Raw genomic sequence first — 56,897 nt, forward strand, 5'->3', positions numbered from 1 at the left:
CTGACAGATCGTTTCTGCCCGCACCTGGGCCGGTTTCCACGCCTGTCGATCGCTTGTGACGTTCCGTGAGCGTTCGGGGTGTCGAAGTGGTCATGTGCGAGGTCTCCGCCCGGAGCGCCTCACCCTTCTGGTGCAGATAAACAGGGCAAAGTAATACAACTCGGCACAGGCTGGGTGCGGTGTCCCGTGAGCCGCATCCGGAGGTCGATTTGCCGCGCCAACTCCCATTGAAGGGATGTGTCCGTGACGGGGGGCTCCGCTGGCGCAGCACCGCGGCCGTGTTCACCTCCATGGCGGCACTCGCGGCGACCTCGCTGGTCACGGGGCCCGCCCTCGCCGAACCCGGTGCGGCCTGTGAGCTGAGGCGGACCGGGGCGCACCACTCGGAGGGCGTCGACACCTGGAACGCCGCCTATCCGCGACCGACCCGCCCGCTCGACGCGGTGATGGTGTTCCTGTCGTTCCCCGACTCGGCGCCACTGACCGCGCCGAGTGAGCTGACCGCCGACTACTTCCCGGCCACCAGTCAGTTCTTCGAGCGTGCCTCGTACGGAAGGTTCACCCTGCGCCCGCATGCGCTGCCGGGGTGGATCCGGATGCCGCACGCCTCCACGTCGTACGCCATGCGGCGGGACTGGAACGCCGAGCACCGGGCCGCCTATCTGCGGGACGCGCTCTCCGTGGCCGACGGGCAGGTCGACTTCTCGCGGTACGACGTCGTGTACTTCGTGGCCGACCCGGACGCGCCGGGCGTGGACTCGGACGCGACGAAGGTCGTGAATCTGGACGCGCCGTTGCGGGCCGACGGCAAGGACATTCGGCGGGTGGTCACGGTCTTCGAGAAGCATCCGCCGGACCATCTCGTCCTCGCCCATGAGACGGGTCATGTCTTCGACCTGCCCGACCTCTACCACCGCCCCACCGACGGCAAGGGCGACTGGGACACCTACGTGGGCGACTGGGATTTGATGGGCAGCCAGTTCGGCCTCGCGCCCGACCTGTTCGCCTGGCACAAGTGGAGGCTGGGGTGGCTGGATCCGCACCAGGTGGTGTGTGTGCGGAGCCGCGGGAGCACGCGGCTGACGCTGGAGCCGCTGGGGGTGGGGCCGGCACCGGCTGCCGCGGCGGGGGCGACGCCGACTCCGGAGGTGGCGTCGGCGGCGGCGTCGGCGGCTGGAGTGGAGCCGGTGGTGGGAGCGAAGCCGGTGGCTGGAGTGGAGCCGGTGGTGGGAGCGAAGCCGGTGGCTGGAGTGGAGCCGGTGGCGGGGAGCGCGAGTCCGGGTGCGGGCCTTCTCGGTGCGGGCATCAGTTCGGACGCGGTGTCCCACGGCCCGGAGGTGCCGGCGCCCGCCACCGCCTTCGGGGTGGGGCGCGGGACCAAGCTGGCGGTGGTGCGTACCGGTCCCGACAGCGCGCTCGCCTTCGAGGCGCGCGGTCCGGTGGGCAACGACGGCTCGACCTGTTCGCAGGGCATCCTCGTCTACCGGGTGCGCAGCGAGGCCGAGTCCGGTGCCGGGCCCGTGCAGGTCGTCGACGCCCACCCGCACTCCGAGTCCTGCTGGGGCGACTCGGTCTACCCGCCGCTCGCGGACGCCCCGGTGGGCCTCGGCGAGAGCTTCACGGTGCCGGGGGAGGGCGTGAAGGTGGAGGTGGAGGACCGGACGCCGTCCGGGGCGTGGACGGTGCAGATCGCGACGGGGTGAACCGCACTCCGCAACACGCGTACAACGCGTGGCGAAGGCGCGCGAAAACAACGATGGCGAGGCCGGTTCGCGTATTCCGCGAACGTGCCTCGCCATCGCTAGCGTGCGCCGCCAGGGACTCGAACCCCGGACCCGCTGATTAAGAGTCAGCTGCTCTAACCAACTGAGCTAGCGGCGCCTGCTGACGTCGTAGACCTTAGCATCCTGATCGGCGGGAGGAAAAATCGATATCCGTACGGCGGCGGAGGCGGCGGCGCGGGCCGCGCGGACCGCCGCCCAGACCAGGATCTCGGGGCCGGGAAGCCAGGGGCGGCGGGTGTCGGGGGCCACCAGCCACCGGGATTCGGGGCGGCCGGCGGCACCCTCGCCGAGGTCCGTCCCGAGCGCCGGCACGGTCACCGCGTCGCCCGGCCCGTGGCACAGCAGCGGCGGGATTCCGGCACTCCGGCCGGGCCCGGCGGCGCCGCCTGCGCCCCACTCCTCCCAGTCGAGCAGCGAGGGGAGGCGCTGGGCGGTGCCGGGTGCGGCGAAGAGCAGCATGCGGCACCGGTAGGCGGCGACCGGTCCGGAGCCCGGCCCCTCGTCCCACAGCCGGTCGAGCATGCGGCGGCCGAAGATCGTGGGTGCGCTGACGACGTCGAAGGCGGTACCGCAGGGCAGGACGACCGGGGCGGTGGGCCGCTCCTCCCAGAGGGCGAGCGTGCTGCGCGGATACGTTCCCGCCGAGGCGAGCCAGGCGGCTCCCTCCGCGGTGACTCCGGTGACGTCGAAGCGGTCGGGGAGCGGATCGGCTGCCGGGTGCGGTTCGCTGCTCATACCGGTCAGATCTACCGGCAGTGAGCGGTCCGATCCTGAGAGTTGCGCGAATTGGGGACGGGTGGGGGTCAGGTGGGGTATCTTGCCCACCCGGCATATGCCAAACGGCCATTCGAGTGCCGGGGGCCGGGGGCGGGGGGTCCAGGTGCCGGGTGCCCGGGGCTGGGTGCCGAGGGACGGGGCGGGCGCCTCCGGACGTTCAGAGCATGTCCGCCGGTCCGTTCCCTTCCCGCCCCCGCAGCAGATCCCGGCCGAACTCCACCATCTTCTTCGCGTAGTCCTCGGTCCACTCCGCCCGCTCGGCGATGTCCGCCGGTGTGAGCCGGTCGAACCGCCGCGGATCGGCCAGCTGTGCCGCGGCGACCGCCTGGAACTCGACCGCCCGGTCGGCCGCCGCGCGGAACGCGTGCGTCAGCTCCGTCGCCCGCGCCAGCAGCGCCCGGGGGTCGTCGATCGACTCCAGGTCGAAGAAGTGCTCCGGGTCCCCGGCCGCCTCCGTGGGCTCGAAGAGCAGGGGCGCGGGGCGTAGCCGCGGTTCGTTCCGACGCGGCGTGGGCTCCGCCATGTCTTCTCCTCCTCGTACGATTCAGGGCCCGCCCGGCTGAGAGAGGGCCACCGTCCATTGTCCCTTGGCCGCGCAAGTGGGCCCGGGGAGCGCGACGGGCGCGAACGGGAACCCACGGACCACCCCGGCTCGCGCGTCCCCACCCCTTCACCCGACACGCCCCGCCCCAGCCCCCGGCGGGGCACCGGTCAGGGCCGCCAGGTCACCCGGTGTTCGGAGAGGTGGTCCCAGGTGGACATCATGGCCTCCCATCCATCCGGGGCTGTATTCATCGGCCGCCTCCGGCGGCGTGCCGGACTCCGTCCGGCGGTTGGGCGGTGTGGCGCCTGGCGCTTGCCGGTCCGGCGCGGGCGCGCTTCGTCAGGGCCGCCAGGTCACCCGGTGTTCGGAGAGGTGGTCCCAGGTGGACATCATCGCCTCCCAGCCATCAGGAACTTCACCGTCACTCCCAGCTGTACCGGCTCCGTCGAGGGGTGGTCGTCCAGGAGTTCCGGCAGGCCCGCCCGGCAGACCACGATGCACGCGTGCCGGTGCCGGGAGGCCAGGACGCACAGTCGGCCCGTCTCCAGGTGGAACGCCGTCGCGTCCGGGCGGCCCGACAGCGGGTGCAGGATCACCGTCACGTCGAACTCCCTCCCCTGGAGCCGGTTCGCCGTGTCCACGGTGACGTCCGCGACGCCGAGGTCGGCCAGCGCCGTGCGGACGGCCGCCGCCTGGTCCCGGTGGGCCGTGCCGACGGCGATCCGGTCGGGGGTCAGCGGCACCGGACGCGCCGACCGCTCCGACACCGCCGCCCCGCCCCGGTCCAGCAGCCGTCGTACGACCTGGGCGACCGCCCGTACCGCCTCGGGGTCCGTACGCGGCGTGTGCCGGGCCGGCAGCTCGAGGAGCCCCCAGCCCGACTCCGCCGCCTCGTCGATCACCCGGTCGGGACCCGAGCCGTCCGATGCCACGCCGAAGGCCAGCCGCCGGTCGCCGTGGTCCGTGCCGCTGCGGAACGGTGTGTACGGGTAGAACGCCGCCGAGACCAACGGCGCGGCGGACGCCGGCAGCCGCCAGGAAACCGGCAGCCGGTGCTGCGGCAGCTCCGGGTTGTGGGCGAGCAGCGTCGTCACGGCGGAGGCGGACGGGTCGTACGACAGGCCCGCCCACTGCTCCGAGCCGACGATCGCGAACGGGTCGAGCTGCCCCGGGTCGCCCACGAACAGCGCCCGCTCGAACAGGCCCGCCACGGCCAGCAGCGCGTCCGAGCGCATCTGGTACGCCTCGTCGACGATCGCGTGCCGCCACGGCTCGACGTCCTTGACGTGCGCCCACTTCGCGGCCGTCGAGACGACGACGTCCAGCCCCGCGAGATCGCCCGCCTTGGTCGACTTGCGCACGTTCGCAAGGTCGTCCAGCGCCTTGTCGTACGGGTCCGGGTCGCTGCTGTGCAGCCGTCCGACCGGCAGCTCGGAGTCCTTCTCGGCGAGCCGCAGCACCAGGTCGTCGACCTGGGCGTTGGTCTGCGCGATGACCATCAGCGGGCGCCCCGCGGACGCCAGTTCGAGCGCGGCCCGCACGACGAGCGTCGACTTGCCGGCCCCCGGCGGGGAGTCCACGACGACACCGCGGTGCGTGCCGTGCAGCGTGTCGCGCAGAATCGCGTCGGTGGCACGGGTGGCCGCGGCTCCCGGATCGAAGCCGCCGCCCGGCTCCCGCGCGGCCCCCGAATCGAACGCGGTGGTCACAGAACGTCCTCCTCGGTCACCGGGTCCGGCAGCGGTACGGCCTCGGGGTCACCCGGCGGTCCGCCGTGCGTCCACGGTGTCGCCTCCGGATCGGGCAGCTTCGCGCCACCCCGCTGCTCGTGCTCGAAGAGCGTGAAGCAGAGGCGGTCGCCCTTCTCGGGGACGGACCCGGCCTCCGGCTCCTTGCCGCGCCCCATCTTGTCGACGATCCGCAGCACGACGAGGGTGCCGTCGTCCTCGTATCCGACGAACTCGGCGGCCTGCGGCTTCCCGCCGAGCGGGCGGAAGACCTTCGTACGCTCCCCGAGGTGCGGCCGGTCCTCCGTGCGCACGGTGACCAACGGGCGCGGGCTCGGGCGCTTGCCCTCGCTGTACGCCATGACGACATCCGTGACCTCCCCCGCGAAGGCCTCGCCCGCCAGCCGCCGGCCGGCCATGACCAGCGGGTCGTCGAGGGCTTCCTGGGCGTCCAGCCGGGCCTGTTCGCGCTCGCGCGTGGCCAGTTTGTTCGCCGCGGTGACCGCGTCGTCGCGGCGCGGCTGCGGCGGCTCCCCGGCGGTCACCCGGTCCCGGTGTCCGGTGAACGACCAGCGGTCGCGGGTCCACCGGTCGTCGACGTGCGCGCCCTCGGGCAGCGCCCGCAGCAGGTCGAGGCCGCGCCACACCGCGTCCCAGGTGGGCCGGGTGAGGCCGGCGACGAGGGCGCGGATCTCCCGCTCGGCGGAGGTGAGTTCACCGAGCCGGTCGTCGGCCTCCAGGCCGTCCTCGGCGGCGGCCAGCCGCGTCCGCGCACGGTCGTAGCGCTCGATGGCCGGGGCGAGCAGCTTGTTGTCGAACGCGGGGTCGGTGGCGGGTCCGGCGGGCGGGCACAGGAGCTGGCCGCCGGAGTCCCGCTGGAGTTCGGCCCGCAGCGCGGCCGTCGCGCCCGACTCCCCGGCGGGCGGCTCGATCCAGGCCAGCAGCGCGCCCAGATGCTGGTCCTCCAGGCTGCTCTGCCCGGTCGCCCAGTGCCGTCCCAGCACCTCGGTGAGGGCGAGGAGCAGGGAGGAGCCGGGCACCCGGGCCCGCTCCCCGAAGTGCGTGAGCCAGCGGCCCAGCAGCGGTACGCGTGGCGGCGCGGGGTGCGGGGCCTCCGGCTCCTGCTCGGCGGTGCGGCGGAAGCGCATGGAGCGGCCCAGGAGTCGTACGAACTCGACGCCCGCGCGGCTCGGCACGATCAACTGCGGTGCGTCCGCGCACAGTTCGACCTCGACCTTGACTCGCTTGCCGGTCTCCGGGTCGGTCTCGCTGCGCTCGGCGGCCTCGACGACGTCGGCGTACCCGTCGAGGTACGGCAGGACGATGTCCGCCAGCTCGGCGAGGAACGCGAACCGCAGGTCACGGTCGCGCGGCTGCGGTACGACGAGCAGCCGCGGCGCGTGCCGGTCGGTGCCGACGAGCGCCCCGAGCGGGGCCCCGGCCTCACCGGCGGTGGTCAGTGGCACGAACACCAGGGGGTGTTCGGACAGGTGCCGGTGCCGGACCGTGGCAGCGGGCTGGGCGCGGCCGGTCTGCGCGGCCTCCAGCCGGGCGAGGGCGGAGATCAGCGACACGGGGCGCCCTCCGGCCGCTCGGCGCCGAGGCCCTCGGCTCCCGCGTACCCGGTACCGGGCCCGGTCGCTGTCGGCCCTGCGGCGTCCAGTGCCTCGGCCCGCAGCCGAGCGGCCCTGCGCAGGGCCGCCACCGCCGGGTCGTCCGGGTCCCCGGCCGTGCCGTGGGCCGCGGCCAGTACGTCGTCGACCGTCGCCAGGCCGCCCAGCTCGGCCCGCAGCGACCGCCCCAGGGAGGTCACCGCGCCCTCGGCGCGCGCGTGGTCGCGGCAGTGGAAGGCCAGCTCGCAGGCGGCGAGGCACTCGGGCGCGTATGCCGCCGGGACCGACTCCACGGCGGCCGTCAGCTCTCCGCGCGGCAGGTCGGGCGCGAAGCACGTGCCCTCGGGGAGGGCGTCGGCGATCTCCTCGACGCGCGTGAGCCGGGTCAGCTGGCGGCGGGTGACCGAGCGCTGCTTGCGGATGTCGACGGCGGAGGCGGTCGGCAGGTTGGAGAAGTCCTTCGGGCAGACCAGCAGGACGCGGTGGCGGACCGGGGGCGCGGGATCGAGGCGCGCGGCGACGTCCTCCAGCGCCAGCACGTACACCGCGGACTGCCGGGCGGCCGCCCCCACCTTCGCGGGGTCCGCCGAACCGTCCAGCACGGGGAACGACTTGATCTCCACGACCGTCCAGCTGCCGTCCGGGTGCACGACCACCGCGTCCGGCTCCAGGAAGGCGGGCGAGCCCGCGACATCGAGGGCCAGCATGGGGTGGTCGAGGAGCGTCCAGGCGCCGGCCCCGGTCGCCTCGCGCAGGGCGAGCGCCGTACGGGCCGCGCGGCCCTCGGGGCCGCCGGCCGTGAGATCGGGCACGAGCGAGTCGGTGGGCGGCTCGGCACCGGGGTCCAGCTTCTCGTGCACGAGCCGCAGCAGCTCCGCGCCGCCGTCCGCCTTGACCCGGGCCTCGAACGCGTTGCCCCGCATGAAGGCGAACTGCGACTGGCCGAACGCGGACGGCGAACCGAGCGCGTCCGCCAGCACCGCCTTGTTCACGCCCGCGCCGTCCAGGAGCGCACGTCTGCTGCACCCGGGATTCGCGGCGAGCGCGGCGAGAGCGCGCGCGTCCAGCGCCTTGGGCGGTACGGAGGGTCCGCGCAGCTCAGCGAGCCGCTGCCGGAGCGCCGTCCCCCGCGTCCGCGGGAGTGGCACCGGGCTCGGCTCCCGGACCGTGGCGGGATACGCGCTGTCGGGGAATTCGCTCACCCGGGGAAGTCTGGCACTCCCCACTGACAATTGAGGAACCTGCGCCCTGCGAGGCGGCCGCGACGGGTGCGGAGCGGGCGCTCAGGCGCTCCTTGGCCAGGTCCGCGAGCCGCATCATCGCCGGGGTCAGCAGCAGGCCGGCTCCCATCACGGCGGCGCCCGCCGCGGCGTCCAGGAAGTAGTGGTTCGCGGTGCCCATCACGACGATCGTGGTGAGCAGCGGATACGCGATGCCCGCGACCTTGGCGGCGGGGGTGCGGCCGTACCGCCACAGCATCACCCCGCACCACAGCGCCCAGCCCACGTGCAGGCTCGGCATCGCCGCGTACTGGTTCGTCATGCCGCCCAGGCCGCGCGGCGCGCTGGCCTCGCCGCCCCACCAGCCGTACGAGCTGTACTGGGCCATCGTGTCGACGAAGCCGTGGCCCTGAGACAGCAGCCGGGGCGGGCAGGTCGGCAGCAGGGTGAAGCCGATCAGGCCGATGAACGTGGACGTCAACAGCCAGGTCCGGGCGGCTCTGTAGCGCACCGCGCGGGAGCGGAAGAGCCAGATCAGGAGCGCGGGCGTGACCAGGTAGTGCAGCGAGGCGTACCAGAAGTCGGCCGGCACACCGAGCCATGCCTCGCGCGTGAAGAGACGGTTCAGCGGATGCTCGGCGTTGAGATGCAGGGCCTTCTCGATGCGCAGGATCGCCAGACCGTGGTCGACGGCGGTGGAGACATCGCCCCGGGCGAGGAGCCGGCCCGCCGAGTACGAGGCGTACACGAGGACGATCAGCGGCAGTTCGGTCCACCAGCGCAGCCGGGTCTTCGGCACCGCCCTCTCGATGCCTGGTGTCACGGTCTGCGGCATCCGATCGCCCTCCCCCTTCACATCAGCTGCGGTGCCCGGCGGCACGGTCGCATCACTTTACGGCGTATGTGCGCGCCCCCTGCGGGGCGCCCCCGGCTCTCAAAGACGCCGAGATCGCCCGCCGGGTTGCCCCGCTTCAGCGTGCGCGATGATGGAAGGAACCCACCTCTCATTTCTCCCGGAAAGGCCGCTCATGGCACCGCGCATCCTGCTGGCCCGGCATGGACAGACGGAATGGTCCCTGCTCGGGAAGCACACCGGCAGGACGGACATTCCGCTCCTCGAAGAGGGCCGGCGCGGCGCCAAGCTGCTGGGCGAACGGCTGCACCGGGCGCCCTTCGACGGGCTCTTCGACGCCGAGATCCGTACGAGTCCGCTGGCACGCGCGCGTGAGACATGCGAACTGGCCGGTTTCGGTGACCGCGCCACCTCCTGGGACCCGCTCATGGAGTGGGACTACGGGGCGTACGAGGGCATGACGCCGGCCGAGATCCAGAAGGTGCGGCCGGGCTGGTTCATCTGGCGCGACGGCGTCCCCGAGGGCGAGACCCTCGCGCAGGTCTCCGCGCGCGCGGACGAGGTCGTCGCCTGGGCGCGTGCCGAGGACCGCGACGTCCTGGTGTTCGCCCACGGGCACATCCTGCGCTCGATCGGCGCGCGGTGGCTCGGCCTGCCGATCGATTTCGCCGCGCGTATCAGGCTCAGTCCGACGTCCCTCTCGGTGCTGGGATGGGCCTACGGGGAGCCCGCGATCGAGAGCTGGAACGATCTGGGGCATCTGGTGCACCAGGGCGAGCAGCGGATCGCCTGACCGCGTACGGGATCGCCTGAAAGGGGATGGCCGTCCCGGGCCGGCGCGGAGTCTCACGCCATGCGCGGCAGGCTCGCGTGCCGCTCCAGGAACGCCGACACCTCCGACGCCCTCCGGTGCGGCAGCAGGACCCGGGCGGTGCCCGCCAGCATCGTCTGGACGCGGGAGGACTGGACCTGGCCGAGGAGCTCCAGAACCCGCAGGCCCGCCATCGCGGCCTCGTCGGGACGGCCCCCGCGCGCGAGGTCGTCGGCGAGCTCCGCCGTGTAGAGGGCGATGTTGCGGGTGAAGTGCGGGTCCTGGAGGTGCGCGGCCCGGCGGGCGTGGCGGGCCGCACGGGGCCAGTCGCCGAGCGTCGACCAGCACTGCGCCTCCAGGCCCTCCAGTTCGGCCTCTCCGTAGAAGGTCATCCACTCGGGGTCCGTCTCCGAAGGGCCCCGTTCGAAGAGGGCCTGGGCCCGGGCCAGCGCCTGCTCGCAGCCCGCCCGGTCCGCGAGCCCCGCCCAGCCGCCCGCCTCGCGCAGCGCGAGCAGCGACATGAGGCGGGGCGAGCCCAGCGGGCGGGCCGCGCGCTGGGCCGCCTGCGCCGCCCGCACCGCCTCGCGCGGCCGGCCCGCGTCGCGCGCGAGGAACGCCGTGTTGCAGAACGCGTGCGCCTCAAGCCCCGGGTCCCCGGCCATGCGGGCGGTCGCGAGCGCCTCCGCGTAGTGCGAGCGGGCGTCGTCGAAGCGGCCCGAGTCGTGGGCCAGCCAGCCCACCGAGATGGCCAGTTCCCCCGCGCCCATGTAGAGCCGGTCCGCGGTCGACTGCCGGGTCGTCCCCGCGTCGAGCAGCGCGTACGCGGTCCGCAGCGGGGCCGACGCGCGCCGGTAGAGGCCGTCCGCGCCGTGCCGGTCGTCCAGCAGCCGGATTCTGCGCACGGCCTCTTCGAGGGCGCCCGCCTCGGACGAACCCGCCCGGTGGCCGGGACGTCCGGCGGCCGCCGCCGGGCTGCCGAAGGTGAGCCCGAAGGGGCCCAGCGAGGCGGCTGCCACCGTGGCGGTGCCGCCCGTCATGAATGCGCGACGCTGCACGTCGCTCTCCTCGTGGTTCTGATCGTGGTACTCGTGCGTGTCGTACAGGTCTGACGTGTGGTGTGTGTCGTACGGGTCTGGCGTGGGCTGTGGGTTGAACGGGTCTGGCGCGTGCTGCGGGTTGAGCGGGTCGTACGGGTCGTACGGGTCCTGCGGAGCCTGCGTTTCGTGCGACGGATCTGGCATGTCATACGTCTCGCACGCCCCTTCCATCTCATGCGAGGCGCGCAAAGGGCTCTCGGTGCGTGGGGGAGGCGCATCGTCGGTGGTGCGCGCCGCCCCCCTGCCCCGTACCGCGGAGCGGGGTGCGAAACCCAGGTCGGTGAGGGTGCGGCCGGGGAACATGTGCAGGAACACGCGTTCGTAGGCGTAGTTGGGGCAGCGGATCTCGCCCGCCTCCACCCGCCCGATGTAGCGCGCGTCACAGCTGACCCGCTCGCCGATCTCGCGCGCGGCCCGCCGCACCGCCGAGGCGAACTCGCCCGGTGAGCGCTGTCCGCGCAACTGCCGGAAGGCGAGGTTCGGCCGCGGTGGCGTGGGGGGCTGGGACGAGGTCACCGTTGACGACGCCATGGCGGGGCCCTCTCTGCGAACCGTCGAACCATGCCGGATTCGGGATCAGTTGTACGGGTGGTGCCCGGTTGTTCCCTGTGTCCGGCGGTGCAAGAACGTACCCGGCCCACCGGTGCCGCCATGCGATGTTTGGCTACAAACCGGATATCTCATACAGGATCTGCCATGAACTGCCATCCTTTGCGGCGGTGTTATGCCGTAGCCGTTGACGTTCTGGCGCGTTGAACCCGACGGACCGGGAGCCGCCCGAACTCCCGACCCGCTCACTCGTCGAGGAGGGGCTGCCGTGTTGGAGGCCGGGATGCAGACCAGGCAGAGCACCGAGTTCCGTACGTCGTCGACGGCGCAGCACCGGCCGACCCCGGAGAGCAGCGCGCCACCGCGGCCGGAGTCCGCCTGTGACCTCGTGACCGTTCCGGCACGACAGGGTCTGGAGGCGGTCGACATTCTCCGCCGCGGCGCCGGCGACTCCGTCGGCCCCGTGCTCCACGACAACGACTGCGACACCCTCGGCTTCCTGGTGCCGCCCGGCACCGCGGACGCCTGGGACGTGCCCGGCAGTACGTGCACCCAGACCGGCGGACGGGGGCAGAGCCTTGTGCCCGAGCCCCCGGTCGAGGGCTCGGACTGGCTGCTGCCGCCCGGGGACGCGGAGCTGGCGACGGATCCGGCGGTGCTGCGGGCGGCGCTGGGGGAAGCGGCGCGGCTGATCGAGGCCGCGGACAACTGTCGCTGAGCCGGACACCAACCGTGCAAGCAGGGCCGCGCAGCCGTGCAAGCAGGGCCGCGCAGCCCTTCATCGGCCAGCGGCGTACGACCCCCCTCGCTGAGCCGACCCGCTCCCGCACGCCGATAATGGCGGGATGGCGAGGGCGAAGAAAAAGAGGTCCGACGACGGGCGTGGCGGGCGGCGCGGGCAGACCGCGGCCGAGGCCGTCGTCGAGCCCGTCGACGGCGGGCTCGCCGAGCTGATACCCGACCGGGACCGGGCGCGCGCCTGGACTCTCTTCATCGACGGCGCCCCGCAGTCGCACGTCGATCTCGACGACCCGGCCTTTCTGAGCTTCGAGTACCAGCGGCGCCTCGGCCATGTCATCGACCTGGTCGCCCCGCCCGGCAGGCCCGTGCACGTCGTGCACCTCGGCGGCGGCGCGTTCACCCTCGCCCGCTATGCCGCCGCCACCCGCCCCCGCTCCACCCAGCAGATCGTGGAACGCGACGCGGCCCTCGTCCAACTGGTCCGCCGTGAGCTGCCGTTGGACCCGAACGCCCGCATCCGGGTGCGCTCCCTGGACGCCCGCGAAGGGCTCGCCAAGGTGGCCGACGACTGGGCGGACCTGGTGATCGCGGACGTCTTCAGCGGCGCCCGCACACCGGCGCACCTGACGTCGACGGAGTTCCTCACCGAGGTGCGGAGGGTGGTGAAGCCGGACGGCGTCTACGCCGCCAACCTCGCCGACGGCCCCCCGCTCGCCCACCTCCGCGGCCAGATCGCCACCGCCGCGGTCGTCTTCCCCGAGCTGGCGCTGGTCGCCGATCCGACCGTGCTGCGCGGCAAACGCTTCGGCAACGCGGTCCTCGTCGGCTCCGGCCACCCGCTGCCGATCGCCGAACTCACCCGCCGCGCGGCCTCGGACCCGCACCCCGCGCGCGTGGAGCACGGCAAGGAACTGACCGACTTCACCGGCGGAGCCGTACCGGTCCTGGACGCGGTGGCGGTGGCGTCACCGCCGCCACCGCCCTCGGTGTTCCGGTGAGCGCACAGAGCAGGTCCGGCATGATCCGCCGTACCGGGCCTAGTAGTTCTGGACGTCCACCCGCGGCGCGCTGTCGTGCCACGTGCAGAACACCGTCACCCGGTCCGCGCCCGAGCTGAACTCCACGCGGATCCACGTCTCCGTCTTCCACACCTGCATCGACCAGCCGGATCCGGGCGTCGCCGAGACGAGGGTCGCGGACGTCCTGCCGAGGTCGAAGACCACCCGCCCGCCGTCGGTGTCGTAGCTCTTGACCTGGCCGGAGGTGGTGGGTGAGGGGGAGGAGGACGCCGTCCGGGACGGCGTCGGGGCCGGCTTCCCGCTCGGCGCCCGGCGGTGCGAGGGGCCCTTCGACGGGCTCTTCGACGGCTGCGCCCGCTCCGTCGAGGAGGCCAGCGGTTCCGGCTTCCGTGTCGCCGCGTCACCCGCGGTGATGGGCAGGGCGCGCGGCGGGTCGTACGCGGTCCCCGCCATCACCGTGTGGACACCCCACCACGACAGCGTGACCGCCGCGCCCGTGGCGAGCGACCAGGCCAGAACGTGTACAAGTCCTCTGCGCATCCCGGTCATATCGCGGGTCATACTGCCTCACCCGCCCCACGGGTGTCTCCGGGCATCGCACGGATGTCTGATGGATCACGCACAGCCGGAGTTGTCCGGCGCGTGCCCTGTGGAGTTGTCCACAGGCTCCGGATGCCCCTGACCCGTATGGCGTACGGTGCCGCCCATGGCAAGTGTGCTCGTGGTCGAGGACGACCAGTTCGTACGCTCGGCCCTCATCCGGCATCTGACCGAGGCCGCGCACACCGTGCGCAGCGTCGGCACCGCCCTCGAGGCGCTGCGCGAGGTCGCCCACTTCTCCTTCGACGTCGTGATCCTCGACCTCGGACTGCCCGATCTGGACGGGTCCGAGGCGCTGAAGATGCTGCGCGGAATCACCGACGTACCGGTGATCATCGCCACCGCGCGGGACGACGAGACGGAGGTCGTCCGGCTGCTCAACGCGGGCGCGGACGACTATCTGACCAAGCCGTTCTCGGTCGAACACCTGGCCGCGCGCATGGCGGCGGTCCTGCGGCGGGCACGCTCGGCCGCCGGGGAGGCGCCGCCGTCGACCGTGATCCGGGTCGGCGGGCTCGCCATCGACCCGCTGCGCCGCCAGGCCGAGCTGGACGGCGTACGACTCGATCTCACCCGGCGCGAGTTCGACCTGCTCGCCTTCCTGGCCGGACGGCCCGGTGTGGTCGTGGCGCGGCGCGAGCTGCTCGCCGAGGTCTGGCAGCAGTCGTACGGGGACGACCAGACCATAGACGTCCATCTGTCGTGGCTGCGGCGCAAGTTGGGCGAGACGGCGGCGAAGCCTCGCTATCTGCACACCCTGCGGGGCGTCGGAGTGAAGCTGGAACCGCCGCGGGGCGAGCCGTCGTGGGGTGCGCGATCACAGGGGGAGCCGCTGCCATGAGATGGGCACTGGTCAAGGTGTGCGTGGCGGTCACCACGATGGTCGTGGTCGCCTTCGCGGTCCCGCTGGGCCTGGTGATCAAGGAGATGGCGCGCGACCGGGCCTTCTCGAACGCCGAGCGGGAGGCCGCCGCCGTCGCGCCCGCGCTCTCCATCACCACCGACCGGGACCAGTTGGAGCGCGTCGTCGCCTCCGCGGCCTCGGACGAGGGGATGGCCGTGCACCTGCCGGCGAGCGACGGCAAGGCGGCGTCCGACATCGGGCGGCAGCGCGCCGCCGACAAGGACATCACCACCACCCGGAAGCTGGGCCGCGCCTCCACCGCGGAGGTCGCGGGCGGCTCCACGCTGCTCCAGCCCACCGCGCTCAGCTCCGGCGAGATAGCCGTCGTCGAGGTCTACGTCCCCGAGTCCGAGGTCAGCAACGGCGTCGGCACGGCCTGGGCGGTGCTCGCCGCCGTCGGGGTCGCACTGATCATCGGCTCGGTCGCGGTCGCCGACCGGCTCGGCGTGCGGATGGTGCAGCCGGCTCAGCGCCTGGTCGAGGGCGCACACGAACTGGGGGAGGGAAAGCTGGGCGCACGGGTGCCCGAGGAAGGGCCGACCGAACTGCGGCTGGCGGCGGTCGCGTTCAACTCGATGGCCGATCAGGTCGTTCAACTGATGGCCAATGAGCGGGAGTTGGCGGCCGATCTGTCCCACCGGCTGCGTACGCCGCTGACCGTGCTGCGGCTGAACACGGCCTCGCTCGGCGACGGGCCGGCCGCCGAGCAGACCCGGGCGGCCGTCGCACAACTGGAGCGCGAGGTCGACACCATCATCCGTACGGCCCGGGAGGCCAAGCCGCAGACCGCCGCGCCGGGCTTCGGCGCCGGGTGCGACGCGGCCGAAGTGGTGCGCGAGCGGATGGACTTCTGGTCGGCGCTCGCGGAGGACGAGGGCCGCAAGGTCCGGGTCGCGGGCGCGGACCGGCCGGTCCGCATACCCGTCGCCCGCGCCGACCTCGCCGCCGCCCTCGACGCGCTGCTCGGGAACGTGTTCCGGCACACCCCGGAGGGCACGGCGTTCGCGGTCGACGTGCACAACGGCGAGGACGCGGTGATCGTGCTGGTGTCGGACGCGGGGCCGGGAATCCCCGACCCCGAGGCGGCGATGGCTCGGGGCCGCGGCTCGGGGAGCGACGGCTCGACGGGGCTCGGGCTGGACATCGTGCGCCGCCTCGCGGAGTCGACGGGCGGCGATGTGCGCATCGGCTCGTCGGTGCTCGGCGGGACGGAGGTCCGGATCTGGATCCAGCTGGACGGCCGGGCGCCGGTGCGACGCGGACACCGGGGGTCCGTACGGCGTCGGTGGCGCATGGCGGCGAGGTGACGCTTCCGCGTGAGCGGCAGCGGCGAGGTGATGCTTCCGCGTGAGCGGCACCCAATTGGTCTCTACCTTTAACCGCCCCCGATGCCTTCCTTAAGCGCACCCTAAGATCCGCAACCCCCGCCCGGATCAAGCGGTTTGCCCGATTCCGGATCGCTAGCGTGCTGCCGCACCCACCCCTGGAAATCCCGTGTGGACCCCCGGGGCACCCCGTGAGCAGCGAAGGCAGGCACGCGATGAGCAGTACGCACCGGCGCAAGGTCAGCGGTCGGAACAAGGCGATAGGCGGCATCGTCGCCGCGGCCGTGGTCGGCGGCGGCGCCCTCCTGTTCACCGGCACCGCCCAGGCGGCGAGTGTCGGCGCCGCGTACACCAAGACCAGCGACTGGTCGACGGGGTACACCGCGCAGTACGTCATCACGAACGACACCGCGCAGACGAAGGCCGACTGGACGCTCCAGTTCGACCTGCCCTCCGGTACCAAGCTCAGCTCGCTGTGGAACGGCGAGTCGAGCGTGAGCGGGCAGCACGTCACCGTGAAGCCGCCGACCTGGGACAAGAACGGGCTGGCGGCGGGCAAGTCGGTGACCGTCGGCTTCGTCGTCAACGGCAGCGCGAACCCGACGGGTTGCCTCATCGACGGCGTCAAGTGTTCCGCCGACGACGGCGCCACGCCCGAGCCGAGCGGCCGCCCGACCCAGTCCGCGACACCGACGCCGACGCCGACACCGACGCCCACTGCGACCGCCTCGCAGAGCACGAAGCCGACTCCCACCCCGTCGGCCTCCGAGACCCCCGGCAGCGGCACCACCACCAGCGCCGGCTTCGCCCCCTACGTCGACACCTCCCTCTACCCCGCCTTCGACCTGCTGGCCGCCGCCGGCGCCACCGGCGTGAAGGACTACAACCTCGCGTTCATCACGGACGGCGGCGGCTGCACGCCCAAGTGGGGCGGTGTGACGGACCTGGGCAGTGACGGAGTGGCGGCCCAGATCGGCGACCTGCGCGCGAAGGGCGGTGACGTCCGCGTCTCCTTCGGCGGCGCCTCCGGCTCCGAGCTGGCCACGACGTGCTCATCGGCCGACGCGCTGGCGACGGCGTACGAGAAGGTCGTGAACGCCTTCAAGCTGACGAAGGTCGACTTCGACGTGGAGGGCGGCGCGCTGCCGAACACGGCCGCCAACACGCGCCGGGCGCAGGCCATCGCGAAGCTGGAGAAGGCCCACCCCGGCCTCGACGTCTCGTACACGCTGCCGGTGATGCCGGAGGGCCTGACCCAGGACGGCGTGAACCTGCTGGCCGACGCCAAGTCGAACGGCGTGTCCATCAACACGGTCAACATCATGGCGATGGACTACGGGCCCGCGTACAGCGGTGACATGGGCACCTACGCCGAGCAGGCGGCCACGGCCACGCAGGCGCAGGTGAAGAGCGTCCTCGGCCTGTCGGACAGCGCGGCGTGGAAGGCCGTCGCGGTCACCCCGATGCTCGGCGTCAACGACGTGGCGTCCGAGATCTTCAAGGTCGACGACGCGACCCAGCTGGTGAACTTCGCCAAGTCCAAGGGCCTCGGCTGGCTGTCGATGTGGTCGGCGACGCGCGACAAGCAGTGCGCGGGCGGCGCGAAGCCGTCGGCCGACGCGACGTGCAGCTCGATCGTCCAGGACGCGAACGCCTTCTCGAAGGCGCTCGGCGCGTACAAGTAGGCCCCGCACCGCGCGGACCTTCCTCCACGGGGGAACGCGCGCCCCGGCCGGACCTCCCCCCACCCGGCCGGGGCGCGGCACCCCCCTCAGGTGCCGCGCCCCGTCCCCCGCTTCCCCCCCCGTATCCCCCGGGCAATGGCCTACTCGGCGGCTGTCGCCCCCGGCAGCGTCCCCGTCCGGGCCGCCTGCGCGTACCACCGCGCGCTCGACTTCGGCGTACGGGCCAGCGTCGCGTAGTCCACGTACACCGCGCCGAAACGCTTGCCGTAGCCGTACGCCCACTCGAAGTTGTCCATCAGGGACCAGAGGTAATAGCCGCGGACGTCCGCGCCGTCGGTGATCGCCCGCCGGACCGCCGTCAGATGGCCGTGCAGATACGCGATCCGCTCGGGGTCGTGCACCCGGCCCTCCGGGTCCGGCTTGTCGTCGTACGCCGCGCCGTTCTCGGTGATGTACAGGGGCAGCCCGGGCGCCTCCCGCGTGTAACGCATGATCAGTTCGTGCAGGCCGGTCGGGTCGATCGACCAGCCCATCTCCGTGCGCTCGCCGGGGGTCAGGTGGAACACGACGTCGTCCGCGCCCGGCCAGGGGGAGAAGGAGCTCGCTCCGTGGCCGTCCGCGCGGGGGCCCGCCGGGGCCGACTCCGTCGCCGAGACCAGCGTCGGCGTGTAGTAGTTCAACCCCAGCGCGTCCAGCGGCTGGTTGACCGCCTCCAGGTCGCCGTCCTGGACGAACGACCAGTCCGTCACCGAGGCCGTCGCCGCGAACAGCCCCGCCGGATACGCGCCGTGCAGCATCGGGCCGTGGAAGACCCCGTTGGCCAGGTCGTCGATCCGCCGGCCCGCGGCCACATCCGCGGGACTGTCCGAAACGGTCCTGACCACCGATGAGTTGAGGCTCACCGCGACCGTGTTGCGGGCCGGCATCGCGGCCCTCAGCGCGGAGGTGCCCAGGCCGTGCGCCAGGTTCAGATGGTGCGCCGCGCGCAACGAAGCCGCCGCGTCCGTGCGGCCCGGCGCGTGCACCCCGGAGCCGTAGCCCAGGAAGGCGCTGCACCACGGCTCGTTCAGCGTGATCCACTGCTCGACGCGGTCGCCCAGCGCGTCACCCACGATCTGCGCGTACTCCGCGAACCGGTACGCGGTGTCGCGCTCGGGCCAGCCGCCCGCGTCCTCCAGCTCCTGCGGCAGGTCCCAGTGGTAGAGGGTGAGCGCCGGTTTGACGCCGTGGGCGAGGAGTTCGTCCACCAGCCGGCGGTAGAAGTCCAGGCCGCGCTGGACCGCGGGGCCCCGGCCCATCGGCTGCACCCGCGACCACGAGACCGAGAAGCGGTACGCGCCAAGGCCGAGCTCCGCCATCAGCGCCACGTCGTCGCGATAGCGGTGGTAGTGGTCGACAGCGATGTCACCGGTCTCGCCACCGGCCGTCTTTCCCGGCGTATGGCTGAAGGTGTCCCAGATCGAGGGCGTGCGGCCGTCCTCCCGCACCGCCCCCTCGATCTGGTACGCGGAGGTCGCCGCGCCCCAGAGGAAGGCGGGAGGAAACGTCACGGGCGACACAGGTGCCGCGGAGGTCTCGGCGGATGCCACAGGCGCCGCGGAGGTCTCGGCGGGCGACACAGGTGCCGCGGAAGTCGAGGCGGGCGTCACGGACTCAGGCATGGAAGCGCTCCCATCGGAGGTCGGGGAGACCGACGAAAGTAGGGGAAGTGAAGGAGGGGCCGGGGCGGCGGTGACCCGGCCCCTCCGGAGCGGGGCGTCAGCCCTTGACGGCGCCCTGCATGATGCCGCCGACGATCTGCTTGCCGAAGATCGCGAAGACCAGGAGCAGCGGCAGCGTGCCCAACAGCGCGCCCGCCATGATCAGGGACTGGTCGGGCGTGTATCCGCGGCCGAGGCCCGCCACCGCGACCTGCACGGTCGGGTTGCCGGTCTGTGTCAGGACCAGGAACGGCCACAGGAAGTCGTTCCACGTCTGCACGAACGTCAGCATGCCGAGGACCGCCATCGCGGGACGCGCCGCCGGGAACACGATGTGCCACACCACGCGCCAGCTGCTCGCGCCGTCCACCCGGGCGGCCTCGATCAGCTCGTCCGGCAGGGCCTGGATCAGGTACTGGCGCATGAAGAACACGCCGAACGCGCTCACCAGGGAGGGCAGGATCACCGCCTGGAGCTGGTCGGTCCAGTCGAGCTTGGCGACCATCATGTACAGCGGGATCACGCTCAGCTGCGGCGGCACCATCATCGTGCCGATGACGATCAGCATCAGGGCGCCGCGGCCCCGGAAACGCAGTTTGGCGAAGGCGAACCCGGCGATCGTCGACATGATGACGACGGCCGCGGCCGAGACCCCCGCCACGAACGTGGTGTTGAAGAACGCCTCGCCCAGGTTCGCGTCCGTCCAGGCCACGTCGAGGTTGCGGAAGAGGTTGGAGCCGAACCAGAACGGCGGCGGGGTCTGCGCCAGCCGGTTGTTGTCGCGGGAGGCGGCGATCGCCGTCCACACCAGGGGGAACAGCGAGCCGAGGGTGAACAGGATCAGGATCGCGTACGCGATCGGGCCGCCGTGCAGCGTTCCGCCGGCCCGAGCGGAGCGCGGGCGGCGCGAGCGCCGGGGTGCCTTGGCGGCGTCGGCGGCGTTGTCCGCGCTGTCGGCGGGGGGCGTCAGGGTCGTCGTCACGGCCGGTACTCCTTAACTACTGGCGCGCAGCCGGCGCGAGATGACGTAGTTGACGATCCCGACCAGGATGAGGATCAGGAACATCGTCCAGGCGATGGCCGAGGCCCGGCCCAGGTGCTGGTTCACCCAGCCCTGCTCGTACAGGTACAGGCCCAGCGTCTGGAACTGGTGTTCCGCGCCGCCGGACGCGCCCTTGTTCGCGTCGAACAGCAGCGGCTCGCCGAAGACCTGGCTGGCGCCGATGGTCGACACCACGACGGTGAACAGGATGGTCGGCCGCAGCGCCGGCAGCGTGACGTGCAGGAACTGCCGCCAGCGGCTGGCTCCGTCCAGCGCCGCCGACTCGTACAGGTCCTGCGGGATGGCCTGCATGGCCGCCAGGTAGATGAGCGCGTTGTAACCGGTCCAGCGCCAGATGATGATCGAGGAGACGGCGAACTGGGACGGCCACTTGTCGTTCTGCCAGTCGACCGCGCCGATCCCGACCTGGTGCAGCGCCCAGTTGATCATGCCGTAGTCGCGCCCGAAGAGCAGCACGAACACCAGCGAGGCCGCGGCGATGGACGTCGCGTACGGCGCGAGCATCGCGACCCGGTAGAAGGTCGAGGCGCGCAGCTTGTAGTTGAGGATGTGGGCCAGACCCATCGCCATCAGCAACTGCGGCACCGTGGCGATGATGCCGATGGTCAGGGTGTTCTTCGCCGCGTTCCAGAAGAAGTCGTCGTCGAAGATCCGCGTGTAGTTGCGCAGACCCACCCACTCCATGTCGGTGGGCGCGGTCAGCTCCACCTGGTGCAGCGAGGCCCAGCCGGTGTAGATCAGCGGAAACAGGCCGAACGCGAGGAACAGCAGGAAGAACGGCGAGACGAAGGCGTACGGGCTCCACCGGATGTCCCGCTGCCAGCGGCGGGACAGCCGGGCCCGGTGCCGCTGCTCAGCCTCGGTGGGCGCGGCGTCGGCCGACGCGCGGGCCGGGGCCGCGCCCCCCTCCTTCACGGGGGGCGCGGCGGTGTCGTGCCGGGTGGCCATGGCGGTCACTTGTCCAGGTTGTTGTCGATGGTCTTCGTGGCCGTGTTCCACGCCTCCTCGGGCGACTTGCCCTTCGTCACGAGGATGACGCCGTTGTCGGTCAGGCCCTGCTGGATGATCTGGTCCTTCGGGCCGATCGTCTGCACCGGGCTGGACTGGGCGGCCTTGGCGAAGATCGTGCCGATCGGCGAGTCACCGGTCATCTCGTTCTTGGCGCCGGTGACCGCGGACGAGCTGTACGCGCTCGGCGCGCTCGGGAAGCTGCCCTGCACCTTGAAGAGCTTCGCCTGCTGCTCCGGCGCGGTCAGCCAGGTGATGAACGCCTCCGCCTCCTTCACGTGCTTGCCGCTCTTCGGCACGGCGAGGAAAGTGCCGCCCCAGTTGCCGGACTTGGGCGCGGCGGCCACGTCCCACTTGCCGGCGGACTCGGGCTTCGACTTGCCCTTGATGTAGCCGAGCATCCACGGCGGGCAGGCCACCGTGGCGAACTTGCTGTGGGCGATCGTGGTGTCCCAGGCCGGCTGGAACTGCGTCTGCGCGCCGACCAGCCCCTCCTCGGCGGCCTTCGCGGTCAGGTCGAAGGCGCTCTTGACGGCCGGGTTCGTCTTGTAGGTGACCTTGCCGGAGGAGTCGTAGAACTTCTCCTTCTCACTGCTGAGGATCGCGTTGATCAGACCGCCGGGGGAGTCCATGAACGTGGTGCCCTTGGGCGCCTTCGCCTTGTACTTCTCGCCCGCGTCGACCAGCTTGCTCCAGTCGCCCGCCCACAGCTTGCCGACCTCTTCCCGGTCGGTGGGCAGACCGGCCTTCTCGAAGAGGTCCTTGCGGTAGCAGATCGCCATCGGGCCGACGTCGGTGCCGAGGCCGACCGTCCTGCCGTCCTTGGTCGTGGCCTGCGCCCACTTCCAGTCCAGCCACTTGCTCTTGTCCACACCCGAGACCTTGGACATGTCCACGAGCTTGTCCGCCTGGGTGGCGACGATCTCGGCGATGTTGCCGACCTCGACGGCCTGCACGTCCATCAGGCCGCTGTTGGTGGTGAGGTGGTTCAGGAGCGCCGGGTAGTAGTTCTCGTTCCGCTCCACGACGTTGTCAGTGATCTTGATGTCGGGGTGGAGCTTCTCGTACTCGGTGTAGAGCCCGGCCTCCTTGAAGCCCTGGGTGCCGAACAGGCCCAGCGTGAGGGTGGTTTTCCCCTTGCCGTCCGACGACGAGCCGTCGGAAGCGCCGTCGCCGCTGTCGTCGGCGCAGCCGGCCAGCAACCCGGCGCCCAGCGACGCGACCGCCGCCAGGACCACCGCCCGGCGGACGATGGGGGTCCCCCCGCTCGAGCGAAGCCGAGAGGGGGGGAGGGTGAATGCTCGCATGGCGTCCTCCTGTTGCCCTGACGTGCCGACCCCCCGGCCAACTGCATGGTTGGGCCCGTTAGTTGTTCGCTGCGGCTCGGGCGGGGAACGTGCGGGATGTGTATGTGTCAGGTACCGTGGGAGCGCTCCCACAAGTGATGTGTTGAAGAGTCGTCGGTCCGGGCGGGGGTGTCAAGGGAGCGGACATGGCGAGATGCGTTCAGTTATCGGCCTGTTAACTAACTCCGCGAGGTGGCGCCAACTCGCTCCGGGCGGGCGGTATTCAGGCCCGTCGGCGGGTGCCGATGAGGCCTTTTCGGCCGGTGCGGGGCTCGGGGAGGGCCGCACCGGGGCCGGTCGCCGGCCCGGATGGGACTGTTAGATTCCAGGCCAGTGTGGGTCGACGGGAGGCGGAGCCAATGGCAGGCCACGGAGCGCGGGGCCGGAGCGGCGGGCGGCCGACCCTTGAGGAGGTCGCCGCGCGCGCCGGGGTGGGCCGCGGCACGGTCTCCCGGGTGATCAACGGGTCCCCCCGGGTCAGCGACGCCACCCGCGCGGCCGTCGAGGCGGCCGTCGCGGAGCTCGGCTATGTCCCGAACACGGCGGCCCGTGCCCTCGCCGCCAACCGCACGGACGCGATCGCCCTGGTCGTCCCCGAACCGGAGACCCGCTTCTTCGCGGAGCCGTACTTCTCCGACATGCTCAAGGGCGTGGGCTCCGCGCTGTCGGAGACCGAGATGCAGCTGCTGCTGATCTTCGCGGGCAGCGACCGGGAGCGGCAGCGGCTGGCCCAGTACCTGGCGGCGCACCGGGTGGACGGTGTCCTGCTGGTCTCGGTGCACGCGGACGACCCGCTGCCCGACCTCCTTGCCCAGCTGGAGATCCCGGCGGTGATCAGCGGCCGCAGATCCGCGGAGGAGACGCTGCCCTCGGTCGACTCCGACAACTTCGGCGGCGGCCGGGTCGCCGTGGAACACCTGATCGACCAGGGCCGCCGCAACGTCGTCCATCTCGCCGGCCGCCTCGACGTCTACGGCGCCCAGCGCCGCGTCGACGGCTACCGCGAGGCGCTGCGGGACGCGGGACGCCCGGTCGACGAGAGCCTGATCGTCGCCGGTGACTTCACGGAGGAGGGCGGCCGGCGCGCGATGACCGAACTGCTGGCCCGCTGCCCGGCGCTGGACGCGGTCTTCGCGGGCTCCGACGTGATGGCGGCCGGCGCGCGCCAGGTCCTGCGGGAGGCCGGCCGTCGTATCCCGGACGACGTGGCACTGGTCGGGTACGACGACTCGGCCATCGCCCGCCACATGGACCCCCCGCTCACCAGCGTCCGCCAGCCGATCGAGGAGATGGGCCGCGCGATGATCGACCTGCTCCTCGACGAGATCGCGGACCGGCGCCCGGCGGTGTCCCGGGGCCTGGAGCGACGTCAGCTGGTGCTCCCGTCGGAGCTGGTGCGGCGGGCGTCTTCGTAGACCCGGCCCCGCGGTGGCTGGTGCCCCTGCCCGGACAGCCGCTGGTCAGGCCCGTACGGTCAGGCCCTGGTCGGCACCCCTGGTCAGGCCCGTACGGTGAGCTCCCACCGAATCTCGCCGTCCTGCTCCCGGTCGGTCGGTGACAGCCCGGCCGCGGCGGCGACGGACGCGGAGGCGTGATGGTCCGGGTGGACATGGGCGACGACGATGCGTACGGACCCGGACTGCCGGGTGAGCCGGTCGACCAGGCCCTGGGCCGCCTCCGAGGCGAAGCCCCGCCCCTGCCACGGGGTGCCCACCACCCAGGCGATCTCCGCGACCTCGCCCGTGACGGTCGCCTGCACGGTCCCCACCAGACACGCGTCCGCACGCCGCCGCAGCACCCAGTTGACCCAGCGGACGCCGGGGTGGGGCGAGCCGGCGGCCAGGCGTGCGTAGCGTGCGCGCAGGGCGGCCGGGGTGTCGGGCACACCGCCGATGAAGGCATGCAGCGCCGGGTCGCCGAGGACCTGGGCCATCTCCTCGGCGTGCTCGACGCGCAGGGGGAGGAGATCGAGGCGGGCGGTGCGGATGATCCTGGCGGTCCCGGTGGTCCCGGTGGTCCCGGTGGTCCCGGTGGTCCCGGTGGTCCCGACGGACGCGGCGGGGCCGGGGGGCTCGGGGGGTTCGGCGGGTTCGGGGTGCGCGGGCATCGGGCGAAGCCTACGGGGCGGCGCGTCCCGCTCCGAAGTGCCCGCCACGGTAGGGGCCTTGTCCCGGCACGCCGGGCAACGTCCGCCACCCGTCGGCGGGATGCCGGGACACCTGGATGCGTCGCAACGGGTCCCGGACCCTACGCGTGGCTCCAGATCAGGCCGCCCTTGTCCTTGGTGTCGTCGCCTCTGACGGTGACCGCGTAGACGGCGACCGGCGCGCCCTCGGGGATGTCGCCGCTCTTCCACGCGGTGCAGTACGGCGCGGTCCGCCCGCGGGTGGAGGCGGTGCGGTCGATGGTGCCGTCGCGGTTGATGTCGAGCCGGGCCTCGATGCCCCACCCGTCGGTCGTCGTGTCGCAGGCCCGGACGGAGTCGCCCGGGGTGGCGCCGTCCGGGTCGGCGTTCCACAGGGCGTACCCGCCCTCGGTGTTGGCCCGCTGCGCGGCGGCGGTGGCCGTGCCCTGCGCGCCGAGGAGAAGGGCGGTGGCGGCGAGGACGGTGGTGACGACACGGCCTCTGGCGGAGCGGAGCACGGAGAGTCCCCCTGGTGCGGGTGAGCACGGTGAGAGTGGTGATGGCGCTGGGTGGAACGAATCCATGCCCCTTGATCGTCCGCCCACTGTCCCGTGTTACAGGTCACACGACTGCTTGCAGGTCACACGACTGGTTGCAGGTCACACGACTGAGGCCCCGGTCCGCTTTCGCGGACCGGGGCCTCTTGCAGGGTGAGTGACGGGACTTGAACCCGCGGCATCCTGGACCACAACCAGGTGCTCTACCAGCTGAGCTACACCCACCATGACCGGTGGTTCTCCGTTTGGTCTCTCCGACCGGCCGAGAAAAAGTGTACAGGGTCCGAGGGGGTGCTCGCGCCCGCCTTTCTTCGGGGCCCTCGAAGGGCCCCGTCGGGGCGGCTACTGCGCGGGCAGCACGTGCTTCGCGGCGATCGTGCGGGCCGTCTCCGAGTCGGGGCCCGGCTGCGGTACGAAGATGGCCTCGCGGTAGTAGCGCAGCTCCGCGATCGACTCGCGGATGTCCGCCAGCGCGCGGTGGTTGCCGCTCTTCTCGGGGCTGTTGAAGTACGCCCTCGGGTACCAGCGGCGGGCCAGCTCCTTCACCGAGCTGACGTCCACGATCCGGTAGTGGAGGTAGGTCTCCAGCGCCGACATGTCGCGGGCGAGGAAGCCGCGGTCGGTGCCGACCGAGTTTCCGCACAGCGGAGCCTTGCCGGGTTCCTTGACGTGCTCCCGTACATACGCGAGCACCTGCGCCTCGGCGTCCGCCAGCGTCGTGCCGGCCGCCAGCTCGTCGAGCAGGCCCGAGGCGGTGTGCATGGTGCGCACCACCTCCGGCATCGTCTCCAGCGCGGCGTCCGGCGGGCGGATCACGATGTCCACCCCCTCGCCCAGTACGTTCAGCTCGGAGTCGGTGACCAGTGCGGCCACCTCGATGAGCGCGTCGTCGGACAGCGAGAGACCGGTCATCTCGCAGTCGATCCACACCATGCGATCGTTCATGTGTCTTACCTTATGGCCCGCCCCGGCTCCGCGGACCGCCCGTGCACCTCCGTGAGCGCGGCCGCACCCGGCCCGGCACCACGGAAACAGGGCGGGCGGGGGACCGTGGTACGACCCACGATGCCTCGCCCGCCCTGCTGTCACGGCAGTCCTACGGCGCGCTCCGCTGCCCCGGCAGGCTGGGCCGCCCGGCCGCGTACAGCTCGGATCCATGTGACCCATGTGATCCATGCGACCCGTGAGACCCATGAGATCCGTGGGACCCGTGTTTGCCCGGTTCCGTGGACAGGGACGCGGCCGGACCCAGTGAGCTCGCGGCCGCCGTGCGGCGCGTCTGCATCGGGACCGGGGCCTCCTGCGGCAGCGCCGGTGGCGGTCCCACGACGCTGTCCGGATCCACGGGCCGTTCACCCTGCGGACGGCGGGCCCGGTAGGCGGCCCGGTAGGCGGCCGGCGAGGAGCCGAGCTGGCGGCGGAAGTGCCCGCGCAGCGCCACCGGCGAGCGGAAGCCGCAGCGGCCCGCGACCTCGTCCACCGAGTAGTCCGACGTCTCCAGGAGCCGCTGCGCCTGGAGCACCCGCTGGGTGATCAGCCACTGCAGGGGAGCGCTCCCGGTGAGCGAGCGGAACCGGCGGTCGAACGTACGCCTGCTCATGTACGCGCGGGCGGCGAGCGTCTCCACGTCGAACTGCTCGTGGAGGTGCTCCAGGGCCCAGGCGACGACCTCGGCGAGCGGGTCGGCGCCGATCTCCTCGGGTAAAGACCGATCGAGGTAGCGCTCCTGCCCGCCGCTCCGGCGCGGGGGGACCACGAGCCTGCGGGCGAGCGCGCCCGCCGCCTCGTTTCCGTGGTCCGTCCGCACGATGTGCAGGCACAGATCGATTCCGGCCGCCGTACCCGCCGATGTCAGTACGTCTCCGTCGTCCACGAACAGCTCACGTGGGTCGACATGGACCGACGGGTAGCGCTTGGCCAGCGTCGGTGCGTACATCCAGTGGGTCGTCGCCGGACGGCCGTCGAGCAGCCCGGCCGCGGCCAGCACGAAGGCGCCGGTGCACAGCCCGACTATGCGGGCACCCTCCTCATGCGCCCGGCGCAGTGCGTCGAGCGCTTCCTCCGGCGGTGGCGAGGTGATCGACCGCCAGGCCGGCACGACGACCGTGCCCGCCCGGGAGATCGCCTCCAGGCCATGTGGTGCGGTGAGTTCAAGCCCTCCTGTGGTCCGCAGTGGGCCTTCCTCACCGGCGGCCACCAGCAGCCGGTAACGCGGCACGCCGGCGTCCTGACGGTCGATCCCGAACACCGAAAGCGGTATGGAACTCTCGAAGATGGGGCCGCCGCTGAACAGCAGCACCGCGACGATCTCCTTGCGGCGTCGCCCGGAAAGTTTCCGGGCCGCGGCATCCGGCGCGGCAGTGGAGTCGTGGCTCATACTGCTAAGCCCCCCTCGGTGGTCGCGGCTCCTCGGTTGTGTCGCTCCTGCACGTTTCCCCTCGGTCCTGCACGAGTCCCCCGCCGTAAGACAGTCATGATCGAATCTACTGTGTCGTGTGGTGCCGGCGTGACCAGTTCACCATCCGGCAGATTGTCGACATGGCAACTTGGCGTGAAGCATTCGATCACGAAGCGTTGCACTCGTGAGCCGTGCAGGGAAGTGCGCCTTGTCCCAGTGGCCGGTCCCCGTAGGGTGCGCGGGTCCCCGGAGACCCTTTCGGCCCAGGTGGAACGGGGGGTGAGGGGGTGTTCGAGCCAGGGGTGCACGGTGGTCAGAAGTTGGCTGAAAGTATGCGGGCGCGTGCGCGGAAACCGGTCAGTCGACCGGCGTATTTCCCGCCGTGTGGCGGCCGCCTCTGTGCGCCCCCGAGCCACTCTTCCCGTGTGCCCCGCCCGTCCCCTGCCAACCGCTCCTGCCGTGCCGCCCCCGGTGCGGGACGCGCTGCCGGGCCGCCTCGTCCGACAGCCGCGCCGCCCCTCGCTCGGACTGCCGCAGCAGCATCCGGCAGACCCCGGTGACGGCCGCGAGCCCCAGCGCCGTACCGGCCGCCCCGGCGAGCGAGGTGCCGTACCAGACGAGGACCACGGGCACCAGGGCGCAGCTGAAGACCGCCCAGCGGACGACATCGCTCGCCGTGTCCGACGGCGGTGCGGCCGAAGGGCGCGCCGGGGACGGGGGCGCCCCCTGGGCGGGAGTCCGGCGCAGGTCGTCGGGGGAGGTGCGGGAGGTGGGGGAGGTGCGGGATACGGGCATGGCGTGCTCCCTGTGGCGGTGGCACGGGGTTCAACGCGTGTTCGATCGGTCGGTCACTGTGGTGCCCGGTGGTACTCCTGGCGGTACGGCCGGCGGTACCGCCGGCCGCGGGGCGTACGGCTGTGCGACCCCTGTGCAAACCGCCTGTACGGGGCAGCAACCATTGCGTTACGGGCACCCCCTCATGCATGCTCCCTGGAACCCCGCGCAGCGTGTGCGGGGCCTGGGCAGAGGAGGCGTGCCGCCGTACCCTTGGGGGTATGGGGTTGGGAAGATGATTCCCGGACACAGCTCCGCCGCACACTGTCGTCCCACCCACGAGGATCCAAACGCCGAGACACTCATGGCCGGTCACGAATTCTTCGAACCTGCGGACCGCAAGCGCCCCGTCGCCGATCCCACGGCGGCCGAGCCCTTGGCGGCGGAAGAGCCACGCCATTCCTGCGACCCCGCCTTCAAGCACGGGGTCGTCGTCGGCTTCGACGGCTCGACGTCCAGCGAGCGCGCCCTCGCGTACGCGATCGGCATGGCCCATCGCTCCGGGTCGGGCCTGATCATCGTGCATGTCGCCAACCGGCTGCCCACCACGGTGTGGGCCGGCTGCGAGCCGCCGGTCTTCGTCGATGTGCCGGACCACCGGACCGAGGTCCTCGGGCTCGAACTCGCCTGCGCGGAGTATCTGGCCGAGGTGCCCTGGATCCTGGTCGAGCGCGGCGGCGACATCTGTCACGAACTCGAAGAGGTGGGGCGGGAGTACGAGGCGGACGCGATCGTCGTCGGCTCCACGCACGGCATCGTCGGCCGTCTCTTCGGCTCGGTCGCGGGGCGGCTGGCGAAGCGCGCCCAGCGCCCGGTCATCGTTATTCCGTAACTCGCCGTCGTCCCAGGTGAGATGAGACCTGGGAGCGGCCGACTCCCTTGTGCAGATGCCCGAATCTACTCACACGTAGAGGTGTTTGTGCCCTTGTGAAGGGCATAACTCGGTCACCGCACCATCGCACATGTACGAAGGGAGCCCGCCGTGGACAATGACGTCTCCGCGGGAAGCACCACCACGGTCGTCGGCCGACTCACCCTCGGGATCACCCTGTTGGCCTTCGGGCTCGGGTACGCCGACGTGATCGACGGAGTGACGGCGGCTGACGCCGTATCAGTGGCCCACTACGTCGGCGGCGTGGCGCTGTTCGTCGCGGGCCTGTTGGCCCTGCGCGAACGCGACGCGGCCTCCGGTACGGCCTTCTCGGCGCTCGGCGCCCTGTGGTTCACCTGGGCCGTCACCGCCGGCAGCCGGATGTCCGACAACGCCGCGGGCCTCTTCCTCCTGCTGTTCGCCCTGGTCGCACTGAGCCTGACGCTCGGGGCGGCGGGCGGCGTCCTCGACCAGGGCGCCTACGGCCTGTTCGCCGTCTCGCTCCTGCTGCTGGCCATCGCGCACTTCGCGGGCAACGACGGTCTCGGCAGGATCGGCGGCTGGTTCGCGGTGGCCGCGGGCGCGGTCGCCTGGTACGCGGCGACGGCGGCCCTGGCCCACTGGCCCACCGCCCTCCCCCGACGCGCTGCCGGCCGGGGGGTGACGGCCGCCGGCTGACAGCCGCGGGCCGGGGATGGGCGCCCCGGCCCCTGTGGGAACGGGTCCCTGTGCGCTTGGTGACACGCACAGGGACCCGTTCGTACTGCTGTCGGAGGTGACGCCTACTCCACCGTCACCGACTTGGCGAGGTTCCTGGGCTTGTCGATGTCCCGGCCCAGCGCCAACGCCGTGTGGTAGGCGAGGAGTTGCAGCGGGATGCCCATCAGGATCGGGTCCAGCTCGTCCTCGTTCTTCGGGACGACGATCGTCTGGTCGGCCTTCTCCTGCTCCTGGTGCGCCACCGCGAGGATCTTGCCGCTGCGGGCCTTGATCTCCTCCAGGGCGGCGCGGTTCTTCTCGAGGAGGTCGTCGTCGGGGACGATGGCCACCGTCGGCAGCGCGGGCTCGATGAGGGCCAGCGGGCCGTGCTTCAGCTCGGAGGCCGGGTAGGCCTCGGCGTGGATGTACGAGACCTCCTTGAGCTTCAGGGAGGCCTCACGGGCCACCGGATAGCCGCGCACACGGCCGATGAAGAGCATCGAGCGGGCCTCGGCGTACTGCGCGGCCAGCTTCTTGATCTCGTCCTCCTGGTCGAGGATCTCGGAGATCTGGGCGGGCAGCTTGCGCAGGCCCTCGATGATCCGCTTGCCGTCGCGGACCGACAGGTCACGGGTGCGGCCCAGGTGCAGCGCGAGCAGCGCGAAGGCGACCGTGGTGTTGGTGAAGCACTTGGTGGAGACGACACAGACCTCGGGTCCGGCGTGCACGTACATGCCGCCGTCCGCCTCGCGGGCGATCGCCGAGCCGACGACGTTCACCACGCCGAGGACCCGCGCGCCCTTGCGCTTCAGCTCCTGCACGGCGGCCAGCACGTCGTACGTCTCACCGGACTGCGAGACCGCGATGTACAGGGTGTCGGGGTCGACGACCGCGTTGCGGTAGCGGAACTCGGAGGCCGGCTCGGCGTCCGCGGGGATGCGGGCCAGCTCTTCTATCATCTGGGCGCCGATCATGCCCGCGTGGTACGAGGTGCCGCAGCCGAGGATCTTCACCCGGCGCACGGCACGCGCCTCGCGGGCGTCCAGGTTCAGGCCGCCGAGGTGCACGGTGGAGAACCGGTCGTCGATCCGGCCGCGCAGCACGCGGTCCACGGCGTCGGCCTGCTCGTGGATCTCCTTGTGCATGTACGTGTCGTGGCCGCCCATGTCGTACGAGGCGGCCTCCCACTCCACGGTGGTCGGCTCGGCCGTCGTCCGGGTGCCCTCGGTGGTGTACGTACGGAAGTCGTCGGCCTTCAGCGTCGCCATCTCGCCGTCGTCGAGCGTGACGATCTGACGGGTGTGGGTGACCAGCGCGGCGATGTCCGAGGCGACGAACATCTCCTTCTCGCCGATGCCGAGGACGACCGGGGAGCCGTTGCGGGCCACCACGATGCGGTCGGGGAAGTCGGCGTGCATGACCGCGATGCCGTACGTGCCCTCGATCACGCGCAGCGCCTCGCGGACCTTGTCCTCCAGCTTCTCCTGCTGGGAGCGGGCGATCAGGTGGGTGAGGACCTCGGTGTCGGTCTCGGAGAGGAACTCGACGCCGTCGGCCTCGAGCTTCTTCCGCAGGTCGGAGGCGTTGTCGATGATGCCGTTGTGGACGACGGCGACCTGGTTGTCCTGCGACATGTGCGGGTGCGCGTTGAGGTCGGACGGGGCGCCGTGGGTGGCCCAGCGGGTGTGGGCTATACCGGTGGTGCCCTTGAAGCGCGCGGGGACCTTGGCCTCCAGGTCACGGACCCGGCCCTTGGCCTTGACCATCTTCAGGCCGGCCGTCTTCGGGCTGGTGACGACGATGCCCGCGGAGTCGTAGCCGCGGTACTCCAGGCGCTGGAGTCCCTCGAGGAGCAGCGGAGTGACGTCACGCTTCCCGATGTATCCGACAATCCCGCACATACAGGTGGTCCCCTAGTTGTAGACAGTCGCAGGCGATCTAGCCGTAGACGATGCGGCGCAGCTGCCTGAGCGTGAGCTCCGGCGGCGCGACCGCGCGGTACTTCAGGTCCGCCTCGATCCGTTCGAAGATCGTCGCGTTCACCAGGCCCTGGGCCTGGAGTTCGCGGTGGCGGCGACGGACGTATTCCTCGGTCGTCTCGTCGAAGTAGGCGAGCACGTCCTGGATCACCCGCAGCGCCTCGCCCCGGTTGAGGGGCGTGGACCGCGTCAGATGATCAACAAGTTCGTCGTGCACCCGGTAGATCTTGGGGTACTGAAGGCCGATTCGCAAGAATCCTGCCCGATTTCGGGCAAGTGGCTGTTGAAACTCTTATGGGGCCCTGTTCGAGCGCTGTCCATCCTGTGTCCTGCGCCCCGTTGCCTGTGCGGAGCAACTTCTGACTCCATGGACATCCCACGCATGGGCGTACCGGAGAAGCTCGCCGAGCGCATGAGCATGGCCGAGCAGCACGAATACCTTCGCGCCAGGTTCTCGCGGCGCAACATGATCAGAGGCGGCGCCGTGACCCTGGGTGCCGTCGCCGGTGGCGCCTTCGTCCCGGGGGCGACCGCGCGGGCCGCGGTTCCCGCGCAGCGGGCGGCCGCCTCGGCCGAGAAGGTCGACGGCGCCCTCGTCGCCCCCTTCGGCCGCCACCTCGCCTACGGCACCGACCCGCGCACGGAGATGACGGTCTCCTGGCAGGTCCCGGTCGCGGTGAAGAAGCCGTACATACGGATCGGCGCCCACCCCTGGGACCTCTCCCGCAAGATCGAGGCCGAGGTCCGCGCCCTCCACACCCCGGCCGGCGTCGGCGCGAGCGGCGACCACACCCAGTACTACCTGCACGCCCGGCTCACCCACCTGCGCCCGGGCAGGACGTACTACTACGGCGTCGGCCACGACGGCTTCGACCCGGCCGCCCCGCACCTCGTGGGTACCCTCGGCACCTTCACCACCGCGCCCGCGCACAGTGAGCCGTTCACCTTCACGGCCTTCGGCGACGAGGGCGTCGGCTACCACGGCCTCGCCAACGACGCCCTGCTGCTCGGCCAGAACCCGGCCTTCCACCTGCACGCCGGCGACATCGCGTACGCGGACCCGGCCGGCGCGGGCAAGACCGGCGACACCGGCTTCGACTCGCGTATCTGGGACCAGTTCCTCGCCCAGACCGAGTCGGTCGCCAAGTCCGTCCCGTGGATGGTGTCGTACGGCAACCACGACATGGAGGCCTGGTACTCGCCCAACGGCTACGGCGGCGAGGAGGCCCGCTGGCAGCTGCCGGAGAACGGCCCGGACAAGGCGAACCTGCCCGGCGTCTACTCCTTCGTGCACGGCAACACGGCGGTCATCTCGCTGGACGCCAACGACGTGTCCTTCGAGATCCCCGCCAACCTCGGTATCTCCGGCGGCACCCAGACCAAGTGGCTGGAGGCGCGGCTCAAGAAGTACCGGGCGGCGAAGGACATCGACTTCATCGTCGTGTTCTTCCACCACTGCGCCTACTGCACCTCGACCGCGCACTCCTCCGAGGGCGGCGTGCGCCAGGAGTGGGTGCCGCTGTTCGAGAAGTACACCGTCGACCTGGTGATCAACGGCCACAACCACCAGTACGAGCGCACGGACGTCATCAAGGGCGACGAGGTCACCAAGAAGCTGCCGATCGGCGGCACCGCGTACCCCGAGACGGAGGGCGTCGTCTACGTGACGGCGGGCGCGGCGGGCCGCAGCCTGTACGCGTTCACCGCCCCGGACTCGTACGAGGGCCACGAGAACGACGTCGAGTCCGTGTCGGCGTTCGTCAACCTCAAGGGCGGCAAGCAGAACGAGACGGTCGCCTGGTCGCGCGTGCGCTACCTCGACTACTCGTTCCTGCGCGTCGACGTGACGCCCGCCGCCAAGGGCCGCACGGCCACGATGAGGGTGCGCGGCATCGCCGAGAGCGGCGTGGAGATCGACCACTTCACGGTGGCGCGCCGGGTCTGACCGGCGGGAGCGGCGCGGTCCTCACCTCCGCTCGAGGACCGCCTGCTTGGCTGGTTCCTGCGGCGGTACGTCCGCAGCGGGCGCCGTCGGACGCGGCGGCCGCGCCTGCACCCCTGCCCCGTTCTTCTGGATGACTTCCGCCATGAGGGGGATGGTTCCACCGGCTCTGCGGGAGAGTGGTCTATACCCATTGGGGTTCATCCCCAGTGCGGCCCATAGCCGTTGGGGCCCATGCCCGTTGGGGTCCATGGAAGGGAGCGCATGTGAGACAGCACCACAGAACGCCCCGTCTTCTCGGCACGCTGCTGCTCGTGGCGGCTGCCGGCTTCTCCGTCGCCGGCTCGGCGCCCGCCGCGGCCGCGAAGACGGCGAGCCCGCTCGGCCAGGTCGTTCCGGCCCCCGCCTCGGTCGACCCGGGCGGATCGCCGTACCGCATCACCCGGGACACCCGCATCCGTGTGGACGACTCGCGGGAGGTACGACAGGTCGGCGAGTACCTCGCGGGCATCCTGCGGCCCTCCACCGGTTACCGGCTGCCGGTCGCCTCCCAGGGCGGCGGAGGCATCCGGCTCCGGCTGGGCGAACGCTCGCTGGGCGACGAGGGATACCGCCTCGACAGCGGCAGGAACGGCGTCACCATCACCGCCGCCGCACCGGCCGGGCTCTTCCACGGCGTGCAGACCCTGCGCCAGCTCCTCCCGGCCGCGGTCGAGAAGAACTCCGTACAGCCCGGACCCTGGCTCGTCGCGGGCGGCACCATCAAGGACACCCCGCGCTACGGCTACCGCGGCGCGATGCTCGACGTGTCCCGGCACTTCTTCGACGTCGGCCAGGTCAAGCGCTACATCGACGAGTTGGCGCTGTACAAGGTCAACAAGCTGCATCTGCACCTCTCCGACGACCAGGGCTGGCGCATCGCGCTCGACGACTGGCCGCGGCTCACCACCTACGGCGGATCGACGCAGGTGGGCGGCGGCCGAGGCGGCTTCTACACGAAGGCCCAGTACACGGAGATCGTGCGGTACGCGGCCTCCCGCCATCTGGAGGTCGTCCCGGAGATCGACATGCCGGGCCACACCAACGCGGCCCTCGCCTCCTACGCTGAGCTGAACTGCGACGGCACCGCGCCGCCGCTCTACACCGGCACCGACGTCGGCTTCAGCTCGCTGTGCGTGGGCAAGCCGGTGACGTACGACTTCGTGGACGACGTCATCCGTGAGCTGGCCGCGCTCACACCCGGCCGCTATCTCCACATCGGCGGTGACGAGGCCCACTCCACCAGCCACGCCGACTATGTGGCCTTCATGGACAAGGTGCAGCCCGTCGTCGCCAAGTACGGCAAGACGGTGATCGGCTGGCATCAGCTGACCGGGGCGACCCCGGCGAAGGGCGCGCTCGCCCAGTACTGGGGGCTCGACGACACCAGCGCCGCGGAGAAGGCGCAGGTCGTGAAGGCCGCGCAGAACGGGACGGGGCTGGTCCTCTCGCCGGCCGACCGGATCTACCTCGACATGAAGTACACCGCGGACACCCCGCTCGGGCAGGACTGGGCGGGTCTGGTCGAGGTGCGGCGGGCGTACGACTGGGATCCGGGCACCTACCTCGCCGGAGCCCCCGGCGCGTCGATCAGGGGCGTCGAGGCGCCGCTGTGGACGGAGACGATCGTCACCGGCGCGGACATCGACTACATGGTCTTCCCGCGGCTGCCCGGCGTCGCCGAACTCGGCTGGTCGCCCGCGTCGACCCACGACTGGGACACGTACAAGGTGCGGCTCGCGGCGCAGGGGCCGCGGTGGGAGGCGCGGGGGATCCGGTACTACCGGTCCCCCCAGGTTCCCTGGCCCGGTGCGTAGGTGAGGAAGGCGGGGCTCAGGAGGACCGTCTCCTGAGCCCCACCCGGCTTCAGAGTCCCGCGATCGGGTTCTTCAGGTTGCCGACCAGTTGCAGTGCGCCGGACGGATCCGCCAGATCCACCATCTGCTTGTTGTCGCGCAGCTGGAGCCGGTTCAGGCAGGACAGCGCGAACTCCGGCGCGAACATGTCGTACTGCCGGAACTTGTCGGCGAGTTCGGGCGTCGACTCCTGGTACTCGCGTACGGACTCGGCGACCGTCCGCCAGAAGTCCTCCTCGCCGAGGACGCCCTCGTCGGCCAGGTCGGCCGCCAGGAAGCGGAAGAAGCAGTCGAAGACGTCCGTGAAGATCGACAGGAGCTTCTTGTCCTCGGGGACCTCGACGCGGATCCGCTCGACCGCGGGCGGCAGCACCGCCTGCGGGTCCAGGACGGCGATCTCCTCGGCGATGTCCTTGTAGATCGCGCGCTGTACGGCGCCGTCCTTGAGGACGAGGATGACGTTCTCGCCGTGCGGCATGTACACGAGGTCGTACGCGTAGAAGCTGTGCAGCAGCGGCGTGAAGTAGGCGCGCAGATAGCGGCGCAGCCACTCCACCGGCGACAGCCCCGAACGCTCGATCAGCGCGCCCGCGAAGGAGGCGCCCGCGTGGTCGACATGGACGAGGGAGGCCATGGTGGCCAGGCTCTCGCCCTCCTGGAGCGCGGGCACGGGGCTCTCGCGCCACAGGGCGGCGAGCATCTTGCGGTACGGGGAGTAGCGGTCGGTGGCGGCCTCGTACTCCAGGTGGCGATAGCCGACGGCCGCGCGCTCGCGGATGACCGACAGGCCGGTGGACTTGAGCACCGGGTCGTTGTCGACGAGCTGGGCCAGCCAGTCGTTGATGGCCGGGGTCGCCTCCATGTAGGCGGCCGAGAGTCCGCGCATGAAGCCCATGTTGAGGACGGACAGAGCCGTCTTGACGTAGTGCTTCTCGGGGGCGGACTTGTTGAAGAACGTCCGGATGGACTGCTGGGCCAGGTACTCGTCGTCGCCCTCGCCGAGGCAGACGAGACGGCGCTGGGCGACCTCGGCGGCGAAGGTGACGGAGAGCTTGTTCCACCACTGCCAGGGGTGGACGGGGATGAGGAGGTAGTCGTCGGGGTCGAGGCCCTGGTCGCGCAAGGTGGCAGCGAAGCGGTTCAGTGTCTGCTCGCCCAGTTCCTCGCGCAGGAACGACTCGTACTCGATCCCCACGCCCGCCGTGAACGCGGCCCGCGAGCGGTGCGCGGCCAGCCACACCAGCCGCACCGGGCTCGCGGTCTCGGGGGCGTACGAGAGGTACTCGTGGACCCCGAAGCCGAGCCGGCCGTTGTTGGCGACGAAGCAGGGGTGGCCCTCGGTCATGCCGGTCTCGATGGCCTGGAAGCCCGCTTCGGCGAGCTCGGCGACGGGGATCTGCGGCTTGGTGAGCTTGAAACAGGTGCCCGAGAGGGTGGAGGAGATCTCCTCCAGATAGACGGGCAGCACCTCGTCGCTCAGGCCGAGCGACTTCTTCAGCTCGATGAAGAAGTCCAGGGCGGCAACCGGGAGTTCGGCGCCGTCCCGGTGGCGGGTGATCGACTCGGCGTCGACCTGCCAGTGGTCGAGGGAGCGGAGGCGGGCGGTGAAGCGGTAGCGGGTCAGGCCGTCGTCGCTGCGGACGACGTACGCGCCGTCACCGGCGGCCTCCGGAGTGAGCAGCCGCTCGTGGGCGAACTCGGCGAGCGCCTTGCGGACGAGGAGGCGGTTGGCCCGCTCCCAGCGCTCGGGGGAGAGGTGGGCCACGGCGTCGGACTGGGTCATACGGCTGCTCCTCGCACCGCTGCTGCGAACTGCTCGCGTGTGCAGAAACTCAGCAGCGCCTTCTTCTCCGGCTTCTGGATCTCGCGCTCGGGCACGAACCCGACGGCTTCGTTCAGGGCGTGCACGGCCTTGTTGCCCACGTCGGGTTCGACGACGACACGCCGGGTGGCCGGGTCGGCGAACAGGTGCTCCATCACCGCGGTGATCACGGCCCGGGTGAAGCCGTGCACGGGCGTGTCCGTCGGCGCGACCAGGAAGTGCATGCCGACATCGCCGGGCTCGGGCTCGTACAGGCCGACCAGCTCGACGTGCGCCGGGTCGTACTTCTCCATCAGGAACACGGGCTCGTCGTCCAGCAGTCCGAGGAACGCGTCGTGGTACTCGCTGGCCGCGATGGCCATGTACTCGCGCTCCACGTCGTGCAGTCTCGCCTCCTGCATCATCCAGAAGGCGGACTTGGGGTGGGTCACCCAGCCGTGCAGCAGCTCGGCGTCCCGCGTCGGGTCGAGCGGGCGGACGGTGAAGGTGCCTATGTCAGGGGTGCTCATACGGCGAACTCCTGGAACGCGATCGTCTTCTCGACCGGGTAGTACTCGGTGCCGAGCAGCTCACGGATGATGTACGCGTTGCGGTACGCGCCCATGCCCAGGTCGGGGCTGGTGATGCTGTGCGTGTGCACGCCGGCGTTCTGGAGGAAGACGCCGCGGCCCGTCGTGTCGATGGCGTAGTTGCGGGCGATGTCGAAGTTGCCCTGGGCGTCGTAGCGCAGCCGGTCGCGTACGGGCTTCAGGAACTCCGGCTCGGCGTATCGGTAGCCGGTGGCCAGGATCAGGCCCTGGGAGCGCAGTTCGTACTCCTTCTCCTGCTCCTCCTGGCGGAGGGTGAGGGTGTACGTGCCGTTCTCGTACGTCGCCCCGTTCAGCGCCGAGTTGGTCAGCAGGCGCGTGGGGACCGGGCCACCCAGGTTCTTCTGGTACAGCAGGTCGAAGATCTCGTTGATGAGGTCGCCGTCGATGCCCTTGAACAGGCCCTTCTGCTCCGCGGTGAGGCGGTAGCGGGTCGGCTCCGGCAGCGCGTGGAAGTAGTCGATGTACTCCGGGGAGGTCATCTCCAGCGTGAGCTTGGTGTATTCGAGGGGGAAGAAGCGCGGGGAGCGCGTCACCCAGTTCAGCCGGTATCCGTGGACGTCGATCTCGCTGAGCAGGTCGTAGTAGATCTCGGCGGCGGACTGGCCGCTGCCGACCAGGGTGATCGACTCCTTGGCCTGGAGCTCCTGCTTGTGCTGCATGTAGCGGGAGTTGTGGATGTGGTCCCCGCCCAGGCCCTGGACGGCCTCCGGGAGGTACGCGGGCGTGCCCGTGCCGAGGACCAGGTGGCGGGCGCGGTAGAGGTCACCGGCCTCCGTGCGGACCACGTACACGTCGTCCTCGTACGTCACCTCGGTGACCGTCGTGCCGAAGCGGATGCTGGAGAGCTTCGAGGCGGCCCAGCGGCAGTAGTCGTCGTACTCGACCCGGAGCGGATAGAAGTTCTCCCGGATGTAGAACGAGTACAGCCGGCCCGATTCCTTCAGGTAGTTCAGGAAGGAGTACGGGGAGGTCGGGTCGGCGAGGGTCACCAGGTCCGACATGAAGGGCGTCTGGAGGTGCGCGCCCTCCAGGAACATCCCCGAGTGCCATTCGAAGTCCGGCTTGGACTCCAGGAAGACGCCCTCCAGTTCGGCGATCGGCTCGGTGAGGCAGGCGAGGCCGAGGTTGAAGGGGCCGAGACCGATCCCTACGAAGTCGTACGTCTTGCCTGCGGACGTCTTTTCCATGGCTTCAGGAAGCGCGGTCAAGGGATTCTCCCAGGTACTGCTCGGCGTGGCCGGCGATCAGATCGAGCACGGCGGTGATGTCGTCCGCCGTGGTCTCGGGGTTGAGCAGGGTGAACTTCAGGTAGTGGCGGCCGCCGACCTTGGTGCCCGCGACGACGGCGTCGCCGGAGGCGAAGATGGCCTTGCGGGCGTACAGGTTGGCGCGATCGATCTCGGCCGGGTCGGTGACGGCCGCCGGGATGTAGCGGAAGACGAGGGTGGACAGGGACGGCTCCACGACCACGTCGAAGCGCGGGTCGGCGGCGAGCAGTTTCCAGCCCTCGGCCGCCAGGTCGCAGACCTCGTCGAAGAGTTGGCCGATGCCGTCGGCGCCCATCACGCGCAGCGTCATCCACAGCTTGAGCGCGTCGAAGCGACGAGTGGTCTGGAGGGACTTGTCGACCTGGTTGGGGATGCGCTCCTCGACCATGCGGCGCGGGTTGAGGTACTCCGCGTGGTAGGTGGCGTGGCGCAGGGTGGAGGCGTCCCGGACCAGCACGGCGGACGAACTCACCGGCTGGAAGAAGGACTTGTGGTAGTCGACGGTGACCGAGTCGGCGCGCTCGATGCCGTCGATCCGGTCCCGGTGCTTCAGGGAGGTGAGCAGCCCGCAGCCGTAGGCCGCGTCGACGTGCATCCAGGCGCCGAACTGGGCGCACAGCTCGGCTATCTCGGGCAGCGGGTCGATGGAGCCGAAGTCGGTGGTGCCGGCGGTGGCGACGACGGCCATGGGGAGCAGGCCGTCGCGCTTGCAGCGATCCAGCTCGTGGGCGAGCGCGACCGTCTGCATGCGCTTGTCGTGGTCGACGGGGATCGAGACGACCGAGTCCGCGCTCAGGCCCAGCAGTTTCGCCGACTTCTTCACGCTGAAGTGGCTGACCTCGGAGGCGAAGACACGCAGTCTGGCGAGGTCGTCGGACTTGGCCTCCTCGCGGGCGAGGAGCAGCGCCTGGAGGTTGGACTGGCTGCCGCCGCTGGTGAACACGCCGTCCGCGGCGGGGCCGAGGCCGATGCGCTCGTTGGTCCAGTCGATGAGCTTGCGCTCGATCAGGGTGCCGCCCGCCGACTGGTCCCAGGTGTCGAGGGAGGAGTTGACGGCGGAGAGGATCGCCTCGCCGACGACCGCGGGGATGACCACCGGGCAGTTGAGGTGCGCGAGGTAGCGCGGGTGGTGGAAGTAGACGGCGTCGCGGAGGTAGACCTCTTCCAGCTCGTCGAGGACCGCGGTGGTGTCGTGCAGCGGGCGGTCGAGGTCGATCCGCTCGATCCGGGGGGCGAGGGCGTCGACCGTGATGCCGGTGAACGGGCTTGCTGTGGTGGCGAGTTTGGCCGCCACCCGCTCTATTCCTTCGGTCACGGAACGGCGGTACCGATCCGCGGTCGTGTCATTGAGCAGGTGCGAGCGCATGTGGGGGTCCTCCGAGGGGACAGTCCGTGCGGAACAGAGGAGAGGGGCAGGGGAGAGGGCGCAGCGCCCCGACATCAACTTAGGCTAGCCTAACCTAAGTTATTGCGTGCTAAACCTGCCCCTCGCCGTGACCGCCGTCACTCCTGTTCGCGCAACTGCTCCTCGCTCAGGCCCTGTCGCCAGTAGCCGACGAACGTCACCTGCCGTCGGTCGATCCCGCGCTCGCGTACGAGATGGCGGCGCAGCTCCTTCACGCAGCCGGACTCGCCCGCGATCCAGGCGTACGGGCGCTCGGCGGGCGGGAACGCGGCGGCTCGGACGGCGTCGAGGGCCATGGGGGAGCCCTCGCCCCGCGTCTCGCGCTCGCTGTGTACGAGCCAGGTGATCTCGGCGTCCGCCTCGGTCGTCAGGTCCTGGATGTCTCCGGCGTCGTGGACCTCCAGCCAGACCTTGGCGCGGGTGCCCGCCGGCAGCCACTCCAGGATGGCCGAGGCGGCGGGGACGGCCGTCTCGTCGGCCCAGACGACCACCAGGTCGGTGCCCTCGGGCGGGCGGAAGCGGATCGCCCGGTTGTCCGCGACCGCGGGGCCGAGCAGCAGGACCCGGTCGCCGGCGGTGGCGCGTGAGGCCCACCGGGAGGCGGGGCCTGCCGGGGCGGCCGCGCCGGGCTCCACGCCGTGCAGCACGAAGTCGATGTCGATCTCGACGGTGTTGCCATGGGCGTCCTGGCGCAGGGCCCGGAGGGTGTACGAGCGCATCACCGCCCGTACGTCGTCGGGCAGTTCGCGCCAGCCCTGCCACCAGTTGTCGCCCAGCTCGATCGGGACGGCCGGCTCGGTCTGCCCCGGGTGCGGCAGGAACAGCGACAGGCTCTGGTCGCGGCCGTCGGAGGCGAACGCGTGCAGGTCGGCGCCGGTGAAGGTGACGCGGAGCAGAGACGGGCCGAGCCGCCTCGTCCGTACGACCTGGAGGGAGAAGAAACGGAACGGGGCGGCCACAGCCGTCGTCATGAGTGCTCCTGAGTCATCGTCAGGGGGCGGTGATCCGGCCGGTGGGGCCCGGCCGGAGCGTCACCGGCGGGGGTGTCAGCTGACCTTCTTCGCCTTCTCGATGGCCTCGGCGAGGTCCTCGAGCAGCGGGGCGCACTTGTCGTACGACAGGATCGGCTCGGGGTTGCGGGCGGTGACCTGGCCGGCCTTGACGGCGGGCAGCTTCTTCCAGGTCGCCTTGGTGATGTCGGCGGGCTGGATGGTCGAGGAGCGGTTGTCCATGATGATGACGTCGGCCTTGTACTTGTCGACGTTCTCCCAGCTCAGGTTCTCGAACCAGCCGCCGCTCGCCTTCAGCGCGGAGGCGGAGGGCTCGACGAAGTTCACGCCGAGGGCCTTGAAGTACTCCAGGTCGATGGAGAGGTTCGAGGTCGAGACGTAGAAGATGTCCTGGCTCGCGGAACCGGCCAGCACCTTGATGTCCGGGTTGGCCTTGGTGGCCGCGCGCAGTCGGGCGGCGGCGTCCTCGAAACGCTTCTTGGCCTTGGTGATCGTGGCGGAGGAGGTGTCGGCGCCGAGCGACTTCGCCAGCGCCAGCATGCGCTGGAGGGGCTCGGTCAACTGGCGGTCGTAGACGGAGATCCCGACGCTCGGGGCGCCGACGGCGAGGACCTTCTTCTTGGACTCCGCGGGCACGTACCAGAGCGAGCCGGCGTCGTCGAACATCGTGGTGATCAGCAGGTCGGGCGCGAGGGCCGCGTACTTCTCGATGTTGAACTGGCCGTACTCGTTGCCGAGGATCGTCACCTTGCTGATGTCGAGGTCGCCGGCCTGGACGTCGGCCTTGCCGTCCTTGGTCTTCGTCGGGCCGAAGACGCCCTTGACGTCGACGCCGTAGTCGTACAGCGCGGCGGCGACACCGGTGAAGGCGACGATGCTCGACGGGGTCTTGTCCGCCTTGGCGGTCTGGCCGCGGTCGTCCTTGAAGGACCAGGGGCCGGACTTGGCAGCCGCCGTCCCGCTGTCCGAGCCACTGTCTTTCGCCTTGTCGTCCCCGCAGGCGGCGAGCGCGGCACCGAGGCCGAAGGCGCCGCCTGCCGCGAGGATGCCGCGACGGGTGAGATGGGTGGCACGGGCGTTGGACATGAGTGTGACTGCTTTCGAACGGGGCGGAGCGTCCGCCGGACAAGTTCGAAGGTAGGTTAGCCTAACCTCACTGTTTGTCCAGAGGGCGGGCGCCCCGCGGCCGCACCTGTGAGCAGCCCGTGCGCGACGGGACTCAGCCCACGAGCCCCAACTCCCTTGCGATCAGCATCCGCTGCACCTCGCTGGTGCCCTCGCCGATCTCCAGGATCTTGGAGTCGCGCCACATCCGGGCCACCGGGTACTCGTTCATGAAGCCGTAGCCGCCGTGGATCTGGGTGGCCTCGCGGGCGTTGTCGACGGCGACCGTGGACGAGTAGAGCTTGGCGATCGCCGCCTCCTTCTTGAAGGGCTCGCCGGCGACCAGGCGGGACGCGGCGTCACGCCAGCCGACGCGGGCCATGTGCGCCTTCATCTCCATATCGGCGATCTTGAACTGGATGGCCTGGTACGCCCCGATGTTCCGCCCGAACGCGTGCCGTTCCCCGGCGTACTTCACCGACTCGTCCACGCAGCCCTGGGCGAGCCCGGTGGCCAGGGCCGAGATGGCGATCCGTCCCTCGTCGAGGATCCGCAGGAACTGCGCGTACCCGCGGCCCTGTTCGCCCAGCAGGTTCGCGGCCGGGACGCGGACGTCGGCGAAGGACAGCTCGCGGGTGTCCGAGGCGTTCCAGCCGACCTTCGAGTACGGGGCGGCGACCGTGAAGCCGGGCGTGCCGGACGGGACGATGATCGAGGAGATCAGCGGTTTCCCGTCGGGCTTCCGGCCGGTGACCGCCGTGACCGTCACCAACCCCGTGATGTCGGTGCCCGAGTTGGTGATGAAGCACTTGGTGCCGTTGATCACCCATTCGTTCGTCGACTCGTCCAGGCGGGCCGTCGTGCGCGTCGCGCCCGCGTCCGAGCCGCCGTCCGGCTCGGTGAGACCGAAGGCGCCGAGGATCTCGCCGGAACACAGCCGGGGGAGCCACTCCGCCTTCTGCGCGTCCGTCCCGAAGAGGTGGATCGGCATCGCGCCCAGTGAGACCCCGGCCTCCAGGGTGATGGCGACGGAGGAGTCGACGCGGGCGAGTTCTTCGAGGGCGATGCCGAGCGCCAGATAGTCGCCGCCCATGCCGCCGTACTCCTCCGGGAACGGCAGCCCGAACAGGCCCATGCGGCCCATCTCGCGGACGATCTCGTACGGGAACTCGTGCCGCTCGTAGAAGTCGCCGATCTTGGGGGCGACGACGTCGTGCGCGAACTCCTCGACCGTGCGGCGGAGTTCTTCCAGCTCGGGGGTGAGACGGTGGTCCATGGCGGTCATTGCTCCTTGTGGGAGAGGGCGCGGACGGTGCGGGAGGGGCTGGGCCGGCCCAGTCGCTCGGCCATCCACACGCTCGTGGCGGTGAGACGGGCGAGGTCGACTCCGGTGTCGATACCGAGGCCCTGAAGCATCCACACGAGGTCTTCGGTGGCGAGGTTTCCGGTCGCGGACCTGGCGTACGGGCAGCCGCCGAGGCCGCCCGCGGAGGCGTCGACGGTCGTGACGCCGTGCTGGAGCGCGGCGAGGGTGTTGGCGAGCGCCTGGCCGTAGGTGTCGTGGAAGTGCACGCCGATCGCACGGGTCGGCACGCCCTCCTCGGTCAGTTCGGCGAGGAGGTCCTGGACATGGCCGGGGGTGGCGACCCCGATCGTGTCGCCGAGGCTCAGCTCGTCGCAGCCCATGTCCAGGAGGGACTTGCAGACCCGCACGACCTGGTGGATCGGGACCGCGCCCTCCCAGGGGTCGCCGAAGCACATGGAGAGGTAACCGCGCACCCGCACGTCCGCGGCCTTCGCACGGGTGACCACCGGCTCGAACATGGCCAGCGCCTCGTCCACCGTGCGGTTGAGGTTGGCCTTCGCGAAGGACTCGGTGGCGCTGGCGAAGACGGCGACCTGACGGGCGCCCAGGACCAGTGCGCGGTCCAGCCCGCGTTCGTTCGGCACCAGGACCGGGAGCGCCACGGGGAGGTCGCTCACGAGCGGGAACAGCTGCTCCGCGTCGGCGAGTTGGGGCACCCACTTCGGGTGGACGAAGCTGGTGGCCTCGATGGTGGTCAGCCCCGCGTCGGCGAGGCGGCGGATGAACTCCGCCTTGACCTCCGTCGGGACCGTCCCCTTCTCGTTCTGGAGGCCGTCGCGCGCGCCGACCTCGTGGATGCGGACGCGGGCGGGGAGGTCCTGGGCCGGTACGACCATGGGGAGGCCCGACTCGGGGGTGCTCATGCCGTCTCCTCCTCTGCGGGGGTGATGACCGCCAGCACCTGATCCATGGCGACGGTCGTGCCCGGTGTGACGTCCAGCTCGCTGACGGTGCCGGCGTGCGGGGCGGAGATGACGTGCTCCATCTTCATCGCCTCGACCACCAGCAGGCTCTGCCCGGCGGCCACTTCGTCCCCGACGGCGACCTTCACGACGGTCACCGTGCCGGGCATGGGGGCGGTGAGGGAGTCGACGCCGGAGTGGGCGGCGCCGGTGAGGGACGCCGCGACCGGGTCGTGGTCGCGCAGGTGCCAGGAGTCGCCGTCGCGGCCCAGCCAGGTGCCGTCCGGCAGGGCGGCGAAGGTGTGGGTGACGCCGTCGAGCCGGAAGGCGAACCGGGACGCGGCGCCCCCGCGGGCGGCCACCGCTACGGGGAGCGTGCCCCGCAGGGGCGGCAGTCCGTCGTCGAGTAGCAGCTCGACGCCGCCGTCCGCCGTGGCGCGCACGCGGACGGTCACGGGATCCTGCCCCGCCGGCCGCATGTGGTGAGCCGTCCAGGCACGCTCGCCGCCCAGACGCCAGCCGTCGGGCACGGAGAACGGATCGACCCAGGCGGAGGCCCCGGACGAGCCGGAGGCCCCTGAGGTCCCGGGGGACCCGGATGTCCCGAAGGACCCGGAGGAATCCGAGGTCCCTGAAGCCTGGGGGCCGAGGGCGGCGTGGCGCAGCAGCGCCGCCGCCGCGTACACCTCCGGCGGGACCGCCTGCGCGACGAGCCCGTCCACCTCCCGCTCCACCAGGCCCGTGTCCAAGTCCCCCGCCACGACCGCCGGGTGGGCCAGCAGCCGCCGCAGGAACCCGGCGTTGGTCTGCACGCCGAGTGTGACCGTCTCCGCGAGCGCCGCCCGGAGCCTGCGCAGCGCGGTCGGGCGGTCGGGGCCGTACGCGATGACCTTGGAGAGCATCGGGTCGTACAGGCTGCCGACCTCGGTGCCCTCGGAGAGGCCCGAGTCGGTGCGCACCACGTCGCTCTGTGGCTCGTGCAGCGCGAGCACCGTCCCCCCGGAGGGAAGGAAGCCGCGCGCGGGGTCCTCGGCGCAGATGCGGGCCTCGACCGCGTGCCCGGTGAGTTCGATGTCCCGCTGCCCGTACGGAAGGCGCTCGCCCGCGGCCACCCGGAGCTGCCACTCCACCAGGTCGAGGCCGGTGACCAGCTCGGTGACCGGGTGCTCGACCTGAAGGCGGGTGTTCATCTCCATGAAGTAGTACGAGGAGGGGTCCCCGCCGGGGACGATGAACTCGACGGTGCCCGCGCCCTCGTAGCCGCAGGAGCGGGCCGCCTGGACCGCCGCCTCGCCCATCGCGGCGCGGGTCGCCTCGTCGAGGAGCACGCTGGGCGCCTCCTCGATGACCTTCTGGTGGCGGCGCTGGAGCGAGCACTCGCGCTCGCCCAGGTGCACCACGTTGCCGTGGCCGTCCGCCAGGACCTGGATCTCGATGTGCCGGGGGCGGTCCACCCAACGCTCCACGAGGAGCGTGTCGTCGCCGAAGGAGGCGCGGGCCTCGCGGCGGGCGGCGGCGATCTCGTCGGCGAGCAGCCTCTCGTCGCGCACCAGCCGCATGCCCTTGCCGCCGCCGCCCGCGCTGGGCTTCAGGAGTACGGGCATGCCGATCTCCCGTGCCGCGTCGACCAGCTGGGCGTCCGTCAGGCCGCTGCCCGAGGAGCCGGGGACCACCGGGACGCCGACCGCCTGCACCGTCTCCTTGGCGCGGATCTTGTCGCCCATCAAGGAGATCGCGTCCGCGGGCGGCCCGATGAACACGAGCCCCGCGTCGGCGCACGCACGCGCGAAGCCGGCGTTCTCCGCGAGGAAGCCGTACCCCGGGTGCACCGCCTGCGCGCCGGTCCGGGCGGCCGCCTCCAGCAGCCGCTCCACGGACAGATAGCTCTCGGCGGCCGGCGGCGGACCGATCCGTACGGCCGTGTCGGCCTCGCGGACGTGCCGTGCGTCCGCGTCGGCGTCGGAGAAGACGGCCACCGAGCGCACGCCCAGCGCGCGCAGGGTACGGATGACGCGGACGGCGATCTCACCCCGGTTGGCCACAAGAACGGTGTCGAACATTCCCACCCTCACATCCGGAAGACGCCGAAGCCGGGCGCTGTGTAGTCCTTTTGGGGAAGCGGCGCGTTGGCGCACGCGGTCAGGGCGAGGCCCAGTACCTGCCGGGTCTCCAGCGGGTCGATCACGCCGTCGTCCCAGAGGCGGGCCGTCGCGTAGTAGGCGCTGCCCTGCTGCTCGTACTGGGCGCGGATCGGGTCCTTGAAGGCCTCCTCGTCGTCGACGGGCCAGGACTCGCCGCGCGCCTCCAACTGGTCGCGCTTGACGGTCGCGAGGACCGACGCGGCCTGCTCGCCGCCCATCACGGAGATCTTGGCGCCGGGCCACATCCACAGGAAGCGCGGCGAGTACGCCCGGCCGCACATCGAGTAGTTGCCCGCGCCGTACGACCCGCCGATCACCACGGTCAGCTTCGGCACGCGGGTGCAGGCGACGGCCGTGACCATCTTGGCGCCGTGCTTGGCGATGCCCCCCGCCTCGTACTGCCGGCCGACCATGAAGCCCGAGATGTTCTGGAGGAACACCAGCGGGATGCCGCGCTGGTCGCACAGCTCGATGAAGTGGGCGCCCTTCTGGGCCGACTCGGAGAACAGGATGCCGTTGTTGGCGACGATGCCGACCGGGTGGCCGTGGATCCGCGCGAACCCGGTGACCAGGGTCTGCCCGAACTCCGCCTTGAACTCGGCGAAGCGCGAACCGTCCACCACGCGCGCGATGACCTCACGGACGTCGTAGGGGGTGCGGGAGTCGACCGGCACCGCGCCGTACAGCCCGTACGGATCCACCTTCGGCTCGACGGACGGCTCGACCGCCCAGGGCAGCGGGCCCCGCGCCGGCAGGGTGGAGACGATGTTCCGCACGATCCGCAGCGCGTGCGCGTCGTCCTCCGCCAGATGGTCCGTCACGCCCGACACGCGCGCGTGGACCTCGCCGCCGCCCAGCTCCTCGGCCGTCACCACCTCGCCGGTGGCCGCCTTCACCAGGGGCGGGCCGCCCAGGAAGATCGTGCCCTGGCCCCGCACGATCACGGCCTCGTCGCTCATCGCGGGCACATACGCGCCGCCCGCCGTGCAGGACCCGAGGACGGCCGCGATCTGGGGGATGCCGGCGCCCGACATCCGTGCCTGGTTGTAGAAGATCCGCCCGAAGTGCTCGCGGTCCGGGAAGACCTCGTCCTGCATGGGCAGGAAGGCGCCTCCGGAGTCGACGAGATACACGCACGGGAGGCGGTTCTCGAGGGCCACCTCCTGGGCGCGCAGGTGCTTCTTCACGGTCATCGGGTAGTACGTGCCGCCCTTGACGGTGGCGTCATTGGCGACGACCAGGCACTCGCGGCCGCCGACCCGGCCGATCCCGGCGACCACCCCCGCGGCCGGGGCCTGCCCCTCGTACATCCCGTCGGCCGCCAGCGGGGCCAGCTCCAGGAACGGTGATCCGGGGTCCAGCAGCGTGTCCACGCGGTCCCGGGGCAGCAGCTTGCCGCGCGCGGTGTGCCGCGCCCGTGCCCGCTCGCCGCCGCCCAGCCGGGCCGCCGCCAGCTTGGCGCGCAGCTCCTCGCCCAGCGTGCGGTGCGCCGCCTCGTTGGCCCGCCAGGCCTCCGACGCGGGGTCTGCCGCGCTCGTCAGCTCCGGTGCCTCTTGCATCCTGCGGTCCCCTCACCCAGTGGTCCACCAGTTAATGAGCGTTAACGCATTTCCTTCAGGTTAACGACCGCTAACCTCCCTGTCTAGAATTGCTTCCATGGCCACGAGAACCGACGCCCCCACCCGCCGCGAGCAGATCCTCAAGGAGGCTGCCCGGCTCTTCGCCGAGCGCGGCTTCCACGGTGTGGGGGTCGACGAGATAGGTGCCGCGGTCGGCATCAGCGGCCCCGGTCTGTACCGGCACTTCGCGGGCAAGGACGCGATGCTCGCCGAGCTGCTCGTGGGGATCAGCGGGCAGCTGCTGACGGGCGGCAAGCGCCGGGCGGCCGAGGCGGAGGGCGACCCCGAGGCGCTCCTCGACTCGCTCATCGAGGGGCACATCGACTTCGCGCTCGACGACCGCCCCCTGATCACCCTGCACGACCGTGAGCTGGACCGCCTCCGGGACAGTGACCGCAAGCTCGTGCGGCAGCTCCAGCGCCAGTACGTCGAGCTGTGGGTGGAGGTGGTGCGCAACGTGTACCCGGGCCTCGACGAACCCGCCGCCCGTTCCGCCGTGCACTCCGTCTTCGGCCTGCTGAACTCCACGCCACACCTGGGGCGTCCGGGCGCGCTTCCGGGGCGCGCGGGGACCGCCGCACTCCTTCACCGTATGGCGCGAGGTGCCTTCGGGGCCGCCGGGGCGTGACGAGCGTCTCGGGGTGGTTGCCCTGGACGACTGTCGCAACCGGTCGGTAACCTATGTCTGAGCAAGCGCTTAGACATAACCCAAGGTGGAGGTAGCGGTGCGCCGTACGGTGTTCAACGAGGATCACGAGGCGTTCCGGGAGACCCTGCGCGCCTTCATCGAGGCCGAGGTCGTCCCGGTCTACGACGAATGGTTCGCCGCCGGCCAGGCGCCGCGCGACTTCTACTACAAGCTCGCCGAGCTGGGCGTCTTCGGCATCCGCGTGGACGAGGAGCACGGCGGCGCGGGCATCGACTCGTACAAGTTCGAGGCCGTCCTGTACGAGGAGACCGCCCGCGCGGGTATCTCCTTCGGCGGCTCCGGTGTGCACGTGCTGCTCGGCCTGCCCTACATCAAGCTGCTCGCCACCGACGAGCAGAAGAAGCGCTTCCTGCCGAAGTTCGTCTCCGGCGAGGAGATGTGGGCCATCGCGATGACCGAGCCGGGCACCGGCTCCGACCTCGCGGGCATGAAGACCACCGCGAAGCTCTCCGACGACGGCACGCACTACGTGCTCAACGGCGCCAAGACCTTCATCACGGGTGGCGTGCACGCCGACCGCATGATCGTCTGCGCTCGCACCTCCGCGCCCACCAAGGAGGACCGCCGCCACGGCATCTCCCTCTTCGTGGTGGACACCAAGGCCGAGGGCTACTCGGTGGGCCGCAAGCTCGACAAGCTCGGCCTGAAGACCTCGGACACCGCCGAGCTGGCGTTCGTCGACGTGAAGGTCCCGGTCGAGGACCTCCTCGGCGAGGAGAACAAGGGCTTCTACTACCTCGGCCACAACCTCGCCTCCGAGCGTTGGGGCATCGCCTTCGGCGCGTACGCGCAGGCCAAGGCCGCCGTCCGGTTCGCCAAGCAGTACGTGCAGGAGCGGGTCGTCTTCGGCCAGCCCGTCGCCGCCTTCCAGAACACCAAGTTCGAACTGGCCGCCTGCCAGGCCGAGGTGGACGCGGCCGAGGCCGTCGTCGACCGGGCCACCGAGGCCCTGGACGCCGGTGAGCTGACCCCCGCCGAGGCGGCCAGCGCCAAGCTGTTCGCCACCGAGGTCGCGCACCGTGTCATCGACCGCTGCCTCCAGCTGCACGGCGGCTACGGCTTCATGAACGAGTACCCGATAGCCCGCCTCTACGCGGACAACCGCGTCAACCGCATCTACGGCGGCACCAGCGAGATCATGAAGACGATCATCGCCAAGGACATGGGCCTGTAAGCTCCGCGAAAAAAGTTCAAGGTACAACTGACCTATGAGTCAGGCACTTGAGTCCCTGCTCGATCTACTCGACCTCGAGCGGATCGAGCAGGACATCTTCCGCGGCCAGTCCCGGTCCGCCGTCGTCCCGCGCGTCTTCGGCGGGCAGGTCGCGGCGCAGGCACTGGTCGCCGCGGGCCGCACGGTTCCCGAGGACCGGCTCGCCCACTCCCTGCACGCGTACTTCCTGCGTGCGGGGGACCCGGGCGCGCCGATCGTCTACACCGTCGACCGGATCCGCGACGGCCGTTCCTTCACCACGCGCCGTGTCGTCGCCGTCCAGCACGGGCAGCCGATCTTCCACCTCTCCGCGTCCTTCCAGACGTACGAGGAGGGCATGGAGCACCAGGCGGACATGCCGCCCGCACCCGCTCCGGAGACGCTGCCCACGGCGGCGGAGATGCTGCCGCGGTACGCGCACCTGTTCACCGAGCCCGTCGTCATCGACCGGCTCCTGGAGGCCCGCGAGGCGGTCGACCTGCGCTACGTCGACGCACCGCCCTTCGGGACCGTGGGCGAGCCCCGCGAACCCCGCTCCCAGGTGTGGTTCCGCACGAACGGCAAGCTCGTCGACGACCCGCTGCTGCACGTCTGTCTCGCCACGTACGTCTCCGACATGACGCTCCTCGACTCCGTGCTCCTCGCGCACGGGCGTGGCGGCTGGGTGACCGGGGACGTCGTCGGGGCCTCGCTGGACCACGCGATGTGGTTCCACCGGCCGTTCAGGGCCGACGAATGGCTGCTGTACGACCAGGAGTCGCCGTCCGCGTCCGGCGGGCGCGGGCTCGGGCAGGCCCGGATCTACACGCAGGACGGGCAGTTGGCCATCTCGGTCATCCAGGAGGGCGTGGTCCGCGTTCCCCGCTGATGTGGTCCGGATTCCCCGCTGACCCGGACCGCTGCCGACGCTCCCGGCCCCACCCCCGTAACCCCGGGGCGGGGCCGGCCGCCGTTTACGCCAGGCCCGCCCCGGAGAGCAGATACGCCGTCATCGGGTCGTAGTGCCGGGGGCTCTTGACGTGGTCGTCGAGGGGGACCGTGACCTGGACGGTGCCCTCGGACTCGGCGAGGAAGAGAGCCGGGTCGTTGCAGTCGGCGTAGCCGACGGAGTCGACGCCCAGCTGGCCCGCGCAGCCCGCCCAGCCGTGGTCCGCGACCACCAGGTCGGGCAGCGGGCGCCCCGCACGCTCCAGACCGTTCAGGACGGCGCGCATCGGCTCTCCCGAGTGGGTGTGCCAGAGGCTGGCGCCGTGCTCCAGCATCGCGACGTCCGCGAGCTGCCAGACGTACCCCTCGTCCGTCTGGAGCCCCTCCGGGATGACCACGATCTCGCAGCCGGCGGTGCGCAGCGCGGCGGCGGTGGCGCGGTGCACGTCGAGGAGGCCGCCGGGGTGGCCGGTGGCGAACAGGACGCGCTGCCGGCCGGCCGCGGCCTTGCGCAGCCGTGCCGCCATGCGGTCCAGGGCGTCCACCGTCAGCTCCGGGTCGATGGTGTCCTGGCCGTAGCGGTACTCCGGGTCGTCGTTCACGCCGCAGCGCTCGGCCATGACGGCCAGCACGTCCTGCTCGTCGCTCCAGCGGTCGCCGAGTTCCAGACCGAGCCAGTAGTTGCGGTCGCCGTTGGCCAGTTTGCGGTAGTGGGAGAGGTTGTTCTCGCGGGGCGTGGCGACGTCGCCCGCGATACGGGTCCGTACAAGGTGGTCGACGAGCTCGGCGCGGCTGGGGGTCCCGGTTATCGGCATGGGTCCATTCTGCCGGGGTGCCCCGCCGGGTGGCGCCGGTGTTCCGCGGCCTGGGACGGGAGTCACTTGGTTCGGGCCGCCGTCAGCCGTGCCGCAGCGCGAACCACAACTCCATCCGCACATCCGGATCGTCCAGGTCCGCCCCCAGCAGCGCCGCGCACCGGGTGATGCGCTGACGGACCGTGTTGCGGTGCACGGACAGGGCCACCGCCGTACGGTCCCAACTGCCGTGCAGGGAGAGCCAGGTGCGCAGGGTCTCGGTCAGCGCGGGGGTGTCGGCGACGGGGGCGAGCAGCGTACGGGCGTGGGCCGCCGCGTCCGCCGGCGCGACGAGGTCGGTGAGGCCCGGGCGCTCGCCGTGCCGCACCAGCGGTGAGCGGGTCGCGCGGGCGCGGGCCAGCGCGCGGGCCGCCTGGGTGTCGGCGGCCGCCCACTCGTGCGGGGCCACCGCCACGCTGGCCCCGAGCGTCCAGCCCGACTGCGCGGCCGGTGCCCGGTCGCCGGGCACCAGGACGCGTACGACGTCCCCGCCGGCGTCGACGAGCGCGGAGCCCAGCGCCGCGCCCAGGGCCGACGCCGCGACGGCGTCCGGAGCGGGACCGTCCGCCACCGGGCGCGCGTGCACCACGACCCACCGCTCCCCGCCGAGCAGCGGCGCGACCGCCTCCGGGGCGGCGCCCAGCAGAAGCCGTACGAGCGCCGCCGAGCGGGCCGCCCCGCTGCCGCTCTGGTGCTCGCCGGTGAGGAGCGAGAGCAGCACCGCGGCCACGGAGGCGATGGTGTGGTCGCCGGAGTCCCGGCGCGCGGAGGCGACCCCGAGGACGAAACCCTGGCCGGTGCCGAGCGCGTAGGCGGCGAGGTGGACCCCGCCGACGCTGTCCGTGGCGGAGGACGGGGTGGGGGACGGGGCGGGAGCGGGGGAGGCGGGTGATGCGCTCGGCTCGCTCGGCCGTACCACCGCCGCGAGCTCGGCCAGCGCCTGTGCGGTCGGCGTGTCCGGCGCCTCCGGGATACGTCCCGCCCGCGCCAGTTCCGCCCCGTCCGGGCCGTACAGCGCCGCCCAGCCGCCCACCCGCTGGGCGAGCTGGCGCAGCACCGAGGGGACCGGGTCCGGGCGGGCGGCGGCGGCCGCGAGGCTCCGCTGGGCCTCCGTCACCCGCCGCAGCTCCGCCAGCCGGGCCTGCGCCATCAGCTGCCACACCGCACGCGCCACACCCGAGAACGTCGTCTGCGGCGGCACTTCGAGCAGCGGCAGCTCGTACGCGTCGCAGGCCGCCACCAGCGCCCGCGGCACCGTGTCGTGCACCGGGGCCAGGCCGAAGCCCAGCGCCGCGCCGCCCGCCGCCACGATCCGCGAGACATAGTCCTCGAAGTACGTCCCCGAGCCCGCCGCCTCCGGAATGTGCACCCCGGCGGACAGCAGCAGCTCGCCGCCCAGCAGATACGGGTACGGGTCGGCCATCTCCGAGGTGTGTGCCCAGTGGATCACCGTGTCGCGGTCGGTCGGCCCGGCGATCTGCCGCAGCGCCAGGTCCTCCCGGGCCAGCAGCGCGGCGAGCGGGACGGGCGGGGTGGGCGGTACGGCTGGTGTTCCTGGGGCCGCTGAGGTCTTTGGTGCTGCTGGTGTTCCTGGTGCCGCTGTTGTTTTTGGTGCGGATGATGCTGACGATGCAGATGGTGCGGATGGGTCCGGCATGGTGGATGTTCCCTCCATCCGGGATGGCGGTGATGGATGAAACGTACACTTCAGTGTCGCTTTCCGGCCACCTAGTGTCAGTGCCACCGGCAGCCGCGGGTACGGGCGTATGTCCCCGCGATCAGCCACCGGTCATCCCCCAATCATCTGCACGACACGCCACCGAGAGTGCGCGAAGGAGGGCCCCATGGCCGTCGACTACACAGTGATCGTCGTCTATCTGGCCGGCATGCTGGCCATGGGCTGGTGGGGCATGCGCCGCGCCAAGTCCAAGAGCGACTTCCTGGTGGCCGGGCGCCGCCTCGGCCCCGCCATGTACTCCGGCACCATGGCCGCGATCGTCCTCGGCGGCGCGTCCACCATCGGCGGCGTCGGCCTCGGCTACAAGTACGGCCTCTCCGGCGCCTGGATGGTCTTCGCCATCGGCCTCGGCCTGCTCGCGCTCTCCGTCTTCTTCTCCGCCCGCATCGCCCGCCTCAAGGTCTACACCGTCTCCGAGATGCTCGACCTGCGGTACGGCGGCCGGGCCGGCGTGATCTCGGGCGTCGTCATGTGGGCGTACACCCTGATGCTCGCGGTGACGTCCACCATCGCCTACGCCACGATCTTCGACGTCCTCTTCGACATGAACCGGACGCTCGCGATCATCCTCGGCGGCTCGATCGTCGTCGCGTACTCGACGCTCGGCGGCATGTGGTCGATCACGCTGACGGACATGGTCCAGTTCGTGGTGAAGACCATCGGCGTCCTGCTCCTGCTGCTGCCCATCGCCATCGTCAAGGCGGGCGGCTTCAGCGCGATGAAGGCCAAGCTGCCCACCGAGTACTTCGACCCGCTGGGCATCGGCGGCGAGACGATCTTCACCTACGTGCTCATCTACACCTTCGGCATGCTGATCGGACAGGACATCTGGCAGCGCGTGTTCACCGCGCGCAGCGACACCACGGCGAAGTGGGGCGGCACGGTCGCCGGTACGTACTGTCTGGTGTACGCGCTCGCCGGCGCCGTCATCGGCACCGCGGCCAAGGTCCTCTACCCCACGCTGCCCAGCGCCGACTCCGCCTTCGCGACCATCGTCAAGGACGAACTCCCGGTCGGCGTGCGGGGCCTGGTGCTCGCCGCGGCACTGGCGGCCGTCATGTCGACGTCCTCCGGCGCGCTCATCGCCTGTGCCACCGTCGCCAACAACGACATCTGGTCGCGCCTGCGGGGGGTCTCCTCGCGCAAGGGCGACGACCACGACGAGGTCCGGGGCAACCGCCTGTTCATCCTGGTCATGGGCGTCGCGGTGATCTGTACGGCGATCGCGCTCAACGACGTGGTCGAGGCGCTGACCGTCGCGTACAACCTGCTGGTCGGCGGTCTGCTCGTCCCGATCCTCGGCGGCCTGCTGTGGAAGCGCGGCACCGTGCACGGCGCGCTGGCCTCCGTGATCGTCGGCGGCCTCGCGGTCATCGGCCTGATGGCGACGTTCGGCATCCTCGCCAACGAGCCCGTCTACTACGGACTGCTGTCCTCGCTGGCCGCGTACGTGATCGTCTCCCTGGCCACGCCCGCCACCGACGCCGCGGTCCTCGCCGCCTGGCGTGAGCGCCTCGCGGGCCGGACCCCCGAACCCCTGGCGGAGCCGGTCCCGGCCCCCCAGTAGAGTCAAAACGCAACGAAGCGCAGGAAAGGTAACCCCCCATGAGCAGCAACGAGACGCCCCGCGGCCCCGTCGACTCGTCCCGCGTCCCGCGGTACGCCGGCCCCGCGACCTTCGCCCGGCTGCCGCGCCTCGACGAGGTCGGCACCGCCGATGTCGCCGTGGTCGGTGTGCCGTTCGACTCCGGCGTCTCGTACCGGCCGGGCGCCCGCTTCGGCGGCAACGCGATCCGCGAGGCGTCCCGGCTCCTGCGCCCGTACAACCCGGCGCAGGACGCCTCGCCCTTCGCGCTCGCCCAGGTCGCGGACGCGGGTGACATCGCGGCGAACCCGTTCAACATCAACGAGGCCGTGGAGACGGTCGAGGCCGCGGCCGACGAGCTGCTCGGCACCGGCGCCCGGCTGATGACCCTCGGCGGCGACCACACCATCGCGCTGCCGCTGCTGCGCTCGGTCGCCAAGAAGCACGGCCCGGTGGCGCTGCTCCACTTCGACGCGCACCTCGACACCTGGGACACCTACTTCGGCGCCGAGTACACGCACGGCACCCCGTTCCGCCGGGCCGTCGAGGAGGGCATCCTCGACACCGAGGCGCTCTCCCACGTCGGCACCCGCGGCCCGCTGTACGGCAAGCAGGACCTCACCGACGACGAGAAGATGGGCTTCGGCATCGTCACCTCGGCGGACATCTACCGCCGCGGCGCCGACGAGGTCGCCGACCAGCTGCGCCAGCGCATCGGTGACCGTCCGCTGTACATCTCCATCGACATCGACTGCCTCGACCCGGCGCACGCGCCCGGCACGGGGACGCCGGAGGCGGGCGGCATGACGTCGCGCGAACTCCTGGAGATCCTGCGGGGCCTCGCGTCCTGCAACCTGGTCTCGGCCGACGTCGTCGAGGTCGCCCCGGCGTACGACCACGCCGAGATCACGGCCGTCGCCGCGTCCCACACGGCGTACGAGCTCACCACGATCATGTCCCGTCAGATTGCGGAGGCCC

General features: G+C 71.4%; 47 protein-coding genes, 2 tRNA genes and 1 pseudogene (1 of these 50 only partly in view). 17 read left to right on the plus strand and 33 right to left on the minus strand.

Annotated elements, in window-relative coordinates; all coding sequences use genetic code 11:
• Positions 1 to 209 precede the first annotated feature (209 nt).
• A complete protein-coding gene (locus GTY58_RS27380) occupies positions 210 to 1,703 on the plus strand; it encodes a M6 family metalloprotease domain-containing protein (RefSeq protein WP_037649858.1) in 1,494 nt (497 codons plus the stop codon).
• A 104-nt stretch (positions 1,704 to 1,807) separates the two neighbouring features.
• Here GTY58_RS27380 and GTY58_RS27385 read toward each other — a convergent pair.
• From GTY58_RS27385 to GTY58_RS27415, 7 genes and pseudogenes are all read right to left on the minus strand, one after another.
• Positions 1,808 to 1,881: transfer RNA gene (locus GTY58_RS27385), tRNA-Lys, on the minus strand.
• Positions 1,872 to 2,519 (minus strand): bifunctional DNA primase/polymerase, encoded by a 648-nt coding sequence (locus GTY58_RS27390; protein WP_010986643.1) that lies wholly within the window; start codon positions 2,517 to 2,519, stop codon positions 1,872 to 1,874. The genes GTY58_RS27385 and GTY58_RS27390 overlap by 10 nt, the downstream gene beginning before the upstream one ends.
• 199 nt (positions 2,520 to 2,718) lie before the next feature.
• On the minus strand, positions 2,719 to 3,084 hold the full coding sequence (locus tag GTY58_RS27395) for a hypothetical protein (RefSeq protein WP_010986644.1): 366 nt from the start codon (positions 3,082 to 3,084) through the stop codon (positions 2,719 to 2,721).
• Between the two features lie 360 nt (positions 3,085 to 3,444).
• Positions 3,445 to 4,814 (minus strand): annotated as a pseudogene (locus GTY58_RS27400) (AAA domain-containing protein).
• Positions 4,811 to 6,406: a hypothetical protein gene (locus GTY58_RS27405; protein WP_010986646.1), complete on the minus strand. Its 1,596-nt coding sequence runs from the start codon at positions 6,404 to 6,406 to the stop codon at positions 4,811 to 4,813. The pseudogene GTY58_RS27400 and the gene GTY58_RS27405 overlap by 4 nt, the downstream one beginning before the upstream one ends.
• Positions 6,397 to 7,593, minus strand: coding sequence for a hypothetical protein (locus GTY58_RS27410; protein WP_242432156.1), 1,197 nt, complete (start codon positions 7,591 to 7,593; stop codon positions 6,397 to 6,399). The genes GTY58_RS27405 and GTY58_RS27410 overlap by 10 nt, the downstream gene beginning before the upstream one ends.
• Positions 7,544 to 8,500 (minus strand): phosphatase PAP2 family protein, encoded by a 957-nt coding sequence (locus GTY58_RS27415; protein ID WP_010986648.1) that lies wholly within the window; start codon positions 8,498 to 8,500, stop codon positions 7,544 to 7,546. The genes GTY58_RS27410 and GTY58_RS27415 overlap by 50 nt, the downstream gene beginning before the upstream one ends.
• 193 nt (positions 8,501 to 8,693) lie before the next feature.
• Here GTY58_RS27415 and GTY58_RS27420 point away from each other — a divergent pair, with 193 nt between their 5' ends.
• The gene (locus GTY58_RS27420) at positions 8,694 to 9,311 is read left to right on the plus strand and encodes a histidine phosphatase family protein (RefSeq protein ID WP_010986649.1); all 618 of its coding nucleotides are present in this window, start codon (positions 8,694 to 8,696) and stop codon (positions 9,309 to 9,311) included.
• A 53-nt stretch (positions 9,312 to 9,364) separates the two neighbouring features.
• Here GTY58_RS27420 and GTY58_RS27425 read toward each other — a convergent pair whose 3' ends face one another.
• Positions 9,365 to 10,957, minus strand: a complete 1,593-nt coding sequence (locus GTY58_RS27425; protein ID WP_010986650.1) for a hypothetical protein — start codon at positions 10,955 to 10,957, stop codon at positions 9,365 to 9,367.
• A gap of 301 nt (positions 10,958 to 11,258) precedes the next feature.
• Between GTY58_RS27425 and GTY58_RS27430 the strand changes: the two genes are divergently transcribed.
• Positions 11,259 to 11,693, plus strand: a complete 435-nt coding sequence (locus tag GTY58_RS27430) for a hypothetical protein (protein ID WP_010986651.1) — start codon at positions 11,259 to 11,261, stop codon at positions 11,691 to 11,693.
• A gap of 127 nt (positions 11,694 to 11,820) precedes the next feature.
• Complete coding sequence (locus GTY58_RS27435; RefSeq protein ID WP_010986652.1) at positions 11,821 to 12,714, plus strand: fused MFS/spermidine synthase; 894 nt, start codon at positions 11,821 to 11,823, stop codon at positions 12,712 to 12,714.
• A 39-nt stretch (positions 12,715 to 12,753) separates the two neighbouring features.
• On the opposite strand, the gene GTY58_RS27440 is transcribed toward GTY58_RS27435, so the two are convergent.
• Positions 12,754 to 13,275: a hypothetical protein gene (locus GTY58_RS27440; RefSeq protein ID WP_037649936.1), complete on the minus strand. Its 522-nt coding sequence runs from the start codon at positions 13,273 to 13,275 to the stop codon at positions 12,754 to 12,756.
• 166 nt (positions 13,276 to 13,441) lie between these two features.
• Here GTY58_RS27440 and GTY58_RS27445 point away from each other — a divergent pair, with 166 nt between their 5' ends.
• The 3 genes from GTY58_RS27445 (at position 13,442) to GTY58_RS27455 (ending at position 17,249) form a co-directional block, all read left to right on the plus strand.
• Entirely contained in the window at positions 13,442 to 14,176 is a 735-nt protein-coding gene (locus GTY58_RS27445; RefSeq protein ID WP_037649855.1) for a response regulator transcription factor, read from the plus strand.
• A complete protein-coding gene (locus tag GTY58_RS27450) occupies positions 14,173 to 15,546 on the plus strand; it encodes a HAMP domain-containing sensor histidine kinase (protein WP_010986655.1) in 1,374 nt (457 codons plus the stop codon). The genes GTY58_RS27445 and GTY58_RS27450 overlap by 4 nt, the downstream gene beginning before the upstream one ends.
• Before the next feature lie 233 nt (positions 15,547 to 15,779).
• Positions 15,780 to 17,249: a cellulose binding domain-containing protein gene (locus tag GTY58_RS27455; RefSeq protein WP_010986656.1), complete on the plus strand. Its 1,470-nt coding sequence runs from the start codon at positions 15,780 to 15,782 to the stop codon at positions 17,247 to 17,249.
• Positions 17,250 to 17,389: 140 nt separating this feature from the next.
• Here GTY58_RS27455 and GTY58_RS27460 read toward each other — a convergent pair whose 3' ends face one another.
• The 4 genes from GTY58_RS27460 to GTY58_RS27475 all read right to left on the minus strand — a co-directional run bounded on the left by GTY58_RS27460 (position 17,390) and on the right by GTY58_RS27475 (position 22,327).
• Entirely contained in the window at positions 17,390 to 18,808 is a 1,419-nt protein-coding gene (locus GTY58_RS27460) for a GH1 family beta-glucosidase (protein WP_242432155.1), read from the minus strand.
• 199 nt (positions 18,809 to 19,007) lie between these two features.
• Positions 19,008 to 19,931 carry a carbohydrate ABC transporter permease gene (locus tag GTY58_RS27465; RefSeq protein WP_010986658.1) on the minus strand — a complete coding sequence of 308 codons (924 nt, stop codon included), beginning with the start codon at positions 19,929 to 19,931 and terminating at the stop codon, positions 19,008 to 19,010.
• Between the two features lie 12 nt (positions 19,932 to 19,943).
• Entirely contained in the window at positions 19,944 to 20,960 is a 1,017-nt protein-coding gene (locus GTY58_RS27470) for a sugar ABC transporter permease (RefSeq protein WP_010986659.1), read from the minus strand.
• A 5-nt stretch (positions 20,961 to 20,965) separates the two neighbouring features.
• Complete coding sequence (locus GTY58_RS27475) at positions 20,966 to 22,327, minus strand: extracellular solute-binding protein (protein ID WP_010986660.1); 1,362 nt, start codon at positions 22,325 to 22,327, stop codon at positions 20,966 to 20,968.
• A 398-nt stretch (positions 22,328 to 22,725) separates the two neighbouring features.
• Between GTY58_RS27475 and GTY58_RS27480 the strand changes: the two genes are divergently transcribed.
• Complete coding sequence (locus GTY58_RS27480) at positions 22,726 to 23,781, plus strand: LacI family DNA-binding transcriptional regulator (protein WP_010986661.1); 1,056 nt, start codon at positions 22,726 to 22,728, stop codon at positions 23,779 to 23,781.
• 83 nt (positions 23,782 to 23,864) lie between these two features.
• Here GTY58_RS27480 and GTY58_RS27485 read toward each other — a convergent pair whose 3' ends face one another.
• The 6 genes from GTY58_RS27485 to GTY58_RS27510 form a co-directional block, all read right to left on the minus strand.
• Positions 23,865 to 24,473, minus strand: a complete 609-nt coding sequence (locus tag GTY58_RS27485; protein ID WP_010986662.1) for a GNAT family N-acetyltransferase — start codon at positions 24,471 to 24,473, stop codon at positions 23,865 to 23,867.
• Between the two features lie 140 nt (positions 24,474 to 24,613).
• Positions 24,614 to 25,009, minus strand: a complete 396-nt coding sequence (locus tag GTY58_RS27490; protein ID WP_037649853.1) for a hypothetical protein — start codon at positions 25,007 to 25,009, stop codon at positions 24,614 to 24,616.
• A gap of 191 nt (positions 25,010 to 25,200) precedes the next feature.
• A tRNA-His gene (locus GTY58_RS27495) sits at positions 25,201 to 25,273 on the minus strand.
• 117 nt (positions 25,274 to 25,390) lie between these two features.
• Positions 25,391 to 25,993, minus strand: a complete 603-nt coding sequence (gene orn / locus GTY58_RS27500) for an oligoribonuclease (RefSeq protein ID WP_010986664.1) — start codon at positions 25,991 to 25,993, stop codon at positions 25,391 to 25,393.
• A gap of 151 nt (positions 25,994 to 26,144) precedes the next feature.
• On the minus strand, positions 26,145 to 27,425 hold the full coding sequence (locus GTY58_RS27505; RefSeq protein WP_010986665.1) for a helix-turn-helix domain-containing protein: 1,281 nt from the start codon (positions 27,423 to 27,425) through the stop codon (positions 26,145 to 26,147).
• A gap of 378 nt (positions 27,426 to 27,803) precedes the next feature.
• On the minus strand, positions 27,804 to 28,241 hold the full coding sequence (locus GTY58_RS27510) for a hypothetical protein (RefSeq protein WP_010986666.1): 438 nt from the start codon (positions 28,239 to 28,241) through the stop codon (positions 27,804 to 27,806).
• A gap of 343 nt (positions 28,242 to 28,584) precedes the next feature.
• Between GTY58_RS27510 and GTY58_RS27515 the strand changes: the two genes are divergently transcribed.
• Positions 28,585 to 29,112 carry a universal stress protein gene (locus tag GTY58_RS27515; protein ID WP_010986667.1) on the plus strand — a complete coding sequence of 176 codons (528 nt, stop codon included), beginning with the start codon at positions 28,585 to 28,587 and terminating at the stop codon, positions 29,110 to 29,112.
• Between the two features lie 150 nt (positions 29,113 to 29,262).
• Entirely contained in the window at positions 29,263 to 29,829 is a 567-nt protein-coding gene (locus GTY58_RS27520) for a GPR1/FUN34/YaaH family transporter (protein WP_010986668.1), read from the plus strand.
• A gap of 104 nt (positions 29,830 to 29,933) precedes the next feature.
• Here GTY58_RS27520 and glmS read toward each other — a convergent pair whose 3' ends face one another.
• Together glmS and GTY58_RS27530 are read right to left on the minus strand one after the other, a co-directional pair.
• The gene (glmS, locus tag GTY58_RS27525; RefSeq protein ID WP_010986669.1) at positions 29,934 to 31,751 is read right to left on the minus strand and encodes a glutamine--fructose-6-phosphate transaminase (isomerizing); all 1,818 of its coding nucleotides are present in this window, start codon (positions 31,749 to 31,751) and stop codon (positions 29,934 to 29,936) included.
• A 37-nt stretch (positions 31,752 to 31,788) separates the two neighbouring features.
• On the minus strand, positions 31,789 to 32,046 hold the full coding sequence (locus GTY58_RS27530) for a hypothetical protein (RefSeq protein ID WP_010986670.1): 258 nt from the start codon (positions 32,044 to 32,046) through the stop codon (positions 31,789 to 31,791).
• Between the two features lie 165 nt (positions 32,047 to 32,211).
• Between GTY58_RS27530 and GTY58_RS27535 the strand changes: the two genes are divergently transcribed.
• Together GTY58_RS27535 and GTY58_RS27540 are read left to right on the plus strand one after the other, a co-directional pair.
• Positions 32,212 to 33,774, plus strand: a complete 1,563-nt coding sequence (locus tag GTY58_RS27535; protein WP_171033219.1) for a metallophosphoesterase family protein — start codon at positions 32,212 to 32,214, stop codon at positions 33,772 to 33,774.
• A 263-nt stretch (positions 33,775 to 34,037) separates the two neighbouring features.
• On the plus strand, positions 34,038 to 35,627 hold the full coding sequence (locus tag GTY58_RS27540; protein ID WP_010986672.1) for a beta-N-acetylhexosaminidase: 1,590 nt from the start codon (positions 34,038 to 34,040) through the stop codon (positions 35,625 to 35,627).
• Between the two features lie 49 nt (positions 35,628 to 35,676).
• Here GTY58_RS27540 and GTY58_RS27545 read toward each other — a convergent pair whose 3' ends face one another.
• The 10 genes from GTY58_RS27545 to GTY58_RS27590 form a co-directional block, all read right to left on the minus strand.
• Positions 35,677 to 37,449: an IucA/IucC family siderophore biosynthesis protein gene (locus GTY58_RS27545; protein WP_010986673.1), complete on the minus strand. Its 1,773-nt coding sequence runs from the start codon at positions 37,447 to 37,449 to the stop codon at positions 35,677 to 35,679.
• Positions 37,446 to 37,997 (minus strand): GNAT family N-acetyltransferase, encoded by a 552-nt coding sequence (locus GTY58_RS27550; protein WP_010986674.1) that lies wholly within the window; start codon positions 37,995 to 37,997, stop codon positions 37,446 to 37,448. The genes GTY58_RS27545 and GTY58_RS27550 overlap by 4 nt, the downstream gene beginning before the upstream one ends.
• Positions 37,994 to 39,265: a lysine N(6)-hydroxylase/L-ornithine N(5)-oxygenase family protein gene (locus GTY58_RS27555; RefSeq protein ID WP_010986675.1), complete on the minus strand. Its 1,272-nt coding sequence runs from the start codon at positions 39,263 to 39,265 to the stop codon at positions 37,994 to 37,996. The genes GTY58_RS27550 and GTY58_RS27555 overlap by 4 nt, the downstream gene beginning before the upstream one ends.
• Positions 39,266 to 39,269: 4 nt before the next feature.
• Positions 39,270 to 40,712 carry a lysine decarboxylase DesA gene (gene desA / locus GTY58_RS27560; RefSeq protein ID WP_037649847.1) on the minus strand — a complete coding sequence of 481 codons (1,443 nt, stop codon included), beginning with the start codon at positions 40,710 to 40,712 and terminating at the stop codon, positions 39,270 to 39,272.
• 137 nt (positions 40,713 to 40,849) lie between these two features.
• A complete protein-coding gene (locus tag GTY58_RS27565; protein ID WP_010986677.1) occupies positions 40,850 to 41,722 on the minus strand; it encodes a siderophore-interacting protein in 873 nt (290 codons plus the stop codon).
• Positions 41,723 to 41,797: 75 nt separating this feature from the next.
• Positions 41,798 to 42,847, minus strand: a complete 1,050-nt coding sequence (locus tag GTY58_RS27570; RefSeq protein WP_010986678.1) for an ABC transporter substrate-binding protein — start codon at positions 42,845 to 42,847, stop codon at positions 41,798 to 41,800.
• Between the two features lie 133 nt (positions 42,848 to 42,980).
• On the minus strand, positions 42,981 to 44,141 hold the full coding sequence (locus tag GTY58_RS27575; RefSeq protein WP_010986679.1) for an acyl-CoA dehydrogenase family protein: 1,161 nt from the start codon (positions 44,139 to 44,141) through the stop codon (positions 42,981 to 42,983).
• Positions 44,142 to 44,146: 5 nt separating this feature from the next.
• Positions 44,147 to 45,094, minus strand: a complete 948-nt coding sequence (locus GTY58_RS27580) for a hydroxymethylglutaryl-CoA lyase (protein WP_010986680.1) — start codon at positions 45,092 to 45,094, stop codon at positions 44,147 to 44,149.
• Positions 45,091 to 47,193 carry a biotin carboxylase N-terminal domain-containing protein gene (locus GTY58_RS27585; protein ID WP_010986681.1) on the minus strand — a complete coding sequence of 701 codons (2,103 nt, stop codon included), beginning with the start codon at positions 47,191 to 47,193 and terminating at the stop codon, positions 45,091 to 45,093. The genes GTY58_RS27580 and GTY58_RS27585 overlap by 4 nt, the downstream gene beginning before the upstream one ends.
• 8 nt (positions 47,194 to 47,201) lie before the next feature.
• Entirely contained in the window at positions 47,202 to 48,833 is a 1,632-nt protein-coding gene (locus GTY58_RS27590) for a carboxyl transferase domain-containing protein (RefSeq protein WP_010986682.1), read from the minus strand.
• 97 nt (positions 48,834 to 48,930) lie between these two features.
• Here GTY58_RS27590 and GTY58_RS27595 point away from each other — a divergent pair, with 97 nt between their 5' ends.
• From GTY58_RS27595 to tesB, 3 genes are all read left to right on the plus strand, one after another.
• On the plus strand, positions 48,931 to 49,521 hold the full coding sequence (locus GTY58_RS27595; RefSeq protein ID WP_010986683.1) for a TetR/AcrR family transcriptional regulator: 591 nt from the start codon (positions 48,931 to 48,933) through the stop codon (positions 49,519 to 49,521).
• Positions 49,522 to 49,618: 97 nt separating this feature from the next.
• Positions 49,619 to 50,776, plus strand: coding sequence for an acyl-CoA dehydrogenase family protein (locus tag GTY58_RS27600; protein ID WP_010986684.1), 1,158 nt, complete (start codon positions 49,619 to 49,621; stop codon positions 50,774 to 50,776).
• Positions 50,777 to 50,810: 34 nt separating this feature from the next.
• The gene (tesB, locus tag GTY58_RS27605) at positions 50,811 to 51,683 is read left to right on the plus strand and encodes an acyl-CoA thioesterase II (RefSeq protein ID WP_010986685.1); all 873 of its coding nucleotides are present in this window, start codon (positions 50,811 to 50,813) and stop codon (positions 51,681 to 51,683) included.
• An 85-nt stretch (positions 51,684 to 51,768) separates the two neighbouring features.
• Here the strand turns inward: tesB and GTY58_RS27610 are convergent, their stop codons facing one another.
• Positions 51,769 to 52,557, minus strand: a complete 789-nt coding sequence (locus GTY58_RS27610) for a phosphatase (protein ID WP_010986686.1) — start codon at positions 52,555 to 52,557, stop codon at positions 51,769 to 51,771.
• An 82-nt stretch (positions 52,558 to 52,639) separates the two neighbouring features.
• A complete protein-coding gene (locus GTY58_RS27615; RefSeq protein WP_042494526.1) occupies positions 52,640 to 54,106 on the minus strand; it encodes a PucR family transcriptional regulator in 1,467 nt (488 codons plus the stop codon).
• Between the two features lie 334 nt (positions 54,107 to 54,440).
• Here GTY58_RS27615 and GTY58_RS27620 point away from each other — a divergent pair, with 334 nt between their 5' ends.
• Positions 54,441 to 55,901 (plus strand): sodium:solute symporter, encoded by a 1,461-nt coding sequence (locus GTY58_RS27620; RefSeq protein WP_010986688.1) that lies wholly within the window; start codon positions 54,441 to 54,443, stop codon positions 55,899 to 55,901.
• Between the two features lie 38 nt (positions 55,902 to 55,939).
• Positions 55,940 to 56,897, plus strand: the 5' portion of a protein-coding gene (gene speB, locus GTY58_RS27625; RefSeq protein ID WP_010986689.1) for an agmatinase. It continues 11 nt past the right edge of the window; 958 of the gene's 969 nt are visible here — the first part of the coding sequence; the start codon lies at positions 55,940 to 55,942; its stop codon lies beyond the right edge, outside the window.

Origin of the sequence: Streptomyces sp. SID5469 (assembly GCF_009862865.1) — a bacterium.
Lineage (GTDB): Bacteria > Actinomycetota > Actinomycetes > Streptomycetales > Streptomycetaceae > Streptomyces > Streptomyces avermitilis.

Excerpts from the sequence above, each read along its gene's own strand:
- GTY58_RS27390 (WP_010986643.1), bottom strand. The coding sequence starts at position 2,519 with ATGAGCAGCGAACCGCACCCGGCAGCCGATCCGCTCCCCGACCGCTTC.
- GTY58_RS27395 (WP_010986644.1), bottom strand. The coding sequence starts at position 3,084 with ATGGCGGAGCCCACGCCGCGTCGGAACGAACCGCGGCTACGCCCCGCG.
- GTY58_RS27415 (WP_010986648.1), bottom strand. The coding sequence starts at position 8,500 with ATGCCGCAGACCGTGACACCAGGCATCGAGAGGGCGGTGCCGAAGACC.
- GTY58_RS27420 (WP_010986649.1), top strand. The coding sequence starts at position 8,694 with ATGGCACCGCGCATCCTGCTGGCCCGGCATGGACAGACGGAATGGTCC.
- GTY58_RS27425 (WP_010986650.1), bottom strand. The coding sequence starts at position 10,957 with ATGGCGTCGTCAACGGTGACCTCGTCCCAGCCCCCCACGCCACCGCGG.
- GTY58_RS27430 (WP_010986651.1), top strand. The coding sequence starts at position 11,259 with ATGCAGACCAGGCAGAGCACCGAGTTCCGTACGTCGTCGACGGCGCAG.
- GTY58_RS27435 (WP_010986652.1), top strand. The coding sequence starts at position 11,821 with ATGGCGAGGGCGAAGAAAAAGAGGTCCGACGACGGGCGTGGCGGGCGG.
- GTY58_RS27440 (WP_037649936.1), bottom strand. The coding sequence starts at position 13,275 with ATGCGCAGAGGACTTGTACACGTTCTGGCCTGGTCGCTCGCCACGGGC.
- GTY58_RS27445 (WP_037649855.1), top strand. The coding sequence starts at position 13,442 with ATGGCAAGTGTGCTCGTGGTCGAGGACGACCAGTTCGTACGCTCGGCC.
- GTY58_RS27450 (WP_010986655.1), top strand. The coding sequence starts at position 14,173 with ATGAGATGGGCACTGGTCAAGGTGTGCGTGGCGGTCACCACGATGGTC.
- GTY58_RS27455 (WP_010986656.1), top strand. The coding sequence starts at position 15,780 with ATGAGCAGTACGCACCGGCGCAAGGTCAGCGGTCGGAACAAGGCGATA.
- GTY58_RS27470 (WP_010986659.1), bottom strand. The coding sequence starts at position 20,960 with ATGGCCACCCGGCACGACACCGCCGCGCCCCCCGTGAAGGAGGGGGGC.
- GTY58_RS27475 (WP_010986660.1), bottom strand. The coding sequence starts at position 22,327 with ATGCGAGCATTCACCCTCCCCCCCTCTCGGCTTCGCTCGAGCGGGGGG.
- GTY58_RS27480 (WP_010986661.1), top strand. The coding sequence starts at position 22,726 with ATGGCAGGCCACGGAGCGCGGGGCCGGAGCGGCGGGCGGCCGACCCTT.
- GTY58_RS27485 (WP_010986662.1), bottom strand. The coding sequence starts at position 24,473 with ATGCCCGCGCACCCCGAACCCGCCGAACCCCCCGAGCCCCCCGGCCCC.
- orn (WP_010986664.1), bottom strand. The coding sequence starts at position 25,993 with ATGAACGATCGCATGGTGTGGATCGACTGCGAGATGACCGGTCTCTCG.
- GTY58_RS27505 (WP_010986665.1), bottom strand. The coding sequence starts at position 27,425 with ATGAGCCACGACTCCACTGCCGCGCCGGATGCCGCGGCCCGGAAACTT.
- GTY58_RS27510 (WP_010986666.1), bottom strand. The coding sequence starts at position 28,241 with ATGCCCGTATCCCGCACCTCCCCCACCTCCCGCACCTCCCCCGACGAC.
- GTY58_RS27515 (WP_010986667.1), top strand. The coding sequence starts at position 28,585 with ATGGCCGGTCACGAATTCTTCGAACCTGCGGACCGCAAGCGCCCCGTC.
- glmS (WP_010986669.1), bottom strand. The coding sequence starts at position 31,751 with ATGTGCGGGATTGTCGGATACATCGGGAAGCGTGACGTCACTCCGCTG.
- GTY58_RS27535 (WP_171033219.1), top strand. The coding sequence starts at position 32,212 with ATGGGCGTACCGGAGAAGCTCGCCGAGCGCATGAGCATGGCCGAGCAG.
- GTY58_RS27545 (WP_010986673.1), bottom strand. The coding sequence starts at position 37,449 with ATGACCCAGTCCGACGCCGTGGCCCACCTCTCCCCCGAGCGCTGGGAG.
- GTY58_RS27550 (WP_010986674.1), bottom strand. The coding sequence starts at position 37,997 with ATGAGCACCCCTGACATAGGCACCTTCACCGTCCGCCCGCTCGACCCG.
- GTY58_RS27555 (WP_010986675.1), bottom strand. The coding sequence starts at position 39,265 with ATGGAAAAGACGTCCGCAGGCAAGACGTACGACTTCGTAGGGATCGGT.
- desA (WP_037649847.1), bottom strand. The coding sequence starts at position 40,712 with ATGCGCTCGCACCTGCTCAATGACACGACCGCGGATCGGTACCGCCGT.
- GTY58_RS27565 (WP_010986677.1), bottom strand. The coding sequence starts at position 41,722 with ATGACGACGGCTGTGGCCGCCCCGTTCCGTTTCTTCTCCCTCCAGGTC.
- GTY58_RS27570 (WP_010986678.1), bottom strand. The coding sequence starts at position 42,847 with ATGTCCAACGCCCGTGCCACCCATCTCACCCGTCGCGGCATCCTCGCG.
- GTY58_RS27575 (WP_010986679.1), bottom strand. The coding sequence starts at position 44,141 with ATGGACCACCGTCTCACCCCCGAGCTGGAAGAACTCCGCCGCACGGTC.
- GTY58_RS27580 (WP_010986680.1), bottom strand. The coding sequence starts at position 45,094 with ATGAGCACCCCCGAGTCGGGCCTCCCCATGGTCGTACCGGCCCAGGAC.
- GTY58_RS27585 (WP_010986681.1), bottom strand. The coding sequence starts at position 47,193 with ATGTTCGACACCGTTCTTGTGGCCAACCGGGGTGAGATCGCCGTCCGC.
- GTY58_RS27590 (WP_010986682.1), bottom strand. The coding sequence starts at position 48,833 with ATGCAAGAGGCACCGGAGCTGACGAGCGCGGCAGACCCCGCGTCGGAG.
- GTY58_RS27595 (WP_010986683.1), top strand. The coding sequence starts at position 48,931 with ATGGCCACGAGAACCGACGCCCCCACCCGCCGCGAGCAGATCCTCAAG.
- tesB (WP_010986685.1), top strand. The coding sequence starts at position 50,811 with ATGAGTCAGGCACTTGAGTCCCTGCTCGATCTACTCGACCTCGAGCGG.
- GTY58_RS27610 (WP_010986686.1), bottom strand. The coding sequence starts at position 52,557 with ATGCCGATAACCGGGACCCCCAGCCGCGCCGAGCTCGTCGACCACCTT.
- GTY58_RS27620 (WP_010986688.1), top strand. The coding sequence starts at position 54,441 with ATGGCCGTCGACTACACAGTGATCGTCGTCTATCTGGCCGGCATGCTG.